58 protein-coding genes and 1 riboswitch (2 of these 59 running past the window's edge) are annotated in these 54,191 nt (G+C 68.1%); of the genes, 37 read left to right on the top strand and 21 right to left on the bottom strand.

Annotation, left to right across the window (positions count from 1 at the left end):
• A protein-coding gene (hutG, locus tag BP05_RS14430; protein WP_496364667.1) for an N-formylglutamate deformylase crosses the window boundary here: on the top strand, positions 1–39 show its end. It extends 744 nt beyond the left edge of the window; 39 of the gene's 783 nt are visible here — the last part of the coding sequence; its start codon lies off the left edge, out of view; its stop codon occupies positions 37–39.
• On the top strand, positions 36–212 hold the full coding sequence (locus BP05_RS14435; protein WP_496364669.1) for a hypothetical protein: 177 nt from the start codon (positions 36–38) through the stop codon (positions 210–212). Before hutG ends, BP05_RS14435 begins: the two co-directional genes overlap by 4 nt.
• An 88-nt stretch (positions 213–300) precedes the next feature.
• On the opposite strand, the gene parE is transcribed toward BP05_RS14435, so the two are convergent.
• Positions 301–2,208, bottom strand: coding sequence for a DNA topoisomerase IV subunit B (gene parE, locus BP05_RS14440; RefSeq protein ID WP_496364671.1), 1,908 nt, complete (start codon positions 2,206–2,208; stop codon positions 301–303).
• Positions 2,209–2,453: 245 nt separating this feature from the next.
• On the opposite strand from parE, the gene BP05_RS14445 reads away from it, so the two are divergent.
• From BP05_RS14445 to BP05_RS14490, 10 genes are all read left to right on the top strand, one after another.
• The gene (locus BP05_RS14445; RefSeq protein ID WP_496364673.1) at positions 2,454–3,077 is read left to right on the top strand and encodes a hypothetical protein; all 624 of its coding nucleotides are present in this window, start codon (positions 2,454–2,456) and stop codon (positions 3,075–3,077) included.
• Positions 3,078–3,212: 135 nt separating this feature from the next.
• Complete coding sequence (locus BP05_RS14450; RefSeq protein WP_496364675.1) at positions 3,213–3,491, top strand: hypothetical protein; 279 nt, start codon at positions 3,213–3,215, stop codon at positions 3,489–3,491.
• Positions 3,492–3,669: 178 nt separating this feature from the next.
• Positions 3,670–5,337 carry a CTP synthase gene (gene pyrG, locus BP05_RS14455; RefSeq protein ID WP_496364987.1) on the top strand — a complete coding sequence of 556 codons (1,668 nt, stop codon included), beginning with the start codon at positions 3,670–3,672 and terminating at the stop codon, positions 5,335–5,337.
• Complete coding sequence (gene kdsA, locus BP05_RS14460; protein WP_496364677.1) at positions 5,334–6,167, top strand: 3-deoxy-8-phosphooctulonate synthase; 834 nt, start codon at positions 5,334–5,336, stop codon at positions 6,165–6,167. Before pyrG ends, kdsA begins: the two co-directional genes overlap by 4 nt.
• A 38-nt stretch (positions 6,168–6,205) precedes the next feature.
• Positions 6,206–7,492 (top strand): phosphopyruvate hydratase, encoded by a 1,287-nt coding sequence (gene eno / locus BP05_RS14465; protein ID WP_496364679.1) that lies wholly within the window; start codon positions 6,206–6,208, stop codon positions 7,490–7,492.
• 16 nt (positions 7,493–7,508) lie between these two features.
• Positions 7,509–7,859: a cell division protein FtsB gene (gene ftsB, locus BP05_RS14470; RefSeq protein ID WP_496364681.1), complete on the top strand. Its 351-nt coding sequence runs from the start codon at positions 7,509–7,511 to the stop codon at positions 7,857–7,859.
• A 3-nt stretch (positions 7,860–7,862) separates the two neighbouring features.
• The gene (ispD, locus tag BP05_RS14475; RefSeq protein WP_496364683.1) at positions 7,863–8,558 is read left to right on the top strand and encodes a 2-C-methyl-D-erythritol 4-phosphate cytidylyltransferase; all 696 of its coding nucleotides are present in this window, start codon (positions 7,863–7,865) and stop codon (positions 8,556–8,558) included.
• Between the two features lie 54 nt (positions 8,559–8,612).
• Positions 8,613–9,092: a 2-C-methyl-D-erythritol 2,4-cyclodiphosphate synthase gene (gene ispF, locus BP05_RS14480; protein ID WP_496364685.1), complete on the top strand. Its 480-nt coding sequence runs from the start codon at positions 8,613–8,615 to the stop codon at positions 9,090–9,092.
• Between the two features lie 26 nt (positions 9,093–9,118).
• A complete protein-coding gene (gene truD / locus BP05_RS14485) occupies positions 9,119–10,159 on the top strand; it encodes a tRNA pseudouridine(13) synthase TruD (protein WP_496364687.1) in 1,041 nt (346 codons plus the stop codon).
• 143 nt (positions 10,160–10,302) lie between these two features.
• Positions 10,303–10,515 (top strand): hypothetical protein, encoded by a 213-nt coding sequence (locus BP05_RS14490; RefSeq protein ID WP_496364689.1) that lies wholly within the window; start codon positions 10,303–10,305, stop codon positions 10,513–10,515.
• 39 nt (positions 10,516–10,554) lie between these two features.
• On the opposite strand, the gene BP05_RS14495 is transcribed toward BP05_RS14490, so the two are convergent.
• Complete coding sequence (locus tag BP05_RS14495) at positions 10,555–11,118, bottom strand: Smr/MutS family protein (RefSeq protein ID WP_496364691.1); 564 nt, start codon at positions 11,116–11,118, stop codon at positions 10,555–10,557.
• A 107-nt stretch (positions 11,119–11,225) separates the two neighbouring features.
• On the opposite strand from BP05_RS14495, the gene surE reads away from it, so the two are divergent.
• From surE to BP05_RS14515, 4 genes are read left to right on the top strand one after another with little or no spacing between them, the layout of a single operon-like run.
• Positions 11,226–12,005, top strand: coding sequence for a 5'/3'-nucleotidase SurE (gene surE / locus BP05_RS14500; protein ID WP_496364693.1), 780 nt, complete (start codon positions 11,226–11,228; stop codon positions 12,003–12,005).
• Positions 12,002–12,679: a protein-L-isoaspartate(D-aspartate) O-methyltransferase gene (locus BP05_RS14505; RefSeq protein ID WP_496364695.1), complete on the top strand. Its 678-nt coding sequence runs from the start codon at positions 12,002–12,004 to the stop codon at positions 12,677–12,679. The genes surE and BP05_RS14505 overlap by 4 nt, the downstream gene beginning before the upstream one ends.
• On the top strand, positions 12,676–13,293 hold the full coding sequence (locus BP05_RS14510) for a YqaA family protein (RefSeq protein WP_496364697.1): 618 nt from the start codon (positions 12,676–12,678) through the stop codon (positions 13,291–13,293). The genes BP05_RS14505 and BP05_RS14510 overlap by 4 nt, the downstream gene beginning before the upstream one ends.
• A complete protein-coding gene (locus BP05_RS14515) occupies positions 13,290–14,111 on the top strand; it encodes a peptidoglycan DD-metalloendopeptidase family protein (protein WP_496364699.1) in 822 nt (273 codons plus the stop codon). The genes BP05_RS14510 and BP05_RS14515 overlap by 4 nt, the downstream gene beginning before the upstream one ends.
• Before the next feature lie 4 nt (positions 14,112–14,115).
• Here the strand turns inward: BP05_RS14515 and BP05_RS14520 are convergent, their stop codons facing one another.
• The 3 genes from BP05_RS14520 to yhbY all read right to left on the bottom strand — a co-directional run bounded on the left by BP05_RS14520 (position 14,116) and on the right by yhbY (position 15,511).
• On the bottom strand, positions 14,116–14,676 hold the full coding sequence (locus BP05_RS14520; protein ID WP_496364701.1) for a hypothetical protein: 561 nt from the start codon (positions 14,674–14,676) through the stop codon (positions 14,116–14,118).
• A 134-nt stretch (positions 14,677–14,810) separates the two neighbouring features.
• Complete coding sequence (locus BP05_RS14525; protein ID WP_496364703.1) at positions 14,811–15,191, bottom strand: Mth938-like domain-containing protein; 381 nt, start codon at positions 15,189–15,191, stop codon at positions 14,811–14,813.
• A gap of 14 nt (positions 15,192–15,205) precedes the next feature.
• Positions 15,206–15,511 (bottom strand): ribosome assembly RNA-binding protein YhbY, encoded by a 306-nt coding sequence (gene yhbY / locus BP05_RS14530; protein ID WP_496364705.1) that lies wholly within the window; start codon positions 15,509–15,511, stop codon positions 15,206–15,208.
• Between the two features lie 72 nt (positions 15,512–15,583).
• Between yhbY and rlmE the strand changes: the two genes are divergently transcribed.
• The 3 genes from rlmE (at position 15,584) to folP (ending at position 19,258) form a co-directional block, all read left to right on the top strand.
• Entirely contained in the window at positions 15,584–16,216 is a 633-nt protein-coding gene (gene rlmE, locus BP05_RS14535; protein ID WP_496364707.1) for a 23S rRNA (uridine(2552)-2'-O)-methyltransferase RlmE, read from the top strand.
• A gap of 148 nt (positions 16,217–16,364) precedes the next feature.
• The gene (gene ftsH / locus BP05_RS14540; RefSeq protein WP_496364709.1) at positions 16,365–18,281 is read left to right on the top strand and encodes an ATP-dependent zinc metalloprotease FtsH; all 1,917 of its coding nucleotides are present in this window, start codon (positions 16,365–16,367) and stop codon (positions 18,279–18,281) included.
• A 77-nt stretch (positions 18,282–18,358) separates the two neighbouring features.
• Positions 18,359–19,258, top strand: a complete 900-nt coding sequence (folP, locus tag BP05_RS14545) for a dihydropteroate synthase (RefSeq protein ID WP_496364711.1) — start codon at positions 18,359–18,361, stop codon at positions 19,256–19,258.
• A gap of 249 nt (positions 19,259–19,507) precedes the next feature.
• Here the strand turns inward: folP and BP05_RS14550 are convergent, their stop codons facing one another.
• A complete protein-coding gene (locus BP05_RS14550) occupies positions 19,508–19,927 on the bottom strand; it encodes a GFA family protein (protein ID WP_496364713.1) in 420 nt (139 codons plus the stop codon).
• A 13-nt stretch (positions 19,928–19,940) separates the two neighbouring features.
• Positions 19,941–20,165 carry a hypothetical protein gene (locus BP05_RS14555; RefSeq protein WP_496364715.1) on the bottom strand — a complete coding sequence of 75 codons (225 nt, stop codon included), beginning with the start codon at positions 20,163–20,165 and terminating at the stop codon, positions 19,941–19,943.
• 152 nt (positions 20,166–20,317) lie between these two features.
• On the opposite strand from BP05_RS14555, the gene miaA reads away from it, so the two are divergent.
• The 7 genes from miaA to BP05_RS14590 all read left to right on the top strand — a co-directional run bounded on the left by miaA (position 20,318) and on the right by BP05_RS14590 (position 26,947).
• Positions 20,318–21,274, top strand: a complete 957-nt coding sequence (gene miaA / locus BP05_RS14560) for a tRNA (adenosine(37)-N6)-dimethylallyltransferase MiaA (RefSeq protein WP_496364717.1) — start codon at positions 20,318–20,320, stop codon at positions 21,272–21,274.
• A 183-nt stretch (positions 21,275–21,457) separates the two neighbouring features.
• The gene (hfq, locus tag BP05_RS14565; protein ID WP_496364719.1) at positions 21,458–21,730 is read left to right on the top strand and encodes an RNA chaperone Hfq; all 273 of its coding nucleotides are present in this window, start codon (positions 21,458–21,460) and stop codon (positions 21,728–21,730) included.
• A gap of 98 nt (positions 21,731–21,828) precedes the next feature.
• On the top strand, positions 21,829–23,163 hold the full coding sequence (hflX, locus tag BP05_RS14570) for a ribosome rescue GTPase HflX (protein ID WP_496364721.1): 1,335 nt from the start codon (positions 21,829–21,831) through the stop codon (positions 23,161–23,163).
• Positions 23,164–23,261: 98 nt separating this feature from the next.
• Positions 23,262–24,392, top strand: a complete 1,131-nt coding sequence (gene hflK, locus BP05_RS14575; protein ID WP_496364723.1) for an FtsH protease activity modulator HflK — start codon at positions 23,262–23,264, stop codon at positions 24,390–24,392.
• Positions 24,389–25,252: a protease modulator HflC gene (gene hflC, locus BP05_RS14580; protein WP_496364725.1), complete on the top strand. Its 864-nt coding sequence runs from the start codon at positions 24,389–24,391 to the stop codon at positions 25,250–25,252. The genes hflK and hflC overlap by 4 nt, the downstream gene beginning before the upstream one ends.
• Positions 25,253–25,265: 13 nt before the next feature.
• Positions 25,266–25,457 (top strand): DUF2065 domain-containing protein, encoded by a 192-nt coding sequence (locus BP05_RS14585; RefSeq protein ID WP_496364727.1) that lies wholly within the window; start codon positions 25,266–25,268, stop codon positions 25,455–25,457.
• A gap of 197 nt (positions 25,458–25,654) precedes the next feature.
• Positions 25,655–26,947 (top strand): adenylosuccinate synthase, encoded by a 1,293-nt coding sequence (locus tag BP05_RS14590; protein WP_496364729.1) that lies wholly within the window; start codon positions 25,655–25,657, stop codon positions 26,945–26,947.
• Positions 26,948–27,007: 60 nt separating this feature from the next.
• On the opposite strand, the gene BP05_RS14595 is transcribed toward BP05_RS14590, so the two are convergent.
• A complete protein-coding gene (locus BP05_RS14595; protein WP_496364731.1) occupies positions 27,008–27,403 on the bottom strand; it encodes a hypothetical protein in 396 nt (131 codons plus the stop codon).
• Between the two features lie 185 nt (positions 27,404–27,588).
• Between BP05_RS14595 and BP05_RS14600 the strand changes: the two genes are divergently transcribed.
• The 3 genes from BP05_RS14600 to BP05_RS14610 all read left to right on the top strand — a co-directional run bounded on the left by BP05_RS14600 (position 27,589) and on the right by BP05_RS14610 (position 31,031).
• Complete coding sequence (locus BP05_RS14600) at positions 27,589–28,698, top strand: S-(hydroxymethyl)glutathione dehydrogenase/class III alcohol dehydrogenase (protein WP_496364733.1); 1,110 nt, start codon at positions 27,589–27,591, stop codon at positions 28,696–28,698.
• A 1-nt stretch (position 28,699) separates the two neighbouring features.
• Positions 28,700–29,539, top strand: coding sequence for an S-formylglutathione hydrolase (gene fghA / locus BP05_RS14605; protein WP_496364735.1), 840 nt, complete (start codon positions 28,700–28,702; stop codon positions 29,537–29,539).
• A gap of 196 nt (positions 29,540–29,735) precedes the next feature.
• Complete coding sequence (locus tag BP05_RS14610; protein WP_496364737.1) at positions 29,736–31,031, top strand: vanadium-dependent haloperoxidase; 1,296 nt, start codon at positions 29,736–29,738, stop codon at positions 31,029–31,031.
• Between the two features lie 75 nt (positions 31,032–31,106).
• On the opposite strand, the gene BP05_RS14615 is transcribed toward BP05_RS14610, so the two are convergent.
• From BP05_RS14615 to BP05_RS14625, 3 genes are all read right to left on the bottom strand, one after another.
• Positions 31,107–31,463, bottom strand: a complete 357-nt coding sequence (locus BP05_RS14615; protein WP_496364739.1) for a hypothetical protein — start codon at positions 31,461–31,463, stop codon at positions 31,107–31,109.
• 68 nt (positions 31,464–31,531) lie between these two features.
• Complete coding sequence (locus BP05_RS14620; RefSeq protein WP_496364741.1) at positions 31,532–32,311, bottom strand: LytR/AlgR family response regulator transcription factor; 780 nt, start codon at positions 32,309–32,311, stop codon at positions 31,532–31,534.
• Complete coding sequence (locus tag BP05_RS14625) at positions 32,304–33,596, bottom strand: sensor histidine kinase (RefSeq protein WP_496364743.1); 1,293 nt, start codon at positions 33,594–33,596, stop codon at positions 32,304–32,306. Before BP05_RS14625 ends, BP05_RS14620 begins: the two co-directional genes overlap by 8 nt.
• Positions 33,597–33,898: 302 nt before the next feature.
• Between BP05_RS14625 and BP05_RS14630 the strand changes: the two genes are divergently transcribed.
• Together BP05_RS14630 and BP05_RS14635 are read left to right on the top strand one after the other, a co-directional pair.
• Positions 33,899–36,550, top strand: coding sequence for a M1 family metallopeptidase (locus BP05_RS14630; protein WP_496364745.1), 2,652 nt, complete (start codon positions 33,899–33,901; stop codon positions 36,548–36,550).
• Positions 36,551–36,675: 125 nt separating this feature from the next.
• Positions 36,676–37,695 (top strand): GGDEF domain-containing protein, encoded by a 1,020-nt coding sequence (locus BP05_RS14635; protein ID WP_496364747.1) that lies wholly within the window; start codon positions 36,676–36,678, stop codon positions 37,693–37,695.
• Between the two features lie 64 nt (positions 37,696–37,759).
• Here BP05_RS14635 and BP05_RS14640 read toward each other — a convergent pair whose 3' ends face one another.
• Entirely contained in the window at positions 37,760–38,197 is a 438-nt protein-coding gene (locus BP05_RS14640) for a hypothetical protein (protein WP_496364749.1), read from the bottom strand.
• Positions 38,198–38,274: 77 nt separating this feature from the next.
• On the opposite strand from BP05_RS14640, the gene BP05_RS14645 reads away from it, so the two are divergent.
• Positions 38,275–38,400, top strand: a complete 126-nt coding sequence (locus tag BP05_RS14645) for a hypothetical protein (RefSeq protein ID WP_496364751.1) — start codon at positions 38,275–38,277, stop codon at positions 38,398–38,400.
• A 259-nt stretch (positions 38,401–38,659) separates the two neighbouring features.
• The gene (locus tag BP05_RS14650) at positions 38,660–39,328 is read left to right on the top strand and encodes an HAD family hydrolase (RefSeq protein ID WP_496364753.1); all 669 of its coding nucleotides are present in this window, start codon (positions 38,660–38,662) and stop codon (positions 39,326–39,328) included.
• Between the two features lie 77 nt (positions 39,329–39,405).
• Here BP05_RS14650 and gcvP read toward each other — a convergent pair whose 3' ends face one another.
• Together gcvP and BP05_RS14660 are read right to left on the bottom strand one after the other, a co-directional pair.
• The gene (gene gcvP / locus BP05_RS14655) at positions 39,406–42,300 is read right to left on the bottom strand and encodes an aminomethyl-transferring glycine dehydrogenase (protein WP_496364755.1); all 2,895 of its coding nucleotides are present in this window, start codon (positions 42,298–42,300) and stop codon (positions 39,406–39,408) included.
• Between the two features lie 52 nt (positions 42,301–42,352).
• Positions 42,353–42,496: riboswitch (glycine riboswitch) on the bottom strand.
• Positions 42,497–42,782: 286 nt separating this feature from the next.
• A complete protein-coding gene (locus BP05_RS14660) occupies positions 42,783–44,147 on the bottom strand; it encodes a sensor domain-containing diguanylate cyclase (RefSeq protein WP_496364757.1) in 1,365 nt (454 codons plus the stop codon).
• A gap of 322 nt (positions 44,148–44,469) precedes the next feature.
• Here BP05_RS14660 and BP05_RS14665 point away from each other — a divergent pair, with 322 nt between their 5' ends.
• Together BP05_RS14665 and BP05_RS14670 are read left to right on the top strand one after the other, a co-directional pair.
• Positions 44,470–44,892 (top strand): VOC family protein, encoded by a 423-nt coding sequence (locus BP05_RS14665; RefSeq protein WP_496364759.1) that lies wholly within the window; start codon positions 44,470–44,472, stop codon positions 44,890–44,892.
• Positions 44,893–45,000: 108 nt separating this feature from the next.
• On the top strand, positions 45,001–46,251 hold the full coding sequence (locus tag BP05_RS14670; RefSeq protein WP_496364761.1) for a multidrug effflux MFS transporter: 1,251 nt from the start codon (positions 45,001–45,003) through the stop codon (positions 46,249–46,251).
• 15 nt (positions 46,252–46,266) lie between these two features.
• On the opposite strand, the gene BP05_RS14675 is transcribed toward BP05_RS14670, so the two are convergent.
• Positions 46,267–47,376: an aromatic ring-hydroxylating oxygenase subunit alpha gene (locus tag BP05_RS14675; RefSeq protein WP_496364763.1), complete on the bottom strand. Its 1,110-nt coding sequence runs from the start codon at positions 47,374–47,376 to the stop codon at positions 46,267–46,269.
• Between the two features lie 236 nt (positions 47,377–47,612).
• Here BP05_RS14675 and BP05_RS14680 point away from each other — a divergent pair, with 236 nt between their 5' ends.
• Complete coding sequence (locus BP05_RS14680) at positions 47,613–48,314, top strand: glutathione binding-like protein (protein ID WP_496364765.1); 702 nt, start codon at positions 47,613–47,615, stop codon at positions 48,312–48,314.
• Positions 48,315–48,387: 73 nt separating this feature from the next.
• Here the strand turns inward: BP05_RS14680 and BP05_RS14685 are convergent, their stop codons facing one another.
• From BP05_RS14685 to BP05_RS14710, 6 genes are all read right to left on the bottom strand, one after another.
• Positions 48,388–50,376: a M2 family metallopeptidase gene (locus BP05_RS14685; RefSeq protein WP_496364767.1), complete on the bottom strand. Its 1,989-nt coding sequence runs from the start codon at positions 50,374–50,376 to the stop codon at positions 48,388–48,390.
• A gap of 110 nt (positions 50,377–50,486) precedes the next feature.
• Positions 50,487–50,969 carry a hypothetical protein gene (locus tag BP05_RS14690; RefSeq protein ID WP_496364769.1) on the bottom strand — a complete coding sequence of 161 codons (483 nt, stop codon included), beginning with the start codon at positions 50,967–50,969 and terminating at the stop codon, positions 50,487–50,489.
• A gap of 46 nt (positions 50,970–51,015) precedes the next feature.
• On the bottom strand, positions 51,016–51,279 hold the full coding sequence (gene minE / locus BP05_RS14695; RefSeq protein ID WP_496364771.1) for a cell division topological specificity factor MinE: 264 nt from the start codon (positions 51,277–51,279) through the stop codon (positions 51,016–51,018).
• Between the two features lies 1 nt (position 51,280).
• Positions 51,281–52,090, bottom strand: a complete 810-nt coding sequence (gene minD / locus BP05_RS14700) for a septum site-determining protein MinD (protein ID WP_496364773.1) — start codon at positions 52,088–52,090, stop codon at positions 51,281–51,283.
• Positions 52,091–52,232: 142 nt separating this feature from the next.
• Positions 52,233–53,012, bottom strand: coding sequence for a septum site-determining protein MinC (gene minC / locus BP05_RS14705; RefSeq protein ID WP_496364775.1), 780 nt, complete (start codon positions 53,010–53,012; stop codon positions 52,233–52,235).
• Positions 53,009–53,614 carry a GNAT family N-acetyltransferase gene (locus BP05_RS14710; RefSeq protein ID WP_496364777.1) on the bottom strand — a complete coding sequence of 202 codons (606 nt, stop codon included), beginning with the start codon at positions 53,612–53,614 and terminating at the stop codon, positions 53,009–53,011. The genes minC and BP05_RS14710 overlap by 4 nt, the downstream gene beginning before the upstream one ends.
• 198 nt (positions 53,615–53,812) lie before the next feature.
• Between BP05_RS14710 and BP05_RS14715 the strand changes: the two genes are divergently transcribed.
• On the top strand, positions 53,813–54,191 hold the 5' end (the start) of the coding sequence (locus BP05_RS14715) for a sensor histidine kinase (RefSeq protein ID WP_496364779.1). It continues 830 nt past the right edge of the window; the window shows 379 of its 1,209 coding nt (coding positions 1–379); it begins with the start codon at positions 53,813–53,815; its stop codon lies off the right edge, out of view.

A 54,191-nucleotide genomic window follows, 5' to 3' on the forward strand; every position in this document is an offset into this window, starting at 1 on the left:
GCCGTCGTTCGTTCCCTGCTCGAGGCAGCGCTGGCATGACCCATCTCGGTGCCCATACGCCCCGCCGGAAGCAGGGGCATTACCGGTTTTCCGTCGCGGTGCTGATCGCCGCGGCATGCGCGATCGCGTGGACGCTGGGCACGCTGTTCCCGGCCGAATTGCATCAGCTGGCCCGGCGGGCGCAGGCGACGGTCGCGGCGCTGCGCAAGTAGTCCGCGGCAGTCGTAGCTTGCTCCGGGTCAGGCTATTGAGATAGCCACGGCGGAAAGCGTTCCGCCGCGGCGATTAACGGGCCGACGATCAGACCTCCAGGGTCGCCAGGTCGCCCTTGGTTTCCAGCCAGCTCTTGCGATCCGACGCACGCTTCTTCGCCAGCAGCATGTCCATGAGCGAATGCGTTTCCGCGCTGTCGTCGACGGTCAGCTGCACGAGGCGGCGCGTATCCGGATGGATGGTGGATTCGCGCAACTGCGACGGGTTCATCTCGCCCAGGCCCTTGAAGCGGGTGGTGTTGACCTGGCCGCTGAAGCCCTTCTTGCGATCGCCCTTCTCGCGCTCGATCTTGTCCAGCAGCAGGCGCTTTTCCTCTTCGTCGAGCGCGTAGAACACCTGCTTGCCCACGTCCACGCGGAACAGCGGAGGCATCGCCACGAACACGTGCCCGGCGTCCACCAGGGCGGGGAAGTGCTTCACGAACAGCGCGCTCAGCAGCGTGGCGATGTGCAGGCCGTCGGAGTCCGCATCGGCCAGGATGATCACTTTGCCGTAGCGCAGGCCGCTGATGTCGTCCTTGCCCGGGTCGCAGCCGATCGCGACTGCGAGGTCGTGCACTTCCTGCGAAGCGAGCACGCTGCCGGAAGCGACTTCCCAGGTGTTCAGGATCTTGCCGCGCAGCGGCAGGATCGCCTGGAAATCCTTGTCGCGCGCCTGCTTGGCGCTGCCGCCGGCCGAGTCGCCTTCCACGAGGAACAGCTCGGTGCGGGAGAGGTCCTGCGACGTGCAGTCGGCAAGCTTGCCGGGCAGGGCAGGACCCTGGGTGACCTTCTTGCGGACGATCTGCTTTTCGGTCTTCAGGCGCGCCGCGGCGCGTTCGATCGCAAGCTGCGCGATCTTCTCGCCGAGGTCGGTGTGCTGGTTAAGCCAGAGCGAGAAAGCATCGTGCGCGGCGTTCTCGACGAAGCCGGCGGCCTGGCGCGAGGAGAGGCGTTCCTTGGTCTGGCCGCTGAACTGCGGGTCGGTCATTTTCACCGACAGCACGAACGACACCCGGTCCCACACGTCTTCGGGCGCGAGCTTCACGCCGCGCGGCAACAGGTTGCGGAAGTCGCAGAACTCGCGCAGTGCATCGGTGAAACCGGTGCGCAGGCCATTGACGTGGGTGCCGTGCTGCGCGGTGGGAATCAGGTTGACGTAGCTTTCCTGCACCAGCTCGCCTTCCGGCAGCCAGGCGACGGCCCAGTCGACGACTTCGGTGTCCTTCTTCAGCGAGCCGACGAACAGGTCCGGCGGCAACACTTCCATGCCGGCCAACTCGCCCTTGAGGTAGTCGCGCAGGCCGTCCTCGTACATCCACTCGTGCTTTTCGCCGGTGGCTTCGTCGAACAGCTTCACCGTCAGGCCGGGGCAGAGCACCGCCTTGGCGCGCAGCAGGTGGCGCAGCGCGCGCACGTTGAACTTGGGCGTGTCGAAGTACTTGGGGTCGGGCCAGAAACGCAGGCGCGTGCCGGTGTTCTTCTTGCCGACGCTGCCGACGACCTCGAGCTTCGACGCCCGGTCGCCGTCCTTGAAGCTCATCCGGTATTCGTTGCCATCGCGCTTGATGAAGACGTCGACATGCCTGGACAGGGCGTTGACCACGCTCACGCCGACGCCGTGCAGGCCGCCGGAGAAGGTGTAGTTCTTGTTGCTGAATTTGCCGCCGGCATGCAGGCGCGTGAGGATCAGTTCGACGCCGGGGATCTTCTCCTCCGGGTGGATGTCCACCGGCATGCCACGGCCGTCATCGGCAACCTCGCAGCTGCCGTCGTCATGGAGCACGACCTCGATGCTGCGCGCGTGTCCCGCGAGTGCCTCGTCCACGGCGTTGTCGATGACTTCCTGCGCCAGGTGGTTGGGCCGCGCGGTGTCGGTGTACATGCCGGGCCGGCGCTTGACCGGATCCAGGCCGGAGAGAACTTCGATGTCGGCGGCGTTGTAGCGTGAACTCATGGGGGCTTGCTGTGGGGCTTCGCGTGAGCGTCGGGGGACAAATGTTGATCGATCCCCCGAAGGAGCCGCGAGCATGGCGACCCGGTCCGGAAGGGTCAAGCATGAACGGAGGCTCCCGCGTGGGTGTTTTCCCCATGGCCAAATTCAGGAGCGAGTCGGTGCGCTGTGCCTACGGTCACCGCGTCGCAGAGGCAGCGACGCCGCAGGCACACCGCCTGAGGCATCCCATGACTGCAGGAGATCACATGCATAAGACACTTTTGACCGCGATGGTGGCCGGCGCCCTGTTCGCCCCGGTTGCACATGCCCAGGTGGGCGTGAACCTGGGCGGCGGCGGCAACATCGGCGTGGACACCCGTTCCATTGGCATCGGCGCCGGTGCGCGTGGCGATCTCGGCGTGGACGCGCGCAATTCGCGCATCGACGCCCGCAAGAACGCCGATGCCCAGGTGCAGGGCAACGCCGTGAGCGACACCGCGCAGACGGTGAACGGTGCGGCCCAGGCCGGTTCGGAGAAGGCCGCCCAGGTCGGTTCGACGGTGCGCGGTACTGCCCGCGCGGGCGCCCAGGCAGCAACCAACGCCAGCGCGCAGGCGGTCGATTCGGTGAGCGGCAACGCCAACGCCGCCGCGAATTCCGTGCTTGGCGCGGCCGGTGGCGCCAGCGTCGCCGCAACTGCGGCCGGCCAGGGGCAGGCGGCTGCGGGCCTCGACGGCAGCGCGCAGGCTGCGGCCAACGCCGCGGGCCAGGCGGGGGCGAATGCCGGCGCGGGCAAGGACGATGCGGCCAACCGCACCGATGGCAAGCAGCCGGCCAAGGACAAGGCATCGCGCGAGAAGAAGGTGCGCCGGGACGAGCAGCGTCGCTGACCGTCGCAGGTGGGCGCTGGGAAACGCCCGGGTTTTCCCGGGCGTTTCGCTTGTCCGCGCCATTCAGTCCCGGGCATGGCCGGATGGCGTAAGGTGGCCCCCGCTGCGAGGTTCTGCAGCCCAGAGGAGATGAGAATGACGATGCGCAAGTTGCTGCTTCCCACCCTGATCGCCGCCGCGCTCGCCGCGCCCGCCGTGTCCGCGCAGCAGGCTTCCGCCGCGCAGGCCACGGACAAGGCTGCCGATGCCAAGGCAAGCAGCGAGGCTCGCAAGGCAGACGCCGACAAGTCGGATGCCACCAAGTCCGACGCACGCAAGGACAAGCAGGACGCGAAGGCCAAGGCCGGCAAGAAGTCGTCCGGCAAGGCGAACGCCGACGAGCAGCCCGACGAGCCCGAAGAAGACGGCCGCTGATCGCCGACGCCTTTGACCAGAACGCCCCGCATCGCCGGGGCGTTCTTCTTTGCAGCGGCCGCCGCTGCAAAGCCCATGGAACGGGCGCCCGCGGCCCCGTCAAGCTCGCCCCGACCGCTCCCAGTCTGTAAACTGTGGCTTTCCGGGAGCCTGCTTCCCCATGACCCCCCAAAATTCCATAACGCCGCTCGTCTTTGTCACCGGCGGCGTGGTGTCTTCGCTTGGCAAGGGCATCGCGGCCGCCTCGCTGGCCGCCATCCTCGAAGCACGCGGCCTGCGCGTGACGATGATGAAGCTCGATCCCTACATCAACGTCGATCCGGGCACGATGAGCCCGTTCCAGCACGGCGAGGTCTACGTCACCGACGACGGGGCCGAGACCGACCTGGACCTGGGCCACTACGAACGCTTCCTGCGCGTGCGCCTGTCCGGCAAGAACTCGATCACCACCGGCAAGATCTACGAGTCGGTGATCCGCAAGGAGCGCCGCGGCGATTACCTGGGCGGCACCGTGCAGGTGATCCCGCACATCACCGACGAGATCAAGCGCCGCATCGATGAGGCCACCGCCGGGTTCGACGTAGCCCTGGTGGAGATCGGCGGCACCGTCGGCGACATCGAATCGCTGCCGTTCCTGGAGGCCATCCGCCAGATCCGCACCGAACGTGGCCAGGACAAGGCGCTGTTCATGCACCTCACCCTGGTGCCGTACATCGCGGCCGCGGGCGAGCTGAAGACCAAGCCCACCCAGCATTCGGTCAAGGAACTGCGCTCGATCGGCATCCAGCCCGACATCCTGCTGTGCCGCAGCGAGCAGCCCTTGCCGGACGGCGAGCGCCGCAAGATCGCGCTGTTCACCAACGTGCCGGAAAAGGCCGTGATCTCCGCGATCGACCTGGACAACATCTACAAGATCCCGATGTGGCTGCACCAGCAGCAGCTCGACCAGATCGTGGTCGAGCGCCTGCGCCTGGAGGGCAAGGCCAAGCCGGAAGCCGACCTGTCGGAGTGGAATGCGGTGGTCGACGCGGCCGAGCACCCGGTCGACATCGTCACGATCGCCGTCGTCGGCAAGTACATCGACCACCAGGACGCGTACAAGTCGCTCGCCGAGGCGCTCAAGCACGGCGGCCTGCGCCAGCGCACCAAGGTCAAGCTGAAATGGCTGGAATCCACCGACGTGGAGCAGAACGGCGGGAAGGTGCTGGAGGGCGTCGATGGCATCCTCGTTCCGGGTGGCTTCGGCGATCGCGGCTTCGAAGGCAAGGTGCTGACCGCGCAGTACGCCCGTGAGCACGGCATTCCCTATTTCGGCATCTGCTACGGCATGCAGGCCGCCGTGGTCGATTACGCGCGCCACGTGCTGGGTTTCGCGGATGCCAACAGCACCGAAAACGACAAGCAGTCGCAGCATCCGGTGATCGGCCTGATCACCGAGTGGCGCACCGCTACCGGCGACGTCGAGCGCCGCAGCGAGGAATCCGACCTGGGCGGCACCATGCGCCTGGGCCTGCAGGACCAGCGCATCAAGCCCGGCACGCTCGCCCGCGACCTGTACGGCAAGGACGTGGTCGGCGAGCGCCATCGCCATCGCTACGAGTTCAACAACCGCTACCTCAACCAGCTCGAGAGCGCGGGACTGGTGATCAGCGCCAAGTCCATGGACGAGACGCTGGTGGAAATGGTGGAGCTGCCGCGCAGCCAGCACCCGTGGTTCCTGGCCTGCCAGGCGCACCCGGAATTCCTGTCCACCCCGCGCGACGGCCATCCGCTGTTCATCGGGTTCATCCGCGCCGCGCGCGAACACAAGGCAGGCGGCCGCCTGTTGAAGGAAGCCACGGCATGAAGCTTTGCGGATTCGAGATCGGCCTCGACAAGCCCTTCTTCCTGATCGCCGGTCCCTGCGTCATCGAGTCGATGCAACTGCAGCTCGACACCGCCGGCACGCTGAAGGAAATCACCTCCGAGCTCGGCATTCCCTTCATCTTCAAGTCGAGCTTCGACAAGGCCAACCGTACTTCGGTGTCGGGCTTCCGCGGCCCGGGCATGGAAGAAGGCCTGAAAGTGCTGGCCGAAGTGAAAAAGCAGCTCGACCTGCCGGTGCTCACCGACGTGCACGAATACACGCCGATGGACGAAGTCGCGAGCGTGGTCGACGTGCTGCAGACGCCGGCGTTCCTGTGCCGCCAGACCGACTTCATCCAGAACGTTGCCCGCGCCGGCAAGCCGGTGAACATCAAGAAGGGCCAGTTCCTGTCGCCGTGGGAAATGAAGCATGTCGCCGACAAGGCGCTGGCGACCGGCAACAAGGACATCATGGTCTGCGAGCGCGGCGCCAGCTTCGGCTACAACAACCTGGTCAGCGACATGCGCTCGCTGGCGGTGATGCGCGACACCGGCTGCCCGGTAGTCTTCGACGCCACGCATTCGGTGCAGCTACCTGGCGGCGCCGGCGGCAAGAGCGGCGGCCAGCGCGAATTCGTGCCGGTGCTTTCGCGCGCGGCGATGGCGGTGGGCATCAGCGGCATCTTCATGGAAACCCATCCGAAGCCGGAAGAAGCGCTCAGCGACGGTCCCAATGCCTGGCCGCTGCCGAAGATGCGCGCCCTGCTGGAGACGCTGCTCGAACTCGACCGCGTCACCAAGAAGAACGGCTTCCTCGAAGCCGGCGTCTGACCCGTACCCAATTCACTTCAATCGCAAACCCACTGACGATGACAACGATCGCCAAAGTCCACGCCCGCGAGATTCTCGACAGCCGCGGCAATCCGACCCTCGAAGCCGAAGTCACCCTGAGCGACGGCAGCTTCGGCCGTGCCGCGGTACCCTCGGGCGCCTCGACCGGTACCAAGGAAGCCGTCGAGCTTCGTGATGGCGACAAGACCCGCTACCTCGGCAAGGGCGTGCGCAAGGCGGTCGAAAACGTCAACACGACGATCGCTTCTGCGCTCGCCGGGATGGACGGATCCGACCAGGCCGCGATCGACAAGCGCCTGATCGACCTCGACGGCACCGAAAACAAGGGCCGCCTTGGCGCCAATGCGCTGCTCGGCGTGTCGATGGCGAATGCGCACGCGGTCGCCGCGTCGAAGAAGCTGCCGCTGTGGAAATACCTCGCGGGCAACCGCCAGGCGATACTGCCGGTGCCGATGATGAACATCATCAACGGCGGTGCGCACGCCGACAACAACGTCGACATGCAGGAATTCATGATCCTGCCGGTGGGCGTGGGCAGCTTCAGCGAAGCGCTGCGCGCCGGCACCGAGGTGTTCCACGCGCTCAAGTCGGTGCTCAAGGGCCGCGGCCTTAGCACTTCGGTGGGCGACGAGGGCGGCTTCGCGCCGGACCTGCGCTCCAACGAGGAAGCGCTGGAAACCATCCTCGAGGCGATCGGCAAGGCCGGCTACAAGGCGGGCGAGGACATCCTGCTCGGCCTCGACGTCGCCTCGAGCGAATTCTTCGAGAACGGCAAGTACAACCTCACTGGCGAAGGCAAGCGCCTGACCAGCGAGCAGTTCGTCGACTTCATGGCCGACTGGTGCACCAAGTACCCGATCATCACGATCGAGGACGGCATGTCCGAGCACGACTGGGCCGGCTGGAAGCTGCTCACCGATCGCATCGGCAACAAGGTGCAGCTGGTCGGCGACGACCTGTTCGTGACCAATCCGAAGATCTTCAAGGAAGGCATCGATCAGGGCGTCGCCAACGCCATCCTGATCAAGGTCAACCAGATCGGCACGCTGACCGAGACCCTGGAAGCCATCGCGATGGCCGACGCCAACCGGTACGCGGCGATCGTCTCGCACCGTTCCGGCGAAACCGAGGACACCACCATCGCCGACATCTCGGTCGCGACCACCGCGACCCAGATCAAGACCGGTTCGCTGTGCCGCAGCGACCGCGTGGCCAAGTACAACCAGCTGCTGCGCATCGAGGAAGCCCTCGGCGCCGCCGCGAAGTACGCCGGCCGCGATGCGTTCGTGTCGCTGAAGCGCTGAGCCCGCACGCCCGGTGATGCGCTGGCTGCCGCCTCAATTTGGCCGGCTCGTGCTGGTGGCGCTGGTGGCGCTGCTGGCATTCCTGCAATACCGCTTGTGGCTGGGCGAGGGCGGGCGGCGTTCGGTCGCCGCCCTGCGCCAGCAGGTCGAGCAGCAGGCCCGTGAGAACGAAGGGCTCAAGCTGCGCAATGCCGCCTTGGCCGCGGAAGTCGAGGATCTCAAGTCCGGCGAAGCCGCAGTGGAAGAGCGCGCACGCAGCGAACTGGGCATGATCAAGCCCGGCGAAACCTTCTACCGCGTCGTCGAGCCGCAAACGCCGGCGGATGCGCAAGGCGACGGCGCGGCGGACGCCGGATCGAAGCCCTGATCCATGGCCGGCGCGATCGGCATCTGGGCCGTCATTCCCGCCGCCGGGCGCGGTGCGCGCTTCGGCGGCGAGGTTCCCAAGCAGTACCTCGAGGTCGCTGGCCGGCCGCTGATCGCGCATGCGCTCGGTGCGTTGCTGGCGCATCCGGCCGTCGCAGGCGCGGTGGTCGCATTGGCTGCCGACGACCGGCGCTGGCCGGGTTGGACCTCGATGCATGGCAAGCCGGTGCTGACCTGCACCGGCGGCGGCGAACGCGCGGATTCCGTGCTGGCGGCGCTGCGGGCGTTGCCGGCCACCGTGGCGGACGACAGCCTGGTGCTGGTGCACGATGCGGCGCGACCGAACCTGCGCGGCGCGGACATCGGCCGCCTGATCACCGCCGCCGTGCAACACGCCGACGGTGCGCTGCTGGCGGCACCCGTGCGCGACACGCTCAAGCGCGCCGACGATGAGGCCTGCGTGGCGGCGACCGAGCCGCGTGATCGCCTGTGGCGCGCGCTGACGCCGCAGGCGTTCCGACGCGCGCCGCTCACGGCGGCCCTCGAACGCGCGCGCGCCGACGGCGTGCTCGTGACCGACGAGGCGATGGCAATGGAGCGGGTCGGCGCGAGGCCCAGGCTGGTCGAAGGGCGCGAAGACAACCTCAAGGTCACCACCCCGGCCGATCTGGCGCTGGCCGGCTACCTGCTGTCGCAATGACATTTGTCCCACACTCGTCCGACCTGGCGCCGGCGGCGTCGTAAGGCATCGACCATGAATTTCCGCATCGGCCAGGGTTTCGACGTCCACGCCTTCGGCGAAGGCGACCACGTGGTGCTCGGTGGCGTGCGCATCGCGCACGAGCGTGGCGTGCTAGCGCATTCGGATGGGGACGTGGTGCTCCATGCGCTGTGCGACGCCATGCTGGGCGCGCTCGCTCTGGGCGACATCGGCCAGCACTTCCCGCCCAGCGACCCGCAATGGAAGGACGCCGACAGTCGCGCGTTCCTCCGGCACTGCAACCAGCTGCTGGCCGATCGCGGCTGGCGCGTGGGAAATGCCGACGTCACGGTGGTGTGCGAACTTCCGAAGGTCGGCCCGCATGCGTCTGCGATGCGCGAGCTGATCGCCGCGGACCTGCAGGTGGAATCGGACGCCATCAGCATCAAGGCCACCACCAGCGAACGCCTCGGATTCACGGGCCGGGGCGAGGGCATTGCCGCGCAGGCCGTGGTCCTGCTGGTGGCGCGATAACCCGCGGCGAATTTCAGGTAGAAGAAGTGGACGAAAAACAGACATTGCCGCGGGCCCATGGCGAGGCCGTGCTGACAGCGCGCATGCGCGTCGCGCCCGAGGATTTCTTCGTGGAGGAACTCCCGGCCTTCGCTCCCAGTGGCAGCGGCGAACACCTGCTGTTGACCGTCGAGAAGCGCGGAATGAACACGGTCTTCGCGGCCAAGCGCATCGCGCAGTGGGCTCATGTTCCCGATTCGGGAGTGAGCTACGCCGGATTGAAGGACCGGCACGCCGTCACCCGGCAACGCTTCAGCGTGCACCTGCCCAAGAAAGTGGCGCCCGACATTGCCGCTCTGGAATCCGCCGACATGCGGGTCCTGGAACACGCATGGCATGCGCGCAAACTGCCGCGCGGAGCGCTGACTGGAAACAGGTTCGTGATCGTGCTGCGCTCCGTGCAGGGAGAGCCGGCCGCGATCGAGCAGCGACTGCAGGCAATCGCCGCGCGCGGCGTACCCAATTACTTCGGCGTGCAACGCTTCGGCCGCGACGGCGACAACGTGGAGCAGGCGCTGGCAATGTTCTCCGGGCGCCGGGTCCGCCGCGAGGAGCGCACGCTGCTGCTGTCCGCCGCGCGATCGGAACTGTTCAATCGCGTGCTTGCGGCCCGCGTGCGCGCCGATTACTGGGACAAGCCGTTGACCGGTGAAGTGTGGTCGCTGGATGGGAGTCGCAGCGTGTTCGGACCGGAGCCGTTTACCGAAGGGCTGGCGCAGCGCCTGGCCGCGTTCGACATCCACCCCACTGGCCCGCTCTGGGGGCGTGGCGAGCTGCGCACGCTGGAGGCCGCGGCCGGACTGGAGGCGGCGGCCGTTGCGGGCGATCTCGGCTCCAAGCTGCGCCGCGGACTGGAGGCCGCGGGACTCGAACAGGAGCGGCGTCCGCTGCGCCTCAGGCCGAGCGACATGGCCTGGCGCTGGATCGATGCGACGACGCTGGAGCTGTCGTTCGGCCTGCCGCCAGGGGGCTATGCCACGTCGGTCTTGGCAGAACTTGGCGAAGTCACCTCGTCAGTTGCCGCCTGACGACCGCTCGTCGGAAAGACATTCACTACACTGGCCGCTGTTGGCGGCGGGCGTATAAGCCGGAATTGCACCCGGCAAGCCGGGGCCGCTCTTGCGGCAAGCGCAGGGGCGCATCGACTGGAGATGCCGTCATGAAACTACGCATGGCTGTGTTGTCCGCTTCAGTGGTCTGGCTGGCTGCATGCGCAAGCAGCGGCGGCACCACCAGCTACGCCCCCGAAGCCAAGAGCTATCCGCAGACGCGCCTCGACAACGACGAGCTCTACATGGCTCGCGTCGAAGCCGCCGCGCGCCGTCGTGGCATCGACCTGACCTGGGTCAACCCGCCGAGGAAGATCGTCGCGAAGCAGGAATAAGTCGTTGCGCCGTCCGGTTCTCCCTGTCCTGGGGCCGCCTCAGGCAGGGCGAAGCCGGCGCGGCGCCAGCAGGACCAGGACCGCTCCGGTGCCGCCCTGTGCAGGTGGCGCGGAATGGAAGGCCAGGACGTCTGCGCGCTGACGCAGCAGGCGATCAACCAGGTTCTTGAGCACCGGTGCATCGCGGCCCGTGAAGGGGATGGAGCCGCCGCCGTGCAGCCCCTTGCCATGGATGATCCGGACGCAGCCGGCGTCGTGTTCGCGCGCGTGCGTGAGGAAGGCGCGCAGCAATCCCTCGGCCTCGCGGGCGTCGGCGCCGTGGAGGTCAAGCTCGTCCTGCACCGCGATCTCGCCACGCCGCAGGCGCTGCAGCGTGCGCGGGGGCAAGGCCTCGCTCCGATAGGACAGCGCATCGCCTGCGTCCAGCAGCGATGCATCCAGCGCGTGCCGGAATTCCTCCCGCGCGGCCGCTTCGTCGCGCTCTGCCATGCGTGCACGCGGCTTGGGCTTGGGTGCGGGCGGCGGCGGCGCCGACTCGCGGATCCGGCGCACCGGACCGACGGCGGAGCGGAACAGGTCGGCGTCGTCGTCTTCGTCTGACATCGGCTGAGCGTAGCGCGTTGGCGGTCGCGGTTGGCGCAAGACGCGGGGGCACGATCGGTCATCGGCTATCATGCCGGCTCCGCTCCAATCCCCCAATTTCCCGATAGATGCGCGTTCTGGTCAGCAACGACGACGGTGTAGACGCCCCCGGTATCAAGGTTCTGGCCGCGGGCCTTCGCGCCGCCGGGCACGAAGTGCTGGTGGTCGCTCCCGACCGCGACCGCTCCGGGGCCAGCAACTCGCTGACCCTGGACATGCCGGTACGGGTGGTGCAGCAGGACGCCGACATCTGGCGCGTGTTCGGCACGCCCACCGATTGCGTCCACGTCGCCATCACCGGCATGCTCGAGGTCGAGCCCGACATCGTGGTCTCGGGCATCAACAACACCGCCAACCTCGGCGACGACGTCATCTACTCGGGCACGGTCGCGGCGGCGATGGAAGGGCGGTTCCTGGGCCTGCCGGCCGTGGCCGTGTCCCTGGTGACCAGCGACCACAACGGCCAGCACTACGAAACGGCGGCGCGGGCCGCCGTCGAGATCATCGCGCGGCTCGTGGCCGAGCCGCTGCCGGCGGACACCATCCTCAACGTCAACGTTCCCGACCTTCCCTGGGAGGAACTGGCGGGCTTCGAGGCCACGCGCCTGGGCAACCGCCATCGCGCCGAGCCCTGCATCCCGCAGCGCGACCCGCGCGGACGGCAATGGTGGTGGATCGGCCCGGCCGGTCCGGAGGCCGATTCGGGCGCCGGTACCGACTTCCACGCGGTGCGCAGCGGCCACATCTCGATCACTCCGATCCAGGTCGACCTGACGCGCTACACCGCGCTCGAGCAGGTCGCCAGTTGGGTGTACGGTCTCGCCGCGTCGACCGGGAAGGCCGCATGATGATGCGCATGAAGTTGCAGCCCGACGCCATCGGCACCGGCATGACCTCCCAGCGGGTGCGCGACCGCTTGGTCGACCGCCTGCGCGACACCGGCATCCGCGACGAACGCGTGCTCAACGCGATCCGCACGGTGCCGCGCCACCTGTTCGTCGACGAGGCGCTGGCCACGCGCGCCTATGAGGACACCGCGCTTCCCATCGGCCAGGGGCAGACGATCTCGCAGCCCTGGGTGGTGGCGAAGATGACCGAAGCCCTGCTCGAAGGCGCACCGAAAAAGGTGCTCGAGATCGGCACCGGCTCGGGCTACCAGGCCGCCGTGCTCGCCGCGCTCGGGCTGGAAGTGCACACGGTGGAGCGCATCGGCGAACTGCTGCGCACGGCACGCAAACGTTTTCGCACGCTCGGCATGAACATCCGCAGCAAGCATGACGACGGCCGCATCGGCTGGCCCGAGAACGGCCCGTTCGACGCGATCCTCGTCACCGCGGCCGCGCCGGCGCTGGTCGAGGCGCTGACCGCGCAGCTCGCGCCCGGCGGCAACCTCATCGCCCCGGTCGGGGGGGCGTCTTCGCAATCGCTGATGAAACTGCACAAGGACGCCGACGGCCAGGTCACGCAGGAAGTGTTGGCGCCAGTCGTGTTCGTGCCCCTGCTTTCCGGGATGGTCGATTGAAGATCTTTGGTCCGCTCTACGACCGTGCCCTGCGCTGGGCGCGCGACCGCCGTGCACCGGTGTACCTGGTGCTGTTGAGCTTCTTCGAAGCGATCATCTTTCCGGTGATGCCGGAGGTGATGCTCGCGCCGATGTGCGTGGGCCAGCCGCGGCGCGCGTTCTGGTTCGCCACGCTAAGCCTCGCCGGCTCCATGGTCGGCGCGCTGGTAGGGTATGCGCTGGGGCACTACGCCTTCGAGGCGCTCAAGCCGGTGTTCGCCGCCTTGGGCATGCTGCACGGTATCGAGTCGGGGATCGCCCTGGTGCAGGCGAAGATGGCGCAGTCGCCCTGGGCCGTGTTCACCTTCCTGGTCCTGGGCGGCTTCATGCCGATCCCGATGAAGGTGTTCACCTGGGCATCCGGCATCGTCGGCGTGCCGATGCTGCAGTACGTGCTGAGCATGCTGATCGGCCGCGGCAAGCGCGTGTTCCTGCTGGCCGCGGTGATCCGCATCGGCGGTCCGCGTGCCGAGGAGGCGCTGCGCCGCTATATCGAACCCATCGGCTGGATCGCCGCCGCGCTGCTCGCAGCGCTGGTCGCCTGGCTCGTCTGGAGGGCACGACAGGGCGTATGAGCAAGCGCACACGAGCTACCGCACTGTTCGCTGTCGCCGCGTTCGCGTTCGCGTTCGCGTTGGCGGCTTGCACGACTACCGTCGTCCGCACGAGCGGAGCCGACAGGCTGCCCGCGCCGCGCGCATCCACCCCGAGGTACGGCGCCACGGCGAAGGTGCAGCGGGGCGATACGCTTTACGGCATCGCGTTCCGCAATGGCATCGATGTTCGTGACCTGGCCGCGTGGAATGGACTGAGCGCTCCCTACACGATCTATCCGGGGCAGAACCTGCGCCTGTATCCGCGTGCTGGCGAGAGCGCGCCGAGTCCGGCTTCGCGGCCGCCGGCATCGACGACTGCGAGCACGACGCCTCCCACGCGTCCGGCAGCGGCCGCTACTCCGGCAGGAGAGCGTCCCGTCGCGCCACCCGCAGCGGCGCCACCGGCGCCCGCCGCGCCGACGAGCAACATCCGCTGGCGCTGGCCGGCCGACGGCGCCTTGTTGAACCGTTTCGTCGCGGGCGAGCCGACCCGGCAGGGCATCGACCTCACCGGCGATGGCGGCACGCCGGTAAGTGCGGCGGCCGATGGTGTCGTGGTCTATTCCGGTGCCGGCCTCGTTGGCTACGGCGAGCTGATCATCATCAAGCACAACGACGCATGGCTGTCGGCGTACGGCCACAACCGCGCGCGCATGGTCAACGAAGGCGCGCTGGTGAAAGCTGGGCAGCAGATCGCGGTGATGGGGCGCACCGGCGCGCCGCGCGACATGCTGCACTTCGAGATCCGCTACAACGGCAAGCCGGTGGACCCGCTGGCCTACCTGCCCAAGCGCTGACGCCTCAATCCATTCCCGCCAGCTCCAACCATTGGCCGTGTTGCCAGTAGCGGATGGTGGAGGCCTTGCCGGCGTCGCCCTCTTCGATGCCGTCGTGGTCCAGCGGCACGGGCAGCTCGGACGGATCTTCGAAGGCCTCGGCCAAGCGACGGATGATCTTCGGCGTCGCCGTCGCAATGTAGTGCATGTATTGCCAGCCTTCATCCGGCCCCTGCCACTGCATCCACTCCAGGTCGGACGATCCCGGCCCGACCAGCACGTCCCGGACGTCGCCGCGCCAGTACACGAGCAAGGATGAGCTGCCGTCGCGCGAGCACAACACCGCCCAGTCCCTTTGGGCCGCCGATCCGAAGCGACCGCTCACGACGTTGGCATGCCGTTGGCCCTGCGGGATGAGGCAGCCGCGCTGCTCCAGATCGAGGCGAATGGCCAAGGGCAGGGCGGGCACCTGTGCGGGCTTGCGCAGCGGTACGTCCGCTGGCGCAGGGGTGCGGGGGCCCTGCGCGCAGGCGGGGCCACAGGCCAGCACAAATGCAAGGGTGATCGGAAGGCTCTTGCGGTTCACCGGCTGATTCCATTCGGGCGGTCGCTGGCGCCGTTTTACCACTGCGGCGGGCCGGCCGAGTCTGTCGAACCGATGGCTCAGGCCTCACGCTCCGGGCCGGCGTCTGGCCGGGAACCATGAGCGGGGACAGGCGATCAGGGAGCAGGCTGCAGGATGAACCCGGCCACCACGCGCCGGCCTTCGCTGGCGAGCACGTTGAAGGTGCGAGCCGCGGCGGCATTGGTCATCGCTTCGATGCCGATACCGCGCCCCAGGCAGGCCGCCATGGCCGCGGCCGGCGGAAACACCTGGGTCGGCCCGGTGCCAAGGAGCACGACCTTGGGGTCGAGGGCGAACAGCGGCTCCAGATCCGAGGGCGATAGCGAGCGCGCATCCGTCACCGCCCAGGCTTCGACCAACCGATCGGGGGCGATGACGAAGCTGGCGGTCAGCCGACGGTCGTTGACCACGGCCACCGCGCCGTCGGCCCCGCGCAGCAGGAACTCATGATCCGGATGCTCCAGGTTCAGCTGCATGGCTGGCCTGGCGGTCAGGCCCGCGGCAGCACGATCTGCCGCTTGTCCTTGCTCGGCCGGTACAGCACCGCGGTATGGCCGATGCGCTGGACCAGCGCGGCGCCGACGCGCTCGGCGATGTCGCCGATCATGGCATCGCGGGCGTCGCGATCTTCCGCGGCGACCTTCACCTTGATCAGCTCGTGGTGCTCGAGGGCCAGGTCGATCTCGGCCAGCAGTGCGTCGGTCACACCCTTGCCGCCCACCTGCAACATCGCCCGCAGATCGTGCGCCTGGCCGCGCAGGAAACGGGTCTGGGCGGCGGTCAGGGCGGTGCTCATGCGCGTCACGTCAGGGGCGGAAAGGGGCGTGCAGGGTATCATGGCGCCCCATATTTCCCGGCCGAGCGCCCTGTGGCCACCCGCAGCAAAAGCAGCCATCGCTGGCTCCAGGAACACTTTTCCGACCCCTACGTGAAGAAGGCGCAGGCCGAGGGCCTGCGTTCGCGCGCGGCCTACAAGCTCGAGGAACTGGTCGAACGCGACCGCCTGCTCAAGCCGGGCATGGTGGTGGTCGACCTGGGCGCCGCGCCCGGCGGCTGGTCGCAATGGGTCCGCCAGGCCCTGGGCGACAAGGGGCGGGTGATCGCGCTGGACATCCTGGACATGCCGGGCTTGGCCGGCGTGGAGTTCCTCCACGGCGATTTTCGTGAAGACGCCGTACTGGCGCGTCTGGAAGCGACGCTGGATGGCCAACTTGTGGACCTTGTCCTGTCCGACATGGCCCCCAATATGAGTGGCGTGGACGCGGTGGACCTGCCGCGGGCGATGCATCTGGCGGAGCTGGCGATGGATTTCGCCGACCGCCACCTGCGCGTCGGGGGCACGTTCCTGATCAAGCTGTTCCAGGGCGTCGGCTTCGACGATTACGTGCGCGAACTGCGCCGGCGCTACGCCAAGGTCGTGATCCGCAAGCCTGCGGCCTCGCGCAAGCGATCGCCGGAGGTCTATGCGCTGGCGCAGAGAAAGCTGGCGCAGATGAAGTGAACCTGTCCGCGAGGACGGCAGTTGCGTGAATTGATGGGTTGAGCCCGGATATTTCCGCGGTTTTCTGCGACTCTAGCGGCCCGGTTTTTCCGGTGATTCCGCACGAGTGTGCATTCAGGCTGGCATGGACGGCTGAACGGGCAAACCAATGAACGATCTCGCAAAAAATCTCCTGCTCTGGGTCATCGTCGCCGTCGTCCTGATGGTGGTGTTCCAGGCGTTCGGCCCGCGTACGGGCCTGGGGTCGGCATCGCCCGAAGTCACCTACTCCCAGTTCATCAAGGACGTGCAGGGCGATCGCATCAAGTCGGTCGAGTTCACCGAGGACACCAACCTCGCCGTGAACGCGCTCAAGTTCGAGCGCAAGGACAACACCAGCGGCAGCGTGTTCGGCCCGTCCGACGACCAGTTGGTCAACGACCTGGTCAACCACAACGTCGAGATCACGCGCAAGGCGCCGAGCACCGGCCCGTCGTTCTGGTCGATCGTGTTCAACCTGTTGCCGATCCTGCTGATCGTCGGCTTCTGGATCTTCGTCATGCGGCAGATGCAGCAGGGCGGGAGCAAGGGCGCCATGAGCTTCGGCAAGTCGCGCGCCAAGATGCAGGGCGAGGACCAGGTCAAGGTGACGTTCGCCGATGTCGCCGGCTGCGACGAGGCCAAGGAAGAAGTGCAGGAGCTGGTCGAGTTCCTGCGCGATCCGGGCAAGTTCCAGAAGCTCGGCGGCAAGATCCCGCGTGGCGTGCTGATGGTGGGCCCGCCGGGTACCGGCAAGACCCTGCTCGCCCGCGCGATCGCCGGCGAGGCCAAGGTGCCGTTCTTCAGCATCTCGGGTTCCGACTTCGTCGAGATGTTCGTCGGCGTCGGCGCCAGCCGCGTGCGCGACATGTTCGAGCAGGCCAAGAAGCACGCCCCGTGCATCATCTTCATCGACGAGATCGACGCGGTCGGCCGCCATCGCGGCGCCGGCCTGGGCGGCGGCCATGACGAGCGCGAGCAGACCCTCAACCAGTTGCTGGTCGAGATGGACGGCTTCGAAGGCGGCGAAGGCGTAATCGTGATCGCCGCGACCAACCGTCCCGACGTGCTCGATCCGGCGCTGCTGCGCCCGGGCCGCTTCGACCGCCAGGTCGTGGTCGGGCTGCCGGACGTGAAGGGCCGCGAGCAGATCCTGCGCGTGCACATGCGCAAGCTGCCGCTCGCCGACGACGTGGTGCCGATGACCATCGCTCGCGGCACGCCGGGCTTCAGCGGCGCCGACCTCGCCAACCTCTGCAACGAGGCCGCGCTGTTCGCCGCCCGCGAGAACGCGAAGGAGGTCCGCATGGACCACTTCGACCGCGCGCGCGACAAGATCCTGATGGGTACCGAACGCCGCTCGATGGCGATGAGCGAAGCCGAGAAGAAGCTCACCGCCTACCACGAAGCCGGCCATGCCATCGTCGGCCGCCTCGTCCCCGAGCACGACCCGGTCTACAAGGTCACGATCATCCCGCGCGGTCGCGCGCTGGGCGTGACCATGTACCTGCCGGAGGGCGACAAGTACAGCTACAACAAGGTCGCGATCGAGTCGCAGTTGTGCTCGCTGTATGGCGGGCGCGTCGCCGAGGAACTGATCTTCGGCGCCGACAAGGTCACCACCGGCGCGTCCAACGACATCGAGCGCGCGACCAAGATGGCCCGCAACATGGCCACCAAGTGGGGCCTGTCCGAATTGGGCCCGATCACCTTCGGCGAGGAGGAGGACGAAGTGTTCCTGGGCCGCTCGGTGACCCAGCACAAGAACGTCTCCAACGAGACCGCGCGCAAGATCGACGAAGTCGTGCGCGACATCCTCGACCGGGCCTACGCGCGCAGCACGGAGATCCTGCAGGAGAACCTCGAAAAGCTGCACTCGATGGCCGACGCGTTGCTGCTCTACGAGACCATCGACGCCAGGCAGATCGATGCGATCATGGAAGGGCGCGAGCCGCCGCCGCCGGAAGGCTGGGGCAAGACCGGCAACGGCAAGTCGACGGAGATTCCGCCGCTTCCGCCGATCGGCGGCCCCGCCGCGCAGACCTGATCCGGCGCTTGCCGCTGCAATCCGAAAAGGCCAGAGTCCGCTCTGGCCTTTTTCTTTGCGACGGAAGAGACACCACGATGTTCGACCTGTCCCCCAGCCTGGATTGCAACGGCCGCGCGCTGGTCCTCGACCGCGTCCGCGTCATGGGCATCGTCAACGTTACGCCGGACTCCTTTTCCGACGGTGGCGAACACGCCACGGTGGATGCGGCCGTCACGCATGCGCTGAGCCTGGCGCAGGAAGGGGCCGACGTCCTCGATATCGGCGGCGAGTCGACGCGGCCCGGGGCGCAGGAGGTTGGCGTCGAGGAAGAGTTGCGGCGGGTGATCCCCGTCATCGAACATCTTGCGAAGCAGACCTCGCTGCCGATCAGCATCGATACCTCCAAGCCCGAGGTCATGCGCGCCGCGGTAGCCGCCGGCGCCGGCATGATCAACGACGTGCAGGCGCTGCGCCGCGAAGGCGCGCTGGAGGCGGCCGCGGCGCTCGGCGTACCGGTCGTGCTGATGCACATGCAGGGCGAGCCGCGTTCGATGCAGGCAGCGCCGCAGTACGACGATGTCGTCGCCGAAGTGCATCGCTTCCTCGCCGAGCGCATCTTTGCCGCCGAGATGGCTGGCATCGCCAAGAAGCAGATCGTGGTCGATCCGGGTTTCGGCTTCGGCAAGGGCCGCGAGCACAACCTCATCCTGCTGGCCCAGTTGGAACGCTTTGGCGAGCTCGGCGTGCCCTTGCTGGCGGGCCTCTCACGCAAGAAGACCATCGGCGAGCTGACCGGCCGCGATGACCCGCGCGACCGGGTTTTTGGATCGGTGGCCGCGCACCTGATCGCCGCACAGCGCGGCGCCCGGCTGGTGCGCGTGCACGACGTTGCCGCAACTGTCGATGCGCTCAAGGTCTGGAATGCCGTGGCAGCGCAGCCGTCGCCGCGGGCCAGGTCCGCGACGCCCGCGATCCGCTGGCCCGACGACGACTGAGCCCGGTCGTCACTTGTGCACAAGGGCTGTGGGCAATCCTCCAGAACATCCTGTGGACAAGTCGCTGCCGCCCAGCAGGCGCAAGGCTGTCAAGGGGGTTGGCTAAATTTTCACCATTGCGGCCGCAAAAAATATCTGGTCATTTTTTCGCCAACCCGCTTGACAGCCTTGTCGCGCAAGGCGCTCAGCCAGTTGTCCACAGGATGTCCGGGAAAACTGTCCACAGATGCTGTGAACAAGTTCGGCGCCTCAGGACAGCACCGTCGGCGTCCACAACTGGGACCAGCGCGCCAGCTTGGCGTCCGGGGCCAGTTGCTGCGGCGAAGCGACGACTTCCGCACCCAGCAGGCGACGCTCGTCGAAGCTGTTGCGGTTGACCGCGCCGCGCAGGCCGTCATCGGTCGGGCACACGACCGCGACGAGCACGCCGCAGCCGTTGCAGAACAGGAAGTCGGCCTGCGCCGAACCCTGGCGATAGCGTCGCAGGTGCTCGGCACTGCCGCGGATCCGCAAGGCTCCCTGCGCGTCGGATACCCAGGCAGCGCGATGGCGCGTGCAGAAATCGCAATCGCAGGCGCGCGGCGTGAACCCGTCCAGCGGGTGGCGTGTTTCCAGCGTCCAGCGCAGCGCGCCGCAATGGCAGCCGCCGGCGTGCCGGAAGGCAATCATCGGCCGGCGCGGCTCAATCACCGCCGCCACCATCGGAACCGCCGTCGCATCCGCCGCCACCATCGCCGGGTGCATCGGAGCAGTCCGCGGAAGGGTTTCCGCTGTCGCCGGCATCGGATCCGCCCGAGCCGTCTGCGTAGTACGTCGAAGAGGAACGGCTCGAGCGGCTGTTGCGGGAGGCCACCCATGCAACGGCGACCAGCGCCACTGCGCCCGCGGCGATCAACAAGGTCGACATGGTCCGGGCTCCGCGATCGGCGTGCGCCTAGGCTAGCGATCCTGCCGCGCCGACGCGAATGCAAACGGCGCGGTAAGCTTCCGCGCTTCGACACGGACCCCAACGCGACGAGGCGGCATGTATCCGGCAGCGGTCCTGTGTGAAGCCACGGCATGAGCCAGGACACGCGTCCCATCGCCATCGCCCTGATGGGCCCGACCGCCTCGGGCAAGACCGCGCTGGCGCTCGAGTGGGCGCAGCGGCTGGGCGGCGAGATCGTGAGCGTCGATTCCGCGCTGGTCTATCGGGGACTCGACATCGGCGCCGCCAAGCCCACGGCGGCGGAGCGGGCGGCAGTCCGTCACCACATGCTGGACCTGCGCGATCCGTGGCAGGCGTACTCGGCCGCGGAATTCGCCGCCGATGCCCGCAAGGCGCTGGACGACATCGTCGGTCGGGGCCGGTTGCCGATCCTGGCGGGCGGGACGGGCCTGTACTTCCACGCCCTGTTGCACGGACTCTCCGACATGCCGGAAGCCGATCCGGCGATGCGCGCGCGGATCGAAGACGAGGCGGCAACGCGCGGCTGGGACGGCCTGCATGCCGAGTTGCAGCGCATCGATCCGGAAGCGGCGGCAAGGATCCACGCGACCGACGCCCAGCGCATCCAGCGTGCGCTCGAAGTCTTTCGCCTGTCGGGGCGCACCATCAGCGAATGGCGGCGGTCCGCCGCGGGTGCGCCGCGCCTGCCGCTGCGCGTGCTCAAGCTGGTGCTCGCGCCCAGCGAGCGCGTCGTGCTCCATGGACGTATCGAACAGCGCTTCGACGCGATGCTCGCCGCCGGCTTCCTCGATGAGGTCCGCCGCCTGCGCGCACTGGGGCCGCTGCAGGCGCATCCGCGGCCGTTGGACCTGCCGGCCTTGCGCGCGGTCGGTTATCGGCAGGCATGGGAGCATCTGGACGGTCGATTCGACGCCGCGGAGTTCCGCAATCGCGGGATCTATGCCACGCGCCAGCTGGCCAAGCGCCAGCTCACGTGGCTGCGGGGGGAGCTGGACGCACGCTGGTTCGACCCGCTGCAGCAACGCGAGGCGCTGGAAGGGGCTCTGCGGCTGTTCCTGCCGGCCTGACCCCGGCAAACGCACATCTGCCGACCCGTTCACGCAAACCCGGGCGCCGCCCCGCTCGCTTCGCGCCCGGCTGGGTTACCATCGAACCGTCATCGGTGCGGGGACAGCGCCGGCGACGCGATGGGAAGGTGCCGTGGTCGCGCTCCATCGCCACCTATAACTAGAAACACAGTGGGGAAAACGATGTCGAAGGGGCAATCCTTGCAGGACCCGTTCCTGAATGCTTTGCGGCGCGAGCGCGTGCCGGTCTCGGTGTATCTGGTGAATGGCATCAAGCTGCAGGGCACGATCGAATCGTTCGACCAGTTCGTGGTGCTGCTGCGCAATACCGTCAGCCAGATGGTCTACAAGCACGCGATTTCCACGGTCGTTCCGGCGCGCAACGTGCGCGTTGGCCCCGGCGGCGGACACGTGCAGTCCGGTGAGGGCGCCGAGGAAGGCGACGAGACCGAGTGAGCCTGGGGAAGGCGATAAGACGGGCCCTTGCTTGAAGCCGGGTCCGATCATCCCCATTCCTCCTTCCCCCGTCCGTGGGGAAGGAGTACACAGGCCGAATGTTTGAACGTTCCCGCAAGGGCGAACACGCGCTGCTGATCCAGCCTCATGCCGGCGGTCCGCCGGACGAGGGCCTGATGGAGGAGTTCGCGGATCTGGCCCGCTCGGCCGGCGCCACCGTCGCAGCGCTGCTCACCGCGCGCATCGACCGGCCCAATCCCGCCACCCTGCTGGGCAGCGGCAAGCTCGAGGAAGTGAAGGCCGCGGCCGATGCCAGCGGCGCGGATCTCGTGCTGGTGAATTTCGCGCTGTCCCCCGGACAGGAGCGCAACCTCGAGAAGTTGCTGAAGCGCCGCGTGGTCGACCGCACCGGGCTGATCCTCGACATCTTCTCCCAGCGTGCGCAGAGCGCCGAAGGCAAGCTGCAGGTCGAGCTCGCCCAGCTCAAGCACATGGCCACGCGCCTGGTGCGGGGCTGGACCCACCTGGAGCGGCAGCGTGGCGGTTCCATCGGCCTGCGCGGTCCCGGCGAAACCCAGCTGGAAACCGACCGCCGCCTGCTGCAGAAGCGCCTGGAGCAGTTGCAGCGGCGCCTGGACAAGGTCGAGGTCCAGCGCACGCAGATGCGCCGCGCGCGCATGCGCAGCGAGCTGCCGCGTATCGCCCTGGTGGGCTACACCAACGCGGGCAAGTCGACCTTGTTCAATGCGCTGACCGGCGCGGAGGCCTACGCCGCCGACCAGCTGTTCGCGACGCTCGATCCGACGGTGCGCCGCATCGCGTTGCCGGGCGGCGGGGCAGTGCTGGCCGATACCGTCGGTTTCGTGCGCGACCTGCCGCACGAATTGGTCGCGGCGTTCCGTTCGACCCTGTCGGAAGCGCGCGATGCCGACCTGCTGCTGCACGTGGTCGACGCGGCCGATCCGCTGCGCGACGAGCGCATCGCGCAGGTCGACGAGGTGCTCGCGGAAATCGGCGCGGGCGACCTGCCGCAGTTGCTGGTGTTCAACAAGATCGATCGGCTCGAGCGCGAGGACCACGCCGCGGCACCCGACCCACGGCGGGACCAGCCCGCCGAGGGTCGCCAGCGCGTCTGGGTCTCCGCGCAGCTGGGGCTGGGGCTCGACCTGCTGCGCAAGGCGCTGGCCGACGTGCTCGAACTGCGCCACGTCGCCGGCGAGCTGCACCTGTCCTCGCAGGCAGCGCGCCTGCACGCGCGCCTGCATGCGCTGGGCGCGATCCGCGCGGAATCGCACGACGAGCGGGGCTGGCACCTGCAGGTCGACCTCGCCATCGCAGACGCGCTCAAGCTCTTCTCGCAGGCCCATGGCGAGGCGCTGCGACCCTTGCTGGAAGCCGCCGGCGCGCTCGCAGACGAGGCGGAGCAGTGGTAATCGCCGCCGCGCCCGGCCCCGCCTTGTTTGAGGCGCTTGTGGCCCTCACCTAGAATCGGCGCGCGCCCTACGGCGTCAATATCCCCTTTGGAGCAGGCATGGCCTGGAACACCCCTGGTAGTGGCGGCCCTGGCAGTGGCGGCAGCGGCCCCGGCAACAACCCGGAGGGGCGCCGTCCGCAACGTCCCCGCAAGAGCGGCGGCGTGCTGGACACGTTGATCGACACGGCGCGCGGCATCTTCGGCGGAGGCGGCAGCGCGGTCTGGCGCTGGGTCGCCGTCGTGTTCGGCCTGTGGCTGGTCTTCAGCACCTTCGTGCTCGTCACCGAGCAGGAACGCGGCGTGGTCCTGCGTTTCGGCCGCTACGCCCGGATCATGGACCCGGGCCCGCACTTCAAGGCGCCGTGGCCGATCGAGACGGTCGAGAAGGTCAACGCCACGCAGAGCAATGCCTACAGCGAGAACGTTCCGGTGTTCACCCGTGACGGCAACATGGTGAACGTCGAGATCAACGTGCAGTACCGCATCGGCGACCCGTTGCTGTACAAGTTCGGCACGCGCGACGCCGACGAAACCCTCAAGGAAGCCGCGCAGAGCGCGGTGCGCGAGCAGGTCGGTCGTTCCGACCTGGATACCGTGCTCAATGCCCGCGGCGAACTGACCGTCGCGGTGAAGGACCACCTGCAGAAGGCCTTGCAGACCTACCGTACCGGCCTGGTCCTGACCGAGCTCAACCTGCCCAACGCGCGCCCGCCGGACGACGTGAAGGACGCCTTCGACGAAGTGCAGCGCGCCCGCGCCGAGAAGAACACCGCGATCAACGAGGCGCAGGCCTACGCCAAGCGCATCGTTCCGGAAGCGCGTGGCGAAGCGGCACGGACCCGCACCGTCGCCGAAGGCTACAAGACCGCGATCATGGCGCGCGCCCAGGGCGACGCCACCCGCTTCTCGCTGCTCGTGGACCAGTACAAGTCCGCGCCGGACGTCACGCGCAAGCGCCTGTGGCTGGAAACCGTGCAGGAGGTCCTCGGCGAGAATCGCAAGATCGTCGGCGGCGACTCGCGCCAGCTGATCTACGTGCCGATGGATGACAAGCGCGCCCCGCCATCGGCCGCGAATGCGCCGCTGCTCACGCCCGAGGTGCTGTCGCCCGCCGGCGGCGCCGAATCCACTGAATCCGCCAGGCCGCCGCGCACGACGCGCCCGACCCGCGAGGAGGACCGCCGATGAGAGTTTCCGTTTGGGTCGCCGTGGTGGTCAGCGCATTGCTCGCGCTGCTCGGTTCGGTATTCGTCGTGCGCGAAGGCCATAGCGCCATCGTGTTCCGCCTCGGCACCATCGTCCGCACCGATGTCGGCCCCGGCCTGCACTTCAAGGTGCCGCTGATCGAGAACGCGCGGGTGTTCGACCGCCGCCTGCTGGTGCTGCCCGCCGAATCCGAGCGCTACCTGACCGAAGACAAGCAGGACGTCAGCGTCGACTTCTTCGCCCTCGGCCAGATCGAGAACCTGCGCGTGTTCTTCCGCGCCACCGGCGGCAGCGAGGAGGTCGCCGTGCTGCGCCTGGCGCCGATCATCCGCGATTCGCTGCGCAACGAGATCAATGCGCGCACGCTGCAGGAAGTGGTATCCGGCGACCGTACCTCGGTCATCGGCAAGCAGCTGAAGGCGATCAACGACGGCGCGCAGACGCTGGGCGTGAAGATCGTCGACATCCGCATCAAGCGCATCGAACTGCCGCAGGACAGCAACGTCGTCGGCTCGGTCTACGACCAGATGCGCTCGCAGCGCAAGCAGGTCGCGAGCCAGCTGCGCGCCGAGGGCGTGGAGCAGGCCCAGGTCATCCGCGCCGAAGCCGAACGCGATCGCTCGGTGATGCTGGCCGAGGCCGAACGCGATGCGCAGAAGCTGCGCGGCGAAGGCGATGCGGAAGCCACGCGGCTGTATGCGCAGGCGGCCAGCAAGGATCCGGCCTTCTATGCCTTTCAGCGCAGCCTCGAGGCTTACCGGGCTTCGTTCAGTGACGGCCAGAGCGTGATCGTGCTCGACCGCAACGATCCCTTCCTGCAGTACCTGAAGGCGGATCGCTGATCCGGGCCGTGGCATGACCGTGGAGCTGCTGTCCGCGTTGTGCCTGGTGGCCGTGCTGGAGGGTCTGTTCCTGTTCGTGGCTCCGCGCGGTTGGCGGCAGGCGGTGGAGCAGTTGCACCGGCTGTCGGATACCGGGTTGCGCCTGCTGGGCGGGCTCTTCATTGCCATCGGCCTGATTTCGCTGTTCCTGGTCAGGCGGTTCTAGGCGCGAAGGGCGGGGTAGCCCCGCCCCCCCAAAACCCGGATAATGCACAAAAGCCGGATGGGGCCGCTCCACGTGAGCAATCCCCTCCGGCTTTTTCCGTGTCGCGCCGCCGCATTCTTCGGTATACGGGCGACTACCTCGCGCCGCCGCGCGCAGTTGAACCCGCTTGCGGGAAGCCAGATTTGGAGTCGAGGCCAATGGGTCAGTCAGTCGTGGTGTTGGGTGCCCAGTGGGGCGACGAAGGCAAGGGCAAGATCGTCGACCTGCTGACGCAGGACATCGGCGCGGTCGTGCGTTTCCAGGGCGGCCACAACGCCGGCCACACCCTCGTCATCGGGGGCAAGAAGACCGTCCTGCACCTGATTCCCTCCGGCATCCTGCGCGATGACGCGCTGTGCCTGATCGGCAACGGCGTCGTGCTCCACCCGGGCGCGCTGCAGAAGGAAATCGGCGAGCTCGAGGCCAACGGCGTCGACGTGCGCTCGCGCCTCAAGATCAGCCCGGCCACGCCGCTGATCATGCCGTACCACATCGCCCTGGATCAGGCGCGCGAGAAGGCCGCCGGCAAGGGCGCCATCGGCACCACCGGCCGCGGCATCGGTCCGGCCTACGAGGACAAGGTCGCCCGCCGCGGCATCCGCGTCGCCGACCTGCGCTATCCGGCCGAACTCGCCGAGAAGCTCCGCAACACGATGGACTACCACAACTTCGTACTGACCAAGTACCTGGGCGTGGAAGCGGTCGATTTCCAGAAGACGCTCGACGACGCGCTCGCGTTCGGCGAGTACGTCGAACCGATGAAGTCCGACGTCGCCGGCATCCTGCACGACCTGCGCAAGCAGGGTAAGCGCGTGCTGTTCGAGGGCGCGCAGGGGTCGCTGCTCGACATCGACCACGGCACCTATCCCTACGTCACCTCGTCGAACACCACCGTCGGCGGCGCGTACGCCGGCACCGGCGTGGGCGCGGACGCAATCGACTACGTGCTCGGCATCGCCAAGGCGTATGCCACGCGCGTCGGCGGCGGTCCGTTCCCGACCGAACTCAACGACGAGATCGGCCAGGGCATCCGCGATCGCGGCCAGGAATACGGCGCGACCACCGGCCGTCCGCGCCGCTGCGGCTGGATGGACATCGTCGCGCTCAAGCGCGCCGTCGCCATCAACGGCATCACCGGCCTGTGCATCACCAAGCTGGACATCCTCGACGGCATGAAGACCCTCAAGGTCTGCATCGCGTACGAGTACCACGGCAAGCGCAGCGAATACGCGCCGCTCGACGCGGAAGGCTGGGAAGAATGCACGCCGGTGTACCTCGAGTTCCCGGGCTGGGAGGAATCCACCGCCGGCATTACCGAGTGGGACAAGCTGCCGCCGGCCGCGCGCGCCTACCTGCGTGCGCTGGAGGAACTCTCCGGTTGCCAGCTGGCGATCGTTTCGACCGGTCCGGACCGCGATGCGAACATCGTGCTGCGCGATCCGTGGGCGTGACGCGCCCCTGAGGCACAAAAAAGAAAAGCCCCGCGTAGCGGGGCTTTTCTTTTGCTCCGGCTAGCGCGCCGCGAGCGAGCGCTCGATGAAGTCGAGCACCTCGGCGATGCTCACGCCGAAGGAGCCCGCGTTGCCCGCGTCGAATTCGCGTTTCCACTGCGCGTATCCCGCTAGGTACGCGAGGTCGGGTGCGTGCAGGCCGACGAATTCCATGTGGCTACGCTCGAAGGACTGGCGGATCAGCGGAATATGCGGGAGTGCCGTGGCCAGTCCATCGGGCGAACGCGGGTTCCTCACCTGCACGCCGCTGATCGACACGTGATAGATCTCGCCGGTGCCGAGCGGATGCTGGTCCACGCGATTGATGAGCACCAGCGGGGTCTCGCCCGCAGTGCGGCCCCTGCAGCGCCACAGCTGGCCGGCACCGAAGGCTGACGGTGAAGCGAACGCGCCCATGGCGGCCCTCCTAGGATCGGGACTTGAATCATGCCGCGAGTCCCGCGGCAGGGCCGTGCCGAGTCAGTCGGCTTGCGCCAGCGTGCCCTCGCCAGGGCGACATCCGGCCCGCAGGTTTGGCCGATAATCGAACCCAAGCTCGCCCCCGCAGCCTTGCGCTTGCTCGCATCGGAGAGGAAATCGCCATGAAGTCCCGCGCCGCCGTCGCCTTCGCCCCCGGGCAGCCACTGCAGATCGTCGAAATCGACGTCGAGCCGCCGCGTGCGGGAGAGGTGCTGGTGCGGATTACCCATACCGGCGTGTGCCACACCGACGCGTTCACGCTCAGCGGCGACGATCCGGAGGGACTGTTCCCGGTCGTGCTTGGCCATGAAGGCGCCGGCGTGGTGGTGGAAGTCGGGGAAGGCGTGACCAGCGTGCAGCCGGGCGACCACGTCATCCCGCTGTACACCGCCGAATGCGGCGAGTGCCTGTTCTGCAAGTCCGGCAAGACCAACCTGTGCGTGTCCGTGCGTGCGACCCAGGGCAAGGGCGTGATGCCCGATGGCACCTCGCGCCTGTCGTACAACGGCCAGCCGGTGCACCACTACATGGGCTGCTCGACCTTCAGCGAGTACACGGTGGTCGCGGAGGTATCGCTGGCGAAGATCAATCCGCAGGCCAACCACGAGCAGGTGTGCCTGCTGGGGTGCGGCGTCACCACCGGCATCGGCGCCGTGCACAACACGGCCAAGGTGCAGCCCGGCGACTCGGTGGCGGTATTCGGGCTGGGTGGCATCGGCCTGGCGGTGATCCAGGGCGCGCGCCAGGCCAAGGCCGGCCGCATCATCGCGATCGACACCAATCCGGACAAGTTCGAGATGGCCAAGCAGATGGGCGCCACCGACTTCGTCAATCCCCGCGACGATGACAAGCCGGTGCAGCAGGTGATCGTCGAGATGACCGGCTGGGGCGTGGACCACAGCTTCGAATGCATCGGCAACGTCAACGTCATGCGCGCGGCGCTGGAATGCGCGCATCGCGGCTGGGGCCAGTCGGTGATCATCGGCGTGGCCGGCGCGGGGCAGGAGATTTCCACGCGCCCGTTCCAGCTGGTGACCGGGCGCACCTGGAAGGGTACGGCCTTCGGCGGAGTCAAGGGCCGCAGCCAGTTGCCGGGCATGGTGGAGCAGGCAATGCAGGGCGACATCCAGCTCGCGCCCTTCGTCACCCACACGCTGCCGCTGGACCGCATCAACGAGGCCTTCGACCTGATGCACGAGGGCAAGTCGATCCGCACCGTGATCCACTACTGAGATGCGCAGGCTCGAGTCCCACGGCTGCGCCGGTGGCGTGCAGGAGGTATGGCAGCACCGCTCCCGGGTGCTCGATTGCGACATGCGCTTCGGCATCTACCTGCCGCCGCGGGCGGCGCAGGAACGCTGCCCGGTGCTGTACTGGCTCAGCGGCCTGACCTGCACCGAGCAGAATTTCATCACCAAGGCCGGGGCGCAGCGGTACGCGGCGGAACACGGCGTGATCATCGTGGCCCCGGACACCAGCCCGCGCGGCGACGGCGTCGCCGATGCGGACGGCTACGACCTGGGCCAGGGCGCCGGCTTCTACCTCAATGCCGAACGCGCGCCGTGGTCGGCGCACTACCGTATGCACGACTACGTCGCCGACGAGCTTCCGGCGCTGGTCGAAGCGCGGTTCAACGCCTCGGGGGCGCGCGCGATCAGCGGCCATTCGATGGGCGGCCACGGCGCGCTCGTCGTGGCCCTGCGCAACCCGGGGCGCTACCGCAGCGTGTCGGCGTTCTCGCCGATCGTGGCCCCCAGCCGCGTGCCTTGGGGCCAGAAGGCCTTCGCCGCCTATCTGGGAGAGGACCAGGGCCAATGGCGGACGTGGGATGCGTGCGAACTCGTGCGTTCGCTGGGACCCGGCGCGGCGCGGCTGGCACTGCTGGTGGAGCAGGGCGAGGACGATGAATTCCTCGCGAGCCAACTCCGTCCCGAGCTGCTCGAGGCGGCGTGCCGGGAGGCGGCCCATCCGCTGAGCCTGCGCCGCCATGCCGGCTACGACCACAGCTACTACTTCATCGCCAGCTTCATTGGCGAGCACATCGCGCACCACGCCGCGGCCCTGCGCGACTGACCCACGCCGGTGGCGCCGTCCGGGCGGGGATCCTGGCCAACCGATGCGGCGCGCCGACGGACCCCAATCCGGGTGATTACTTCCCCGGAGCAGTAATCGCAGCCTGCCATTCCGTGCCGATCGCCGCATGCCTGCGCTGCCCGCATGCGGTCGACGGCTGCGTGCACCCGGTGTCCCCACCTACAAGGAGTTCGAGATGAAATCGTTCCCGTGCCACTCCTGCCTCGCCGCATCGCGCCGCCAGTTGCTCGCGGTCGCATTGGCCCTGGCGATCCCCGGCACGGCGCTGGCCGACGCCGTGACCGACTGGAACACGAATGCCAACGATGTGATCGGTGGCGCGGGGGGACCACCGCAGCAGTTCCGCGTCTTCACCATCGTGCAGATCGCCGTGCACGATGCATTGAACGCGATCGATCCGCGCTACGAGTCCTACTCCGTCGTGGGCGCGGGCAATCCGAATGCCTCGCCGGATGCCGCGGTCGCGCGTGCGGCCCGCGACACGCTCGTCGCGCTGCTGCCGGACGCGCAGGACACGATCATCAATACCCGCTACGCGACCTACATCGCCGGCCTGGGCTGCCCGCTCTCGCAGCCGACCTGCATCGCCGACGGCGAGGCCATAGGCGCTGCGGCGGCGGAAGCCATCCTGGCCGAGCGCACCCTCGATGGCTCGGAGACGCCGCACGTTCCCTACACCCTGGCGCCCGACGTCGGCGTCTACCAGCCGACACTGCCGACACCGCCGGCACCGCAACCGTTCCCGCAGTTCGGCGGCTGGGGCGACGTGAAGCCATTCGCACTCGGAAACGCCGCGCAGTTCAACCCGGGACGCACGGACTTCCTGCGCGTGCGCGGCAAGGCTTACGCGATCGACTACAACGAGGTGAAGAGCGTCGGCTCGTCCGCGGTGCGCAGCGCGGCGCCGGATTCGGAAGAAAGCCAGATTGCGCGCTTCTGGCCGGGCGGCGGCGCCAACCTCAACGGCATGCTGCGGATCATCCTCAACGGCCGCGGCCTGGACAGCTGGGAGCAGGCGCGCCTGTTCGCGCTGATGAACATCGCGGTCAACGACACCCTGATCGCGACCTTCCGGACCAAGTACCGGTACAACTTCTGGCGTCCGCAGACCGCAATCCAATGGCCCGACGACGGCAACCCGGATACCGAGTCCGATCCGACCTGGACGTCCTACATCACCACGCCGCCGTATCCGGACTACACCTGCGGCCTGCCATCGACGATAGGTGCGGGCACCGAGGTGATGCGCGATGTCTTCGGCACGGACGAGGTGTCCTTCACCATGACCGCCGCAGGCCTGCCGCCCACCGTGACCCGAAGCTTCACCAGCCTGTCGGTCGCGGCGGACGAAGCGGCGTCGGCGCGCGTCTATGGCGGCATCCACTTCCGCACCGGTTGCCTCAACGCGGTCACGCTGGGCGAGCACGTGGGCAAGTTCGTGTTCGACACCCAATTGCGTCCGCTGCATTGAAGCGCGTGCTGATAGAAAAAGGCCCCGCAACGCGGGGCCTTTTTCCTGTGCCGCGATGGCGCATTGTCGACGCGATCAGCGCGGATCGCCGCTGGGGCTGCAATCCTTCGCGAGCGCGGTGTCGTCGCGCGCGACGCAGGCGTCGAAGGGCGGCATGCCCACCACCTCGCGCGTGGCGCCCGCTGCCATGGCGAAACGTTCGGGCGGGGCGCAGCCGCCGCTGGTGGCCGCGCATCCGCGCCGGAACAGCGTGTAATGGCATTCCCCGCTCGCGCTGGCCACGCATTCGAAACGGGCGATTCCCGCCGTGACGTGGATGCGGCTGTGGATGGCATCGGCGCCGTCGATCATCGAGCGGGTGACGAAGGTGGTGCCACCGTCCCAGCCGAGCAGGGAAAGCAGGAAATAAACCGTGGCGATCAGGTTGTGCATGGTGGGCCTCTCGCACTCTCACGCGGCGACGCCGCGACGTGGGTGGTGCGGCGCGATGCGCGCCGCGATCACATGTGGCGGAACAGGGTCATGAAGGGTTGGCTGACGGTGAGCGTTTCCGGGCGGTTCTTGAGCCGCACGGTGCCCTTGCCGGTGTCGTCGCGCACGATCGACGCGATGGCCTTGAGGTTGACGATGGTCGAGCGATGGATCTGCTTGAAGGTATCCGTATCGAGCACGGCGAGCAGCTCGCGGATCGGCGTGCGCAGCAAGGCCTCGCCTTCGGCGGTCATCACCGTCGTGTACTTGTTGTCAGCGCGGAAGTAGGCCACGTCGTCGACCAGGATCAGCCTGGTTTCGCGGCCGGAGCTGGCGGTCAACCAGGTCAGCGGCGGGCGCGCCGGATTCTTCGGCAAGGCGGCGCCCAGGCGTTCCAGCACTTCGCTCAGCGCCGCGGCGTCGCCCGAGCCCGACGCCATGCGCAGCTTGAGGCGCTGCACCGTCGCCGCCAGCCGGTCGGCGGCGATCGGCTTGAGCAGGTAGTCGATGGCGCCGCGGTCGAAGGCGTCGATCGCGTACTGGTCGTAGGCGGTGACGAACACCACCTGGGTGTGCGGGCTGGCCTGCGCGGCGGCGGCGGCGACTTCCAGTCCGGTCAGGCCGGGCATGCGGATGTCGAGGAAGGCGATGTCGGGCTGGTGCTCGTCGATCGCTTCCAATGCGCTGGCGCCGTCCTCGCATTCGGCCACGATCTCCAGTTGCGGCCAGGCGGTGCGGAGCTGTTCCAGCAGCGAGCTGCGCAGCAGGACCTCGTCCTCGGCGATGACCGCGGTGGGCGACTTAGACATGGTTGCGTTCCTCGGCCGACGTGGCCGGTGCGGACGCTGCCGCGGTCGGCGCCGACGGCGCGCCCGGCACGCTGATCGTCGCGGCGACGCCGCAAGGGAAATTGGCCACCACCGCCAGCGAAGCCTTGCCGCCGTAGACCAGTTGCAGCCGTTCACGCACGTTCTTCAGGCCGATGCCGGTGCCGCTGCTCTGGACGTTGAAGCCTTCGCCATCGTCGGCCACGGTGATCGCCACGGTGCCGTCGTCGGCATGGCGGGCGCGGATCCACACCGTGCCGCCGGCGGTGCGCGGTTCCAGGCCATGCTTGATCGCGTTCTCCACCAGTGTCTGCAGCATCATCGGCGGCAGCCGGGTGCCGCGCAGGTTCTCGGGCACGTCGACCTGCACGCTCAGGCGCTGGCCCATGCGGATCTTCAGGATCTCCAGGTACGCCAGGGCGCGTTCGAGTTCGTCGCTCAGCGTGGCCAGTTCGTCCTGGGTGCGCGGCAGCGAATGGCGCAGGTACTGGATCAGGTGGCCGAGCATCTCGTCGGCGCGCGCGGGGTCGTTGCGGGTCAGGTATTGCGCGCTGGCCAGCGTGTTGTAGAGGAAGTGCGGCTCGACCTGCGCATGCAGCAGGTTCAGGCGGGCCACCGTGAGCTCCTTCTCGGTCGCGGTCTGCGTGGCCGCGTCGCGCTCATTGCGGCGGCGCTCGGCGACCCGGCGGGTGATGGCGCGGGTGATCGCGTTGGCGTTGTCCAGGTTGGTGGCGTTGTCGACGCGGAACAGGTCGCTCCACGCGCCGCTCTCGGGTTCGCAGATGAGGGTGACGCTGCCGGTGCCGTTGACCGGCGTCACCGTGGCGAGGATCTGGTTGCGCGTATTGCCGAACCAGTACATCGGGTGCCACTTGCCGAACGGCTGCTCGGAGAAGTCGATCGGACGCTGCACCTTGGCGCGCACCTGCAGGCTGTCGCGCGCGCTCTCCACGTACTCGGCGCGCGGCAGTTCGCGGATCGCGGCGTCGAGCAGGTCGAAAGCCTCGCCGGCCTCGAACGGGATCTCGACCTGGCGGCGATGGCGGTTGCCCAGCGCCTCCTTGTCCGAACCGGCGATCAGGCGCACCCGGCGCACGTGCGAGAAGGCGGCGGAGACGACCATGCCCAGCGTGAGGAAGAAGAGCAGGACGATCGGGAATTCCCAACTGCCGATCAGCGGGATTTCGGACCAGAACGCCGCCACCGGCACCAGCGCGATTCCCCAGGCGATGGCGATGCGGGCAACGAAGAAGATGTTTCGGATCACGGTGGTTCCCGGTTCGTCGTGTTGCGGCGAAGGATAGCGGCCGCTGGCGCGCCGGGAATCCGCGTTGCGATGGAACCACGGAATGCGCGACGAAGCGGCCGGAACGCAGGACGGAGCGCGCGCGGCGGGGGTGCCTGGCGTGCCCGCCAGCGCGGCCCCCGGGTGCGCGCGCGCTGCCAATGGGCGAAGCATGACTTCTGGCGGTCGGTCCTGCGCCGGCCAGCCGCCACCATCGGGTCTTCCCAGTCACCCGGCTTGCGCGCTGGCCTTGGCCGCCGCGAGCCCCTGCAACGGAATTCCGCATGCGTCGCACCCTGGTCACCGCTATCGCGCTGGCGCTCGCCGGCACCGCTCCCGTCCTCGCCAGCGCGGCGCCCGCCGCCGCGGTCGCCGCGCCGGAGGTGAAGGATGCGACCACGCAGCTGCCGCGCAACGTGCGGCCCACGCACTACGACGTCGCGGTGACCCCGGACGCACGCACGCTGACCTTCAAGGGCCATGTCGCGATCGCGCTCGACGTGCTCGAGCCGACCGCGTCGATCGTCCTCCACGCCGCCGACATGACGTTCGCCAATGCGTCGCTCGCCGGTGCCAAGGGCGCCGCGAAGTCGCCGCGGGTTTCCGTCGACGCGGATGCGCAGACTGCGACCTTCGCTTTCGACAAGCCGCTCGTGCCCGGCCGCTACACGCTGGCGACGGACTACACCGGAAAGATCGGAACGCAGGCCAATGGCCTGTTCGCGATCGACTACGACACCAAGGCCGGCAAGAAGCGCGCGCTGTACACCCAGTTCGAGAACTCCGATGCGCGCAAGTTCGTGCCCTCGTGGGACGAGCCCAACTACAAGGCGACCTTCACCCTGACCGCCACCGTCCCGGCGGACCAGCTGGCCGTGAGCAACATGCCGGCCGTGGCGACGACGGACCTGGGCAACGGCAGCAAGCGGGTGACGTTCGCGCAGTCGCCGAAGATGTCGACCTACCTGCTGTTCTTCAGCCTCGGCGACTTCGAACGCGCCACGGCCAGGCTGGGCGATACCGAGGTCGGCGTGGTCACCCAGTCCGGCCTGGTCGGGCAGGCCAAGTTCGCGCTCGATTCCTCGGTCGACGTACTGCGCGAATACAACGAGTACTTCGGCACGCCTTATCCGCTGCCCAAGCTCGACAACGTCGCATCGCCCGGCAGCAGCCAGTTCTTCGGCGCGATGGAGAACTGGGGCGCGATCTTCACCTTCGAGCACACGCTGCTGCTCGATCCCAGCATCTCCACGCAGGCCGACAAGCAGCGTGTCTATTCGGTCGCCGCACATGAGATCGCGCACCAGTGGTTCGGCGACCTGGTGACGATGAGCTGGTGGGACGACCTATGGCTCAACGAAGGCTTCGCGACCTGGATGGCGGGCCGCACCACGGCCAAGCTGCATCCGGAGTGGAATACGCGGCTGGGCACGGTGGAAGGCCGCGAAAGCGCGATGTCGCGCGATGCCGTCGCCTCGACGCATCCGGTGGTGCAGCACGTGGAGACGGTGGAGCAGGCCAGCCAGGCGTTCGATTCGATCACCTACCAGAAGGGCGGCGCGGTGATCCGCATGCTCGAGGGCTTCGTCGGCGAGAACGCGTGGCGCGAAGGCGTGCGCAGCTACATGAAGGCCCACGCGTATGGCAACACCGTGTCGGACGACCTCTGGCGCGAGGTGCAGGCGGCCGCGGGCAAGCCGATCCTCGATATCGCCCACGACTTCACCCTGCAGCCGGGCGTGCCGCTGATCCGCGTCGAGTCGGCGACCTGCGACGGCCGCACGACCACGCTGAAACTGGCCCAGGACGAGTTCACCAAGGACCGTCCGGGCAAACAGCCGCTGCGCTGGCGCGTGCCGGTGATCGCGCAGGCCGGCGGCGAAACCGTGCGCACGGTAGTGGAGGGCGGCGCGGCTACGCTGGAGGTGCCCGGTTGCGGGCCGGTCATCGTCAATGCCGGACAAAGCGGGTACTACCGCACGCAGTATGCGCAGCCGCAGTTCCTCGCGATCCGCGACGGTTTCGCCAGGCTTGATCCCATCGACCAGCTCGGCCTGATGGGCGATGCCTGGGCCTTGGGCATGGCCGGTCTGCGCCCGGCGACGGACTACCTGGAGTTCGCGCGCGCCACGCCGCTGGACGCCGACCCGCAGATCTGGGGCGACATCGCCGAGACCCTGGTGGGCCTCGACGAGTACTACCGCGGCGACGCGGCCCGCCGCGCGAAATTCCGCGCGTTCGCCATCCGCACGCTGGCGCCGGCGTTCATGCGTGTCGGCTGGCAAGCCAAGGCCGGCGAGGCCGACCCGGTGGCGATCCTGCGCACGCAGCTGATCGCGTCCCTGGGCGCGCTGGGGGATACGCAGGTGGTCGCCGAGGCGCGTCGCCGCCATGCGGCCAGCGCCAGCGATCCCGCCGCGATGCCGGCCGCGCTGCGCAAGACCATCCTGGGCGTCGTCGCCGCGCATGCCGATGCCGCGACCTGGGAACGCATGCACGCCGCGGCGCAGGCGGAAACCACGCCGTTGGTGAAGGACCAGTACTACGGGCTGCTCTCCTCGAGCGAGGATCCGGCGCTGGCGAAGCGCGCGCTCGAACTCGCGCTGAGCGCCGAGCCCGGCGAGACCAACAGTGCGCGCATGATCGCGACCGTCGCCGCGCACCATCCCGAGCTCGCGTTCGACTTCGCCGCCGTCCACCGCGAGCAGGTGAATGCGAAGGTCGACACCACCTCGCTCAGCCGCTACTACCCGGGCCTGGCCAGCAACTCGCTGGATCCGGCGACGATCGCCAAGCTCAAGGCCTTCGCCGAGGCGTATATCGCAGCGACGTCGCGCCGCGCGACCGATACGGCGGTAGCCAACATCGAATACCGCCTCAAGGTGCGCGAGCAGCGCCTGCCGGCGATCGATGCCTGGCTGAACAAGAACGGCTGATGCGAGGGGCGGCGGGGCTGCGCGTCGCGTGGCCCCGGTCGCCCGGTCGTATCCGGCGACAAGCCATCACCTGATTTTCTCGCCGTGGTTCTATCGTTACTGATCAGACATCAGTCAGTGCAACCATGGACGATCCAGCGGCCCATACAGAGGACGAATTGCGTGCCCAGCTTGCCCGCGCCATGGCCGCGCTGCGGGCGCAGGAGGCGCGTGCCGAGTTGGTGCAGGGTGCGCTGCGGGTATTGCCGGACGGCATCGTGCTGGTCGACCAGGCCGGGCGCGTCGCCGACCTCAACCTGGGCGCCATGCACCTGACCGGCTGGACTGAAGCGCAGGCATTGGGACGGCCCCTGCACGATGTGGTGAAGCTGCGCGATTCGCACGGACGCAGCGTCGACCTGCTCGCGACGGGCCACTGGGTCGGCGGTGACGTCACCCGGCTGGTGCGCCGGGACGAACACCAGGTGCTGGTCGACGCGACCTTCGTGCCGATCCACGACAGCGAGCGCCGGCCCGCCGGTGCGGTCGTCGCATTCCGGAACGTCACTGCGGCCACGCGCATCAATGACGAGCTGACCTACCTTGCGACCCACGATGCCTTGACCGGCCTGTTCAACCGCCGCGTCCTCGAGACGCGACTGGACCGGGCGGTCGCGCACGCCGCGCAGCACGGTACGCCTTACGCGCTGGTCTACCTGGACCTGGACCGTTTCAAGCCGGTCAACGACACCGGCGGGCATGTCGCGGGCGACGAGCTGCTGCGGGTGCTGTCGTCGCTGTTGCAGCAGAGCGTGCGCGACCAGGACACGCTGGCGCGATTGGGTGGCGACGAGTTCGCCGTGCTGCTGGAGCATTGCGTCCTGCAGGAGGCCAAGGAGATAGCCGAGCGCATCCGCGAGTCGGTGGCGGCGCTGCGCTTCCGTTGGGTCGACCAGGAGTTCACGGTCAGCGCCAGCATCGGCCTGGTGGCGTTCCGGGGCGGGGCGATGACCTCGCCCGAGTTGCTGCAACGCGCCGACGAGATGTGCTACCGGGCCAAGTCGGAAGGGCGCAACCAGGTGCAGGTTTTCCAGTCGGCTGCCCGCGCTGTCACGCCACGCAGCACGCGTTCGCTGCAGCGGAAGGCGCCGCCACTGCGGCACTGAACCGGACGGCCGCGCGTGCGCCGTAGCGGCTGCTGCGCCGAGGGTTGATGCATCCGGGCGCGCCTTACGCCCCGCACGCCGCGGGAGCGCTTTCGTCGACAGCCCCGGGCGCGCCGGCCAGGCTGCACAGCGTCACCAGGATTCCGGTCACTTCCCGTACGCCGGCCACGGGCTGGAACCGCACCTCGGCGCGCACGTTTCCGCGCTCCCAGACGGCGCCATCGGGATGGCGCCGCGTCAGCTGGAACCCGAGGTCCGGTAGCGCGCTCTCGTAGAAGCGCCGCGCGTCGTCCGCGCTGCCCCCGAACAGCAGCCTGCTGGCATGGCGGCCCGGAGGCAGCTCCTGCGCCTGCGGAGGTCTGGGGAGGGTAACGGGAGCTTCGCTGGGAGCGTCCTGCGCGACCACCCGCAGCGACAAGCCGAAGCTCGCACTCTGTGCGCAGGCGTGGCCGCATGCCATCGCCAGCAGCAGCGCGGCGACCGGTCCGGCTAGGGTGCGCATGCGCCATACCCCACCGGTGCGCCGGCGACCGAAGGCACGCCGCCGGTGTTGCGAAGTCCGGCCAGGACTTCCATCCAATGGATCATCTGTTCCTCCTTGTTCCCGACCGTGTGGGTGAGATTCTGGAAACGCCGTGCGGGCCGGAACGCGAAAACCGTCACGCTTCGATCGCACTTGCCCGCGCAGGCAATATCGGCGCGTGAACAATTAAGTGGCGTGAAATCCGACCTCGCGCGCAGCGCGCCAGAACGCGCAGTCAGACTGCAACTGAGGGCCCGCGCGCGAGCGGGTTCATGTTGGTCAACGTCGGTCCTGATCGCGGGCGGCCATGCACCCGGCGACGCTTCGCACGCGGGGGCTGACCGCTGTGGGCCGAGGGCTGGGCACGTGGGCATGCGGCGAACGCGGCGCGGCGGCGCGCTACATTGCGCGGAGCAACGCATGTAGCACCGGGTTCGATCGATGCCGCAACTCCACTTCACGCCCGCCGCAGTCCTGTTCGACATGGACGGACTGCTGATCGAGAGCGAACGCGCACTGCTGGCGTGCTGGCGGGACGCAACGCGGATGCTCGACCTGCCACGTCTCGACGATGCCCTGTGGTTCTCGTTCGTGGGCCTGTCCGATCGTGCCTGCCACGAGCTGCTGCGCGAGCGCCTGGAGGAAGCGCAGGTGCAGGCGCTGCTGCAGGAAGTGCGGGTCCGCTACGACGCGCAGGTGGAGGCCGGGCTGCCGCTGAAGGCCGGGGTGCTGGAGCTGCTCGCGCTGCTCGAATGCCATCGCATTCCACGCGCGGTCGCCACCTCGACCCGGCGCGAGCGCGCGCTGCAGAAGCTCACCCGCTGCGGACTATTGCCTCGCTTCGATGCGGTGGTGACCGGCAGCGACGTGGAGCACGCCAAGCCGGCGCCGGACATCTACCTGCTCGCGGCGCAGCGGCTGGGCGTGGCGCCGGCGCAGTGCGTGGTGCTGGAGGATTCGGTGCCGGGCGTGCGCGCCGCGCTGTCGGCGGGCATGGCGCCGATCCAGGTGCCGGACCTGGTCGCGCCCGACGTCGCGGCGCGGGCGCTCGGACATCGGATCGTGGATTCGCTGGTGCATGCGCGCGAGTTGATTGCCGCGGCGCTGTAGTTGCCGTCCGCTCCGCCGCACAGAAAAAAAGCCCCGCAATCGCGGGGCTCTTCTGCTGCCGGGCCTCGGGCCTCGGCTTACGCCTCGACTTCGTCCTTGTATGCATCCACAGGGATGCATGCACACATCACGTTCTTGTCGCCGTAGACGTTGTCGACGCGCGCGACCGGTGGCCAGTACTTCTGCTGCTTCAGCGAGGGCAGCGGGAAGGCGGCCAGCTCGCGCGGGTAGGCGTGCGTCCACTCGCTCGCCGACACGGCCGTCGCGGTATGCGGCGCGTTCTTGAGCGGGTTGTCCTCGCGGTCCAGCTTGCCTTCCTCGACGGCGCGGATCTCGTCGCGGATCTGGATCATCGCGTCGATGAAGCGGTCGAGTTCGTGCTGCGATTCGGACTCGGTCGGTTCCACCATCAACGTGCCGGCGACCGGGAAGCTCAGGGTCGGGGCGTGGAAGCCGAAGTCGATCAGGCGCTTGGCCACGTCCTCGGCCGACACGCCGGTGCTGTCCTTGAGCGGGCGCAGGTCGAGGATGCATTCGTGCGCGACCAGGCCATTGCGGCCGGTGTAGAGGGTCTCGTAATGCGCTTCCAGGCGCTTGGCGATGTAGTTGGCGTTGAGCAGCGCCACCTGCGTGGCCTTGCGCAGGCCTTCGGCGCCCATCATCACGATGTACATCCAGCTGATCGGCAGGATCGAGGCGGAGCCGAAGCTGGCCGCGCTGACCATGCCGACGTCGCCACTGCCAACGCCCTGCGTGCGCACGCCGTCGCTGCCCAGTGCACGCGGCAGGAACGGGGCGAGGTGCGACTTCACCGCGCACGGGCCGACGCCGGGGCCGCCGCCGCCGTGCGGAATGCAGAAGGTCTTGTGCAGGTTGAGGTGCGAGACGTCCGAGCCCCACTTGCCCGGCTTGGCCACGCCGACCAGGGCATTCATGTTGGCGCCGTCGGTGTACACCTGGCCGCCGTGCTTGTGGATGATCTCGCAAATCTCCACGACTTCCTCCTCGAACACGCCGTGCGTGGAGGGGTAGGTCATCATGATCGCGGCGAGGCGGTCGCTGTACTTCTCCGCGTTGCGGCGGATGTCCTCGACGTCGACGTTGCCGTTGGCGTCGGTCTTGGTGACGACCACGGTCATGCCGCACATCTGCGCCGAGGCCGGATTGGTGCCATGCGCGGAGTCGGGGATCAGGCAGATGTCGCGCTTGTCGTCGCCGCGCGAGCGGTGGTAGGCACGGATGGCGAGCAGGCCGGCGTATTCGCCCTGCGCGCCGGAGTTGGGCTGCAGGCTGACCGCGTCGTAGCCGGTGCACTCGACCAGCATCGCTTCGAGGCCCGCGATCAGTTCCTTGTAGCCCTGGGCCTGGTCGGCCGGGGCGAGCGGATGCAGGTTGCCGAATTCCGGCCACGTCACCGGGATCATTTCCGCGGTGGCGTTGAGCTTCATCGTGCACGAGCCCAGCGGGATCATGGTGCGATCCATCGCCAGGTCCTTGTCGGCGAGCGCGCGCATGTAGCGCAGCAGTTCGTGCTCGCTGTGGTGGGTGTTGAACACCGGGTGGGTGAGGAACGCCGAGGTGCGCTTGAGGCCGGCCGGGATCGCATCCGCGGTGGCGGCATCGAGCGCGTCGATGTCCGAGGCGTCGGCGCCGAACAGCGCCGCCAACGCGACGACGTCGGCGCGGGTGGTGGTCTCGTCCAGGCTGATGCCGACGCTGTTCGCATCGATCGCACGCAGGTTGATGCGCGCGGCCTTGGCCTTGGCGTGCACGGCCGCGGCGTCGATGCCGGTGACGTGCAGGGTGTCGAAGAAGTCCGGGCCGACGTTGACGCCGGCCTTGCCCAGCGCGGCGGCGAGGATCGCGGCGAGGCGATGGGTGCGGCGCGCGATGCGGACCAGGCCCTCGGGGCCGTGGTACACGGCGTACATCGAAGCCATCACCGCCAGCAGCACCTGCGCGGTGCAGATGTTGGAGGTGGCCTTCTCGCGGCGGATGTGCTGTTCGCGCGTCTGCAGGGTGAGGCGATAGGCCGGCTTGCCTTCGGCGTCGACCGACACGCCGATCAGGCGACCCGGCATCGAGCGCTTGTAGGCGTCGCGGCAAGCCATGAACGCGGCATGCGGGCCGCCGAAGCCGAACGGCACGCCAAAGCGCTGCGAGTTGCCCACCACGATGTCCGCGCCCCATTCGCCCGGCGCGGCGATCAGGGTCAGCGCGAGCAGGTCGGTGGCGACCGACACCAGGCCGCCGCGTGCGTGCACCGCATCGGCCAGCGCCTTGTAGTCGCCGACCTGGCCGAAGGTGTTGGGGTACTGCAGCATGACGCCGAACGCGTCGACGTTCATCGCGTCGGCGTCATTGCCGACCAGGACTTCGATGCCCAGCGGTTCGGCGCGGGTGCGGATGACTTCGAGCGACTGCGGGTGCACGCCGTTCGACACGAAGAACACGTTCGACTTCGACTTGCACGAGCGCTTGGCCAGCGTCATCGCCTCGGCGCAGGCGGTGGCCTCGTCGAGCAGCGAGGCGTTGGCGATCTCCATGCCGGTGAGGTCGGCGCACAGCGTCTGGAAGTTGATCAGCGCTTCCATGCGGCCCTGCGAGATCTCCGCCTGGTACGGCGTGTACGCCGTGTACCACGCCGGGTTCTCGAGGATGTTGCGCAGGATGACGTTCGGCGTGTGCGTGCCGTAGTAGCCCTGGCCGATGAAGGACTTGAATACCTGGTTCTTCGCCGCGATGGCGCGGATCTGGGCGATGGCTTCGACTTCACTGACCGGTGCGGGCAGTGCCAGCGGCGCGGCGGACTTGATCGAGCCGGGCACGATCGCATCGGTCAGCGCTTCCAGCGAGTCGTGGCCGACCACGCGCAGCATGTGCGCGATCTCGGCGTCGTTGGGTCCGATATGGCGCTCGAGGAAGGCGTCGTGGTGTTCGAGGGCGCGCAGCGAGGGCGTGGTCTGGCTCATGGGGCATCCGTAGTTGGCTTGATTGAAGCCGGGCGTGCGCAAGTCGCACGTGGAGTGCCCCTCTGTCCTTTTGCCTGAGAGTTTGGAAGCCCGCGGGAGGGGGAGGTCTCCCGAGCGATGCTTCTTGCCCCTTCGGCGCCGGTTCTCGCGATGCCTGTGGAAGGCGCTGCGAGCCGGTCTCTCCAGAGTTTTCGCAACACGGAAGTACGTGGGCCTGAGCGATTCCGGGCGGTTGCGCCTTCGGCAGCGGATGGTACGGGCCGGGCCCGGGTCCGCTTCTCCCACCGTGTGCGTGGAAGCGCAAATTATACCGGTTCGAGGCGGTCGGCCGACCGCGACTCCAGTACGTGAGCAGTTCCGGGCAGCGGCGGCGCGGGGCGGGCCGCGAGGCCGTTCAGGTTGCCGCACGCGCCGTGCGACGGGGATGCTCGCCACCGCGCGGCAGAGCGCGGTTCGGGTCGGCCAGGTCGCGTTCGAGGCCGTTACGTCGCGGTGGTCGCGATGCCGGACGGCTCGCCGGGCACGCCCAGGCTGTCGGCGGTGCACACGCGGTTGCGCCCGGCTGCCTTCGCGGCGTACAGGGCCTGGTCGGCCAGCTTGAGCACCGCCTCGATCCGGGTCGTGCCCTGCATGCAGGCCACGCCGACGCTGACCTTAGGCGCGATGTCGCTGCCCCAATCGCCGCCCAGGCGCATGGCATCGATGTGCGAACGCAGGCGTTCGGCGACGGCGACGGCGCCATCCCGCGTCGTGCTGGGCAGGACGACGCCGAATTCCTCGCCGCCGAGGCGGCCGAGGATGTCGCTGTCGCGCAACTCACGGCGGCACGCATCGGCGACCGCGCGCAGGACCTTGTCGCCGACGTCGTGGCCGTAGCTGTCGTTGATCGCCTTGAAGTGGTCGATGTCGAGCATCAGCACCGACAGGGGCTGGCTGTACCGGGTCGCGCGCGAGAATTCCTGCCGCGCGGTTTCCAGCAGGCTGCGGCGGTTGCGCACGCCGGTCAGCTCGTCGGTCGTGGCCTGGCGCGCGAGTTCCTCCTTGAGCCGGTAGAACTGGGTGAAGTCGGTGGCGATGCCGAGCAGCGAGACGATCTCGCCACGGCTGTCCCGCTGCGGGATCTGCACCACCCAGAAGTGGCGGATCTCGCCATGCGAGGAGGTCGAGATCTGCTCGCCCGACTGCTTCGCGCCGGTGGCGAACACGCGGTCGTCGAGCACGCGCCAGTTGGCGGCGACTTCCGGAGGCACCAGCTCCTCGTCGGCGCGCCCGATCAGTTCCTGCGGATCGCGCCCCACGACCATGGCCATCTTCGCGTTGGCGTAGGTGTAACGGCGGGCGCGATCCTTGGTGTAGATGCAGGCGTCCACGTTCTCCAGCAACGATTCGAGCAGTGCGTTCTTCTGCAGCAGCTCGGATTCGAGTTCCTTGAAGTGGGTGATGTCGGTGGACACGCCGGCCACGCCGGTAATGCGCCCGCGCGCGTCGCGGACGGGCGCCTTGATGCTGAAGTACGTGCGCGGCTCGTTGTCGATCAAGGCGATCTGTTCCTCGGATTCCAGGCGCAGGCCGTGTTCGATCACGCGACGGTCGTTGCGCCTGAGGTCCCCGGAGCGCGACATGTCCCAGAAGCGGGAGTCGTCGGCGCCAAGGACTTCGTTGGGAGCGACGCCATACAACGCCTGCGTGGCGCGGTTGGCGAAGGTGTACCTGCCCGCCAGGTCCTTGGCGTAGACGAAAGCCGACAGCTCGTCCATCGCGGTGCGCAGGATGCGAAGCTCCGTGATGAGGCGGCGGACGCGGCGTCGGGCCGGTACGCCGCGTGTTGGCGTCTGCTGGGGGGGCATGGGGGGCAAGGTAGCCGCCGGGATGTGGAGCTTCCATTAACCGTCCGCGGCGTTTCGTGACACGCGTGCCACTCGATCCGGGCATGGCTCCGGTTTTGGATTACTGGTCCGCCTGCTGGTCGTGGAAGCGGCCGTAAGCGCCATCGTGCTTGCCCGCCGCCTCGCGTGACCTGCGCGCGCCCGGCGAATCCGCGTGCCAGCGGCCATGTCGCGACGCCTGCGCTGCACGCATCGCAACGCAACGTGCGCCGCAGGTGCCTGTCCAGGACAGCGGATGCGCGTCGCTTGATATGCTGGCGCCCCCTCGCGCACGGATGGCCGCATGAGCACGCTCCCTTTCTCGCTGCGTCACATCGACCACGTGGTGCTGCGCGTGCGCGACGAGGCCGCGATGGTCGCCTTCTACTGCGACGTGCTCGGTTGCACGCTGGAGCGGCGCCAGGATGCGATCGGCCTGGTCCAGTTGCGCGCCGGGCAGTCGTTGATCGACCTCGTGCGCGTGGACGGCAAGCTCGGCGCCATGGGCGGTGCCGCGCCCGGCACCGAGGGCCGCAACATGGACCATCTGTGCCTGCGCGCGGAGCCGTTCGACCGCGATGCGATCGTCCGCCACCTGCAGGCGCATGGCGTCCGCATTGGCGACTTCGGGTCGCGTTACGGTGCCGAAGGCGAGGGGCCTTCGCAGTACCTGTTCGATTCGGAAGGCAACCTGGTGGAGTTGAAAGGCCCGCCGGCCCGCGATTGAGCCGCGCTACGAACGAGGCCGCGCAGGCGTCATCGGACACGCAATCCCCAGGCTGCGGTTCGAAGCCGCGGCTCCAAGCAACATCCAGCAAGACCAAGCTCGAAATCCATGACCACCTCTGCCTCCACCATCTCCATTCGCCGCTTCGCCCTGCTGCTGGGCGGCCTGGCAATGTTCGGCCCCTTCTCGATCGACACGATCTTCCCGGCGTTCCCGGCGATCGGCGCGCAGCTGGACGCGGACAAGCTCCAGATCCAGCAGACCATCAGCGCCTATCTCGTCGCCTACGCGCTGATGAGCCTGGTGCACGGACCGCTGTCGGACGCGATCGGGCGCAAGCGCGTGATCATCGGTGGACTCGTGGTGTTCACCTTCGCCTCGATCGGGTGTGCGCTGTCGCGCGACCTGACCACCCTGCTGGCGTTCCGCGCGCTGCAGGGCCTTTCGTCGGGCGTGGGCCTGATCGTGGGCCGCGCGGTGATCCGCGACGTGCTGCATGGCGAAGCCGCGCAGCGGCTGATGAGCCAGGTGTCGATGATCTTCGGCATCGCGCCGGCGATCGCCCCGATCATCGGCGGCTGGATCCTGGGCTGGAGCGCATGGCCGGTGATCTTCTGGTTCCTCGCGGCGTTCTCGGTGCTGCTGCTCGTGGTCACCTGGTGGGGACTGCCCGAGACGCACGCGAAGGAGGCGCGCCTGCCGCTGCGCGCGGGGCCGTTGCTGCGTGACTACGCCGCGATCTTCGCCAACCCGCGCTTCCAGCGGCTGGCCGCCGCGAGCGCGTTCAACTTCGCCGCGCTGTGGTTGTTCATTTCCTCGGCGCCGGCCTTCGTGGTCGACCACCTCGGCCTGGGCGAGAGCGAGTTCGGCTGGTTCTTCGTGCCGATGATCGCCGGCATGGTGACCGGATCGTTCGTGTCGGGCCGCTTCGCCGGCAAGGTCAGTGGCGAGAAGCTGGTGCGCATCGGCTTCATCGCCAGCGCGATCGCGATGCTGCTGAATTTCGCCTACACCCTGCTGGTCGAGAGGGCGACGGTGCCGTGGGCGGTGATCCCGATTTCGCTCAATGCCTTCGGCATCGCGCTGGTGTTTCCGATCGTGACGCTGGCCATCCTCGACATGTATCCGCGCCAGCGCGGGTCGGCCTCGTCGCTGCAGGCGTTCACCAGCCTCGTGCTCAACGCGCTGATCGCCGGCGTGCTCTCGCCGCTGATCAGCGCGCACGTGCCGTGGATGGTGGGCGTGGCCACGCTGTTCCTGTTGTTGGCGTTCGGCTTCTGGACCTGGGAGCGGCGAGTGTCCAAGCCGCTGCAGGCACCGTCCTGCGAAACCGAAACCGTGCCGGGCGAATCGCTCTAGCGTTTCGCCCCGGTCTCAGGCGCCGTCGTCGCTGCGGTAGACCTCTCGCAGCAACTCGTGGAAGTGGTGCACGGCGTTCTCGCGCAACGGGTTTAGGCGTCCCGGCACGTAGGAGCCAGACGCCATGCCGCGCTGCACGTCCTCGCAGATGCCGAGGTCCTCGAACTGCACTTCGTCGCTGAAGTTGAGGTCCGACAAGCGCCGCGCCGCGGCCTCGTCCGACTCGTCCATCGTGAAGTAGAAGTCGAACTCGACCCGGCAGCGGTCGACGCCCTTGGGCACGACGCGATTGGTCTGCAGGCGGCCGGGCAGGATGTTCAACATGGTGTTCGGCCACAGCCAGTAGTACAGCGCCTCGCTGTCGCCGCCGCCGTCCCCGTACGGGCCCGGCGTGCCGGTGCTGACCAGCGGGCTGAACTGCAGCGAATGCCAGCGCGCCGTTTCGGTGACGTAGTTGCGGTAGTCGAGCAGTTTGTTCAGCCCCGGGTGCACGTGCGGGACGTGGTAGCCCTCGAGGTAGTTGTCGATGTAGACCTTCCAGTTGCAGGCGACGTCGTAGCCGACGCGCTTGTGGTAGCCGTAGCGCTCCAGGTGCTGGTCCGGTCCGATGCGCGCATCGATGCCCGCGGTGAATTCGTCGAAAGCCGGTGCCCGCGTTTCGTCCACCGCCGCGAACACCAGGCCTTGCCACACGCGCAGCGCGAGTTGCGGCAGTTGGACCTGCGATACGTCGAAGTCGGGTGCGGTGCCCATTTCCGGCGCGGAGCGCAGCGTGCCTTCGAGCGTGTAGGTCCAGCCGTGGTAGCGGCAACGCAGGGAGCGCGCGGCCAGGCCGTCGCACTGCGCGAGCGGGCCGGCGCGGTGGCGGCACACGTTGTGGAACGCGCGGATCTGGCCGTCGGCGCCGCGCACGGCGATCACCGGCAGGCCGGCGAAATCGCCGACCACGTGGTCGCCGGCGTTCTGCAGCTGGCACACGTGCGCCAGCAACTGCCAGCCGCGATCGAAGATGAGGCGCCGGTCGATCGTCGCGATGGCTGGGTCCGCGTAGAAACGTGCCGGCAGGGCCGTGGCGTGGTCGAGCGGTTGCGGAGCGAGGTCGTGGGCGGCGTCGAGTCGGTTCATGCGCCGAGTATGGCTCCGCGCCCGCAGCCGCTGCCAGCGGCTGCGCGCCCGACTGGTTCCGGGAAAGTGCCCGAATCTGGCTCCCGCGCGGGCGTGCGCGCAAGGCAAGCTGACGGCGTCGCAAGAAGCGGATAGCGTGCCGGCACGTCCGCGCAACACAGTGAGCCGGGGAGGGCCCTTTGCATGGCGGCGCTGGGCCCTCACTCCGCGCGGGAACTCTCAACTCTGGAGCAACGATGATCGACCTGTACTACTGGGGCACGCCCAACGGCCTCAAGCTCAAGCTGTTCATGGAGGAAAGCGGCCTGCCGCACCGGATCGTCCCGGTGAACATCGGCAAGGGCGAGCAGTTCACGCCGGAATTCCTCGCCATCTCGCCCAACAACAAGATCCCGGCGCTGGTCGATCACGCGCCGGCCGATGGCGGCGCGCCGGTCACGCTGTTCGAGTCCGGCGCGATGCTGCTGTATCTCGCCGAGAAGACCCGCCGCTTCATCCCGTCCGATCCACGCGGCCGCGCCGACGTGCTGCAGTGGTTGTTCTGGCAGGTCGGTGGATTGGGGCCGATGGCCGGACAGAACGGGCACTTCGTCGTGTACGCACCCGAAAAGGTTCCGTACGCGATCGAGCGCTACGTCAAGGAGACCAACCGCCTGTACGGCGTGCTCGACCGGCGCCTGGCCGGCCGCGACTTCGTCGCCGGCGATGCCTATTCCATCGCCGACATGGCGATCTATCCGTGGATCGTGCCGTACGCGCCGCACGGCCAGGACCTGGATGACTTCCCCGACCTCAAGCGCTGGTTCGAAGCCATCAAGGCCCGTCCGGCCACGGTGCGCGCGTACCAGGGCGTGGCGCCTCCGTACGAGGGCCGCAGCACCATCTCCGAGGAGGAGCGCAGGATCCTTTTCGGGCAAACGGCGGCAGTCGCGCGGTAACTCGCCTTACAGGTGCCGTCCAAAACAAAAGGCCGGCATGTGCCGGCCTTTTGCTTGGTGGGACGCTCGCGGCTCAACCGGCCGCCGGCTTTTGCGCGGACGGTGCGGTGGCGGCCTTGGCCGCTTCCGCATTCCAGCCGCAGGTCTTGCCTTCGTTCTGCTGCTTCAACCAGGCCTGCAGCGGCGAGAAGTACTCGAGCACCGCGGAGGCGTCCATCTTCTCGCTGCCGGTCAGTTCCTTCAGCGTCTGCTGCCAGGGCTGGCTGGCGCCCTTGCTCAGCATCGCCTGGTACTTGGCGCCGGCGGCCTTGTTGCCGTAGAAGCTGCATTCGTGCAGCGGGCCCTTGTAGCCCGAGGCGTCGCACAACGCCTTGTAGAACTGGAACTGCAGCACGTGCGACAGGAAGTAGCGCGTGTACGGCGTGTTGCCCGGGACGTGGTACTTCGCGCCCGCATCGAAGTAGTCCTCGCCGCGCGCGGCCACCGGCGCGACGCCCTGGTACTTGGCCTTGAGGTCCCACCACGCCTGGTTGTAGTGGTCGGGCTTGATCGAGCCATCGAACACGCCCCAGCGCCAGCGGTCGATCATCAGGCCGAACGGCAGGAACGCCACCTTCGCCAGCGCCATGCGCATCTGCGCGTTGATCAGGCCTTCGTTGCTCGGCGTCTGCTGGCCGACCAGGCCGATCGATTGCAGGTAGGCCGGCGTCATCGACAGCACGATGGTGTCGCCGATGGCTTCGTGGAAGCCGTCGTGCGCGCCCTGCTGGAAGATCGGCGGCTTGTCGTTGTAGGCGAGGTAGTAGTAGACGTGGCCGAGCTCGTGGTAGATCGTGGTGAAGTCTTCCTCGTTCGGCTTGATGCACATCTTCGTGCGCACGTCGCCCTGCATGTTGATGTCCCATGCGCTGGCGTGGCAGACGACGTCGCGGTCGCGCGGCTTCACGAACTGGGTCTTGGTCCAGTAGCTCTCGGGCAGCTTGGGCATGCCGAGCGAGGCGTAGAAGTCCTGCGCGCGCTCGGTCATTTCCTTGGCTTCGGCCAGGTCGGCCTCGCGCGCTATGTCGCTGCGCTCGTCGTAGGTGGCTTCGTGGTCGAGGGCGCGCAGCAGCGCGCCTTCCTTTGCGTCGCGCGCGTCCTTGAGCGCCTTGGTGATGTCCAGGCTGCCGGCCTGGGCGTCGCTGTACGGCTGCAGGATCGGCCACAAATTGCCCCAGTCCTGCTGCCACATGTTGCCCATCAGGTGTGCGGGCAGCATGCCGCCCTGCACGTGGCCCTGCTCGCCGTACTTCTTCTCCAGCTGCGTGCGGGTGTAGCAGTGCAGCTGTTCGTACAGCGGCTTGACCTGCAGCCACAGGCGGTCGGTTTCGGCCGCGATCTGCGCCGGCGTCATGTCGTAGCCCGAACGCCACAGCTCGCCGGTGTCGGCGAAGCCCATGTCCTTGGCGCCGGTGTTCACCAGCTCGACGAAGCGCGTGTAGTCCTTGCGCATGGGCTGGGCGATGGTGTGCCAACCCTGCCAGGCGTCGAGTTGTTCCTCGTAGCTGGCGGCGGGGTCACGCAACACGTCCTCGAGCTCGCCGAGTTGGCGGCACTTGCGCGCGCTGCCTTCGCCCTTGCAGTACTCGCCCGAACCGTACATGCCTTCCATGCGGGTGGCGATGCCGGTGAGTTCTTCCAGCTTCTTCGGGTCCTTCGGCGGCGGCATCGCCACCGACAGCTTGAGCAGCTTGATCGCGCGCGCGGTCTCGGGCGACATCTTCTGGCCCTCGAACTTGCGCGACTCGTCGATCCACTTGTTGAGCTGCGACAGGAAGCGCTCGTTCGCCTTCGCCGTGAGCATCTCGGTGTCGCCGTTGATGTAGGTCGACGACGTCCACTGGGCCGCGTTGAGCTCCGGGTAGATCTTGCGCATCTCTTCGTTGACGCGCGCGACGAACTGGTCGGCGGTCTCGCCCTCCGGCGCCTTCGCCGCTTCCACGGGGGCCTGTTCCTTCTTGCAGGCCGACAAGGTGAGGCCCGCGGCTACGGCGAGCGCGAGCAGGGCATGACGGTGGTTCACGGCGAATCCTCTGCGGGCGCCCGGGCCGGGCGCGAGAACCGCGAGGCTAGTGTGGGCAGGGCGGGGCCTGCAAGTGATGCCGGTCGCGACCCCACGATCGGCAAATGCCGTCAGCCGGCGGGGCGGGCCAGGCAGGCGTGCGGCGCATCGACAAGGCCGCGGGCGGCCAGCCAGCGCCAGGCGGCCTCGGCGTCATGTTCGAAGTAGGCGCGGGCCGAGCCCAGGCGGAAGGTGTAGCCCCACTCGTCCATGTCGGCGAGCACGCGATCGCGGCCAACACCGGGCAGTTCGTCGCCGAGCAGGGCCTGCAGCACGCACACCGCATCCTCTTCCTCCACCGAGTCGGTGGCGTCGGTGTGGACCTGGGAGCGGCGCTCGGGCGGCAGCACGATCAGGTGCGCCGCCTCATGCAGCAGCGAATGCACCGGCGTGTCGCGCCGGGCGTAGACGATGGAGCCGATCAGTCCAGCTTCGCATTCGCCCCAATAACTGCCGGGGATCGCCTCGCCGTCGGGCACGAGCTGGAATTGCAGCTCGTGGCGCGCAAGCAGCGAGACGACGTCCGGGATGGCGATGTCGGCGAGGGTAAGCATCTGCAACCGCGAAGTCCCCTGCGCGCCGGACGCAGGGGAGAGGGCATCAGGCTTGCGCCGGATGCTCCGGCAGGGCGACGGAGATGTCGAGCACCTTGTTGTCGCCTTCGCCGATCAGGTCGACCTTCACCGCTTCGTCGTCGACCTTCACGTACTTGCGGATCACTTCCAGCAGTTCGCGCTGCAGCATCGGCAGGTAGTCCGGACTGGTGCCGCGGCCGCTGCGCTCGTGCGCGACGATGATGCGCAGGCGGTCCTTGGCGATCGAGGCGGTGGGCTTCTTCGCGACGAGGAAATCGAACAGACCCATCTCAACCTCCGAACATCTTGCTGAAGAATCCCTTCTTCTCGACCTGGGTGAAGCGCATCGGACGATCCTCGCCGAGCAGGCGCGAAACCGCGTCGTCGTAGGCCTGGGCGGCATCGGACTCGGATTCGAGGATGACGGGCTCGCCCTTGTTCGAGGCGTTGAGCACGTCACCCGATTCCGGGATCACGCCGATGGTCTTCAGGCCGAGGATTTCCTCGACGTCGCCGACGCTGAGCATCTCGCCGGTTTCCACGCGCTTGGGGCTGTAGCGGGTGAGCAGCAGGAACTCCTTCACGCGCTCGCCGTTCTCGGCGCGCCGGGTCTTGGAAGACAGCAGGCCGAGGATGCGGTCGGAATCGCGTACCGAGGACACTTCCGGGTTCACCACCACGACGGCCTGGTCGGCGAAATACATCGCCAGGAACGCACCCTTCTCGATGCCGGCGGGCGAGTCGCACACGATGTAATCGAAGCCGTCGTCGGCCAGGTCCTTGAGCACCTTCTCCACGCCTTCCTTGGTGAGCGCTTCCTTGTCGCGGGTCTGCGAGGCGGCCAGCACGAACAGGTTGTCGAAGCGCTTGTCCTTGATCAGGGCCTGCTTGAGCGCGGCTTCGCCGCTGATGACGTTGACGAAGTCGTACACCACGCGACGTTCGCAACCCATGATCAGGTCGAGGTTGCGCAGGCCGACGTCGAAGTCGATGACGGCGACCTTGTGGCCGCGGCGGGCGAGTCCGCAGGCGACGCTGGCGCTGGTCGTGGTCTTGCCCACCCCGCCCTTGCCCGAGGTGACTACGATGATTTCTGCCAAGTTTTCTCTCCCAGTCCTGTTTTCGACGGCGGGCTCCTGCACGGAGGTGCCGCCGTTCTTCTTGTAATGCCGGGCTTCGAGGCCCGCGCTCTTGTGGTGACTATTTACAGCAAAAACGCCGGGCAGGCCCGGCGTCGGTGGATCAGTCTAGCTTGGCGATCTTCAGGTCCTCGCCCTCCAGCCAGATCTGCACGGCCTTGCCGCGCAGGTCCTTGGGGATGTCCTCGAGCACCTTGTAGTGGCCGGCGATGGCGACCAGCTCGGCGTGGAATTCGCGGCAGAAGATGCGCGCCTGGTTCCAGCCCTGCGCGCCGGCCAGGGCGCGGCCGCGCAGCGGGCCGTAGATGTGGATCGAGCCGTCGGCCATCACTTCGGCGCCGGCGCCAATGTTGGCCAGCACGCTGAGATCGCGGTTGGCGGCATAGACCTGCTGGCCCGAGCGCACCGGCGTGGAATGGATCAGTCCCGGCGCGGTGGGTGCCTGCTGGGCGGGCGCGGCCGGCGCGGGGTCGGGCTTCGCGGCGTCGGTGCGCCCGCGGGGTGCCGGCGGAGGTGCCGACGGCACCTCGGCGTCGCCATCGCGTTCGTAGGAAGCGCGGAACTTCGCCAGCAGCGGCAAGCCGAGTTGCTCGGACAGGCGCTCGATCTCGCTGGTGCCGTAGGCGAGGGCCACCGGCAGCACGCCGGCACCGCGCAGGCCGTCGATCAGCTGGCGCACGGTGTCGACGTCCGGCGCCTGCGTCAGGCCGCCGAAATCGAGTACCACCGCCGCGCGCGCGAACAGCTTGGGCGCGCGCTGCACGCGGCCGCGCATCTCTTCGACGAGACGCGGGACGTCGAGGTTGCGGATGCGCAGGTTGGCGATGCCTACCTGGCCGATCTTGAGATCGCCGGCCAGCTCGTAGTCGACCGCCACGCTCACGGGCAGGTTCCGGTCGCGCGCGGCGCGACGTGGGTAATGGGGGTGCGCGGCCGGGTCAGCCACGGCACGTTGGGCAGGGCGTCGCCGTAGTTTTCCTGCACCCACGGGTAGCTGCACAGCGGCTTCATCAGCATCGCCGCGCGCACGCCGGTTTCTTCCATCACGTGCTGGCCCACCTCGCGGAAGCCGAAGCTGCCATGGAACAGCAGCACCGGGTCGTTGGTGCCGTCCAGGAATACCTCGCACGCCATGTGCGGGTAGCGCAGTTCGGCGTAGCTCTGCGCGTCGGCGTAGAACGCCCGCCCGACGCCGCCGCCGCGACGGCGGCTGGCGACCACGATGCGGTCGATATAGAAGAATTCCGGATAGCGCTCGCAGAACCAGCGGAAATTGCTGCTGTCGTGCTGCGAACCCGAGCCCATGCCGATCAGGAAACCCACCAGCGTCCCGTCGCGCTCAGCGACACGGAAGTACTCGGCGTGGTCGAAGAATTGGCGCAGTCGGGTCGCGTCCAGCGGCAGGATGGCGGGTCCGGCGGCGTTGTTGAGAGCGAGGACGGAATCCAGCTCGTGCTCACGCACGTCGCGGACAACGATCGACATTTCGTCGTGACTCCATGGTTCTGTCCGGGGCGGCCCTTGTGCCACCGGATGGGGAATTATCGCATGGGCGGCAGCAGGCCGCGAACCGCACCGCCCTGCCGATCCCAACGCAGATCCCCGGAGATCCCGGCCGGTCACTGGGCCGTTGCATGACTTTCGGACGGCTCCCCTACAGCAGGTAGTGGTTAGCATGGGTTCATGCTTTCCCGCCTCAACCATTCGCGCCTGCTCCGTTACGCCGGTCTTTTCACCTGGGCCGCGGTCGGGCTGTGGCTGCTGAACGTCTGGCTCGATCCGAGCTTCGTCCCGCCCGAGCCGGGCGAAGTGCTGAGTCTGCGCATCCTGCGCTGGCTGGCGGTGTACCTGGTGTTCGGGGTCGTCTACTGGTGGATCACCCGTTCGCTGGGCCAGCGCCGCCCCGGATTCGCGGACCACGCGCTGCTGCTGGTGCTGACGGCCTGCGCGATCGGCGTGAGTTACTTCTCCGGCTCCGGCCTGGGCAGCATCCTGCTGATGGTGCTGGCCGGCTTGCTGCCCTGGTTGCTGCGCCTGCCGGTCGGTGTCGCCTGGCTGATCG

The sequence above is a fragment of the Lysobacter oryzae DSM 21044 genome, from assembly GCF_059568595.1.

Excerpts from the sequence above, each read along its gene's own strand:
- BP05_RS14435 (WP_496364669.1), top strand. The coding sequence starts at position 36 with ATGACCCATCTCGGTGCCCATACGCCCCGCCGGAAGCAGGGGCATTAC.
- parE (WP_496364671.1), bottom strand. The coding sequence starts at position 2,208 with ATGAGTTCACGCTACAACGCCGCCGACATCGAAGTTCTCTCCGGCCTG.
- BP05_RS14445 (WP_496364673.1), top strand. The coding sequence starts at position 2,454 with ATGCATAAGACACTTTTGACCGCGATGGTGGCCGGCGCCCTGTTCGCC.
- BP05_RS14450 (WP_496364675.1), top strand. The coding sequence starts at position 3,213 with ATGACGATGCGCAAGTTGCTGCTTCCCACCCTGATCGCCGCCGCGCTC.
- kdsA (WP_496364677.1), top strand. The coding sequence starts at position 5,334 with ATGAAGCTTTGCGGATTCGAGATCGGCCTCGACAAGCCCTTCTTCCTG.
- eno (WP_496364679.1), top strand. The coding sequence starts at position 6,206 with ATGACAACGATCGCCAAAGTCCACGCCCGCGAGATTCTCGACAGCCGC.
- ftsB (WP_496364681.1), top strand. The coding sequence starts at position 7,509 with ATGCGCTGGCTGCCGCCTCAATTTGGCCGGCTCGTGCTGGTGGCGCTG.
- ispD (WP_496364683.1), top strand. The coding sequence starts at position 7,863 with ATGGCCGGCGCGATCGGCATCTGGGCCGTCATTCCCGCCGCCGGGCGC.
- ispF (WP_496364685.1), top strand. The coding sequence starts at position 8,613 with ATGAATTTCCGCATCGGCCAGGGTTTCGACGTCCACGCCTTCGGCGAA.
- BP05_RS14490 (WP_496364689.1), top strand. The coding sequence starts at position 10,303 with ATGGCTGTGTTGTCCGCTTCAGTGGTCTGGCTGGCTGCATGCGCAAGC.
- BP05_RS14495 (WP_496364691.1), bottom strand. The coding sequence starts at position 11,118 with ATGTCAGACGAAGACGACGACGCCGACCTGTTCCGCTCCGCCGTCGGT.
- surE (WP_496364693.1), top strand. The coding sequence starts at position 11,226 with ATGCGCGTTCTGGTCAGCAACGACGACGGTGTAGACGCCCCCGGTATC.
- BP05_RS14505 (WP_496364695.1), top strand. The coding sequence starts at position 12,002 with ATGATGATGCGCATGAAGTTGCAGCCCGACGCCATCGGCACCGGCATG.
- BP05_RS14515 (WP_496364699.1), top strand. The coding sequence starts at position 13,290 with ATGAGCAAGCGCACACGAGCTACCGCACTGTTCGCTGTCGCCGCGTTC.
- BP05_RS14525 (WP_496364703.1), bottom strand. The coding sequence starts at position 15,191 with ATGCAGCTGAACCTGGAGCATCCGGATCATGAGTTCCTGCTGCGCGGG.
- yhbY (WP_496364705.1), bottom strand. The coding sequence starts at position 15,511 with ATGAGCACCGCCCTGACCGCCGCCCAGACCCGTTTCCTGCGCGGCCAG.
- ftsH (WP_496364709.1), top strand. The coding sequence starts at position 16,365 with ATGAACGATCTCGCAAAAAATCTCCTGCTCTGGGTCATCGTCGCCGTC.
- folP (WP_496364711.1), top strand. The coding sequence starts at position 18,359 with ATGTTCGACCTGTCCCCCAGCCTGGATTGCAACGGCCGCGCGCTGGTC.
- BP05_RS14550 (WP_496364713.1), bottom strand. The coding sequence starts at position 19,927 with ATGATTGCCTTCCGGCACGCCGGCGGCTGCCATTGCGGCGCGCTGCGC.
- BP05_RS14555 (WP_496364715.1), bottom strand. The coding sequence starts at position 20,165 with ATGTCGACCTTGTTGATCGCCGCGGGCGCAGTGGCGCTGGTCGCCGTT.
- miaA (WP_496364717.1), top strand. The coding sequence starts at position 20,318 with ATGAGCCAGGACACGCGTCCCATCGCCATCGCCCTGATGGGCCCGACC.
- hfq (WP_496364719.1), top strand. The coding sequence starts at position 21,458 with ATGTCGAAGGGGCAATCCTTGCAGGACCCGTTCCTGAATGCTTTGCGG.
- hflX (WP_496364721.1), top strand. The coding sequence starts at position 21,829 with ATGTTTGAACGTTCCCGCAAGGGCGAACACGCGCTGCTGATCCAGCCT.
- hflK (WP_496364723.1), top strand. The coding sequence starts at position 23,262 with ATGGCCTGGAACACCCCTGGTAGTGGCGGCCCTGGCAGTGGCGGCAGC.
- hflC (WP_496364725.1), top strand. The coding sequence starts at position 24,389 with ATGAGAGTTTCCGTTTGGGTCGCCGTGGTGGTCAGCGCATTGCTCGCG.
- BP05_RS14585 (WP_496364727.1), top strand. The coding sequence starts at position 25,266 with ATGACCGTGGAGCTGCTGTCCGCGTTGTGCCTGGTGGCCGTGCTGGAG.
- BP05_RS14590 (WP_496364729.1), top strand. The coding sequence starts at position 25,655 with ATGGGTCAGTCAGTCGTGGTGTTGGGTGCCCAGTGGGGCGACGAAGGC.
- BP05_RS14595 (WP_496364731.1), bottom strand. The coding sequence starts at position 27,403 with ATGGGCGCGTTCGCTTCACCGTCAGCCTTCGGTGCCGGCCAGCTGTGG.
- BP05_RS14600 (WP_496364733.1), top strand. The coding sequence starts at position 27,589 with ATGAAGTCCCGCGCCGCCGTCGCCTTCGCCCCCGGGCAGCCACTGCAG.
- fghA (WP_496364735.1), top strand. The coding sequence starts at position 28,700 with ATGCGCAGGCTCGAGTCCCACGGCTGCGCCGGTGGCGTGCAGGAGGTA.
- BP05_RS14610 (WP_496364737.1), top strand. The coding sequence starts at position 29,736 with ATGAAATCGTTCCCGTGCCACTCCTGCCTCGCCGCATCGCGCCGCCAG.
- BP05_RS14615 (WP_496364739.1), bottom strand. The coding sequence starts at position 31,463 with ATGCACAACCTGATCGCCACGGTTTATTTCCTGCTTTCCCTGCTCGGC.
- BP05_RS14620 (WP_496364741.1), bottom strand. The coding sequence starts at position 32,311 with ATGTCTAAGTCGCCCACCGCGGTCATCGCCGAGGACGAGGTCCTGCTG.
- BP05_RS14630 (WP_496364745.1), top strand. The coding sequence starts at position 33,899 with ATGCGTCGCACCCTGGTCACCGCTATCGCGCTGGCGCTCGCCGGCACC.
- BP05_RS14635 (WP_496364747.1), top strand. The coding sequence starts at position 36,676 with ATGGACGATCCAGCGGCCCATACAGAGGACGAATTGCGTGCCCAGCTT.
- BP05_RS14640 (WP_496364749.1), bottom strand. The coding sequence starts at position 38,197 with ATGCGCACCCTAGCCGGACCGGTCGCCGCGCTGCTGCTGGCGATGGCA.
- BP05_RS14645 (WP_496364751.1), top strand. The coding sequence starts at position 38,275 with ATGGATCATCTGTTCCTCCTTGTTCCCGACCGTGTGGGTGAGATTCTG.
- BP05_RS14650 (WP_496364753.1), top strand. The coding sequence starts at position 38,660 with ATGCCGCAACTCCACTTCACGCCCGCCGCAGTCCTGTTCGACATGGAC.
- gcvP (WP_496364755.1), bottom strand. The coding sequence starts at position 42,300 with ATGAGCCAGACCACGCCCTCGCTGCGCGCCCTCGAACACCACGACGCC.
- BP05_RS14660 (WP_496364757.1), bottom strand. The coding sequence starts at position 44,147 with ATGCCCCCCCAGCAGACGCCAACACGCGGCGTACCGGCCCGACGCCGC.
- BP05_RS14665 (WP_496364759.1), top strand. The coding sequence starts at position 44,470 with ATGAGCACGCTCCCTTTCTCGCTGCGTCACATCGACCACGTGGTGCTG.
- BP05_RS14670 (WP_496364761.1), top strand. The coding sequence starts at position 45,001 with ATGACCACCTCTGCCTCCACCATCTCCATTCGCCGCTTCGCCCTGCTG.
- BP05_RS14675 (WP_496364763.1), bottom strand. The coding sequence starts at position 47,376 with ATGAACCGACTCGACGCCGCCCACGACCTCGCTCCGCAACCGCTCGAC.
- BP05_RS14680 (WP_496364765.1), top strand. The coding sequence starts at position 47,613 with ATGATCGACCTGTACTACTGGGGCACGCCCAACGGCCTCAAGCTCAAG.
- BP05_RS14690 (WP_496364769.1), bottom strand. The coding sequence starts at position 50,969 with ATGCTTACCCTCGCCGACATCGCCATCCCGGACGTCGTCTCGCTGCTT.
- minE (WP_496364771.1), bottom strand. The coding sequence starts at position 51,279 with ATGGGTCTGTTCGATTTCCTCGTCGCGAAGAAGCCCACCGCCTCGATC.
- BP05_RS14710 (WP_496364777.1), bottom strand. The coding sequence starts at position 53,614 with ATGTCGATCGTTGTCCGCGACGTGCGTGAGCACGAGCTGGATTCCGTC.